The sequence below is a fragment of the Chitinophaga sp. genome, from assembly GCF_035538455.1.
In the GTDB taxonomy this organism is placed as follows: domain Bacteria; phylum Bacteroidota; class Bacteroidia; order Chitinophagales; family Chitinophagaceae; genus Chitinophaga.
On the sequence record NZ_DATLKJ010000032.1, the window covers coordinates 1 to 57,671 of the forward strand.

General features: G+C 45.2%; 45 protein-coding genes, 1 tRNA gene and 1 pseudogene (1 of these 47 running past the window's edge). 30 read left to right on the forward strand and 17 right to left on the reverse strand.

Annotated features, from left to right (window positions below; genetic code table 11):
* The 5 genes from VM802_RS03140 to VM802_RS03160 form a co-directional block, all read left to right on the forward strand.
* The coding region (locus VM802_RS03140) for an ABC transporter permease (RefSeq protein WP_325527882.1) at positions 1 to 1,156 on the forward strand (1,156 nt) is incomplete at its 5' end.
* Positions 1,157 to 1,207: 51 nt separating this feature from the next.
* Positions 1,208 to 1,513, forward strand: coding sequence for a hypothetical protein (locus tag VM802_RS03145; RefSeq protein ID WP_325527884.1), 306 nt, complete (start codon positions 1,208 to 1,210; stop codon positions 1,511 to 1,513).
* 63 nt (positions 1,514 to 1,576) lie between these two features.
* On the forward strand, positions 1,577 to 2,581 hold the full coding sequence (tsaD, locus tag VM802_RS03150; protein WP_325527886.1) for a tRNA (adenosine(37)-N6)-threonylcarbamoyltransferase complex transferase subunit TsaD: 1,005 nt from the start codon (positions 1,577 to 1,579) through the stop codon (positions 2,579 to 2,581).
* A gap of 76 nt (positions 2,582 to 2,657) precedes the next feature.
* Positions 2,658 to 4,784, forward strand: a complete 2,127-nt coding sequence (locus VM802_RS03155; protein WP_325527888.1) for an alpha-L-fucosidase — start codon at positions 2,658 to 2,660, stop codon at positions 4,782 to 4,784.
* Between the two features lie 2 nt (positions 4,785 to 4,786).
* Entirely contained in the window at positions 4,787 to 5,509 is a 723-nt protein-coding gene (locus tag VM802_RS03160) for a tRNA1(Val) (adenine(37)-N6)-methyltransferase (RefSeq protein WP_325527890.1), read from the forward strand.
* Here VM802_RS03160 and VM802_RS03165 read toward each other — a convergent pair.
* Positions 5,500 to 6,717: an NAD(P)-dependent oxidoreductase gene (locus VM802_RS03165; protein WP_325527892.1), complete on the reverse strand. Its 1,218-nt coding sequence runs from the start codon at positions 6,715 to 6,717 to the stop codon at positions 5,500 to 5,502. The two genes, VM802_RS03160 and VM802_RS03165, sit on opposite strands and share 10 nt — an antisense overlap.
* A gap of 154 nt (positions 6,718 to 6,871) precedes the next feature.
* On the opposite strand from VM802_RS03165, the gene VM802_RS03170 reads away from it, so the two are divergent.
* The gene (locus VM802_RS03170) at positions 6,872 to 7,726 is read left to right on the forward strand and encodes a putative universal stress family protein (RefSeq protein ID WP_325527894.1); all 855 of its coding nucleotides are present in this window, start codon (positions 6,872 to 6,874) and stop codon (positions 7,724 to 7,726) included.
* Positions 7,727 to 7,734: 8 nt separating this feature from the next.
* Positions 7,735 to 8,208, forward strand: coding sequence for a hypothetical protein (locus VM802_RS03175; RefSeq protein ID WP_325527896.1), 474 nt, complete (start codon positions 7,735 to 7,737; stop codon positions 8,206 to 8,208).
* Here the strand turns inward: VM802_RS03175 and VM802_RS03180 are convergent.
* The 3 genes from VM802_RS03180 to VM802_RS03190 are packed head-to-tail and all read right to left on the reverse strand — an operon-like array spanning position 8,205 to position 11,640.
* Positions 8,205 to 9,263, reverse strand: a complete 1,059-nt coding sequence (locus VM802_RS03180; RefSeq protein ID WP_325527898.1) for a response regulator — start codon at positions 9,261 to 9,263, stop codon at positions 8,205 to 8,207. The genes VM802_RS03175 and VM802_RS03180 overlap by 4 nt on opposite strands.
* 2 nt (positions 9,264 to 9,265) lie before the next feature.
* Entirely contained in the window at positions 9,266 to 10,843 is a 1,578-nt protein-coding gene (locus VM802_RS03185) for a sensor histidine kinase (protein WP_325527900.1), read from the reverse strand.
* Positions 10,844 to 10,863: 20 nt separating this feature from the next.
* The gene (locus VM802_RS03190; protein WP_325527902.1) at positions 10,864 to 11,640 is read right to left on the reverse strand and encodes an LOG family protein; all 777 of its coding nucleotides are present in this window, start codon (positions 11,638 to 11,640) and stop codon (positions 10,864 to 10,866) included.
* 135 nt (positions 11,641 to 11,775) lie between these two features.
* Here VM802_RS03190 and VM802_RS03195 point away from each other — a divergent pair, with 135 nt between their 5' ends.
* Entirely contained in the window at positions 11,776 to 12,171 is a 396-nt protein-coding gene (locus VM802_RS03195) for a hypothetical protein (protein ID WP_325527903.1), read from the forward strand.
* A gap of 117 nt (positions 12,172 to 12,288) precedes the next feature.
* Here VM802_RS03195 and VM802_RS03200 read toward each other — a convergent pair whose 3' ends face one another.
* Positions 12,289 to 12,993 (reverse strand): hypothetical protein, encoded by a 705-nt coding sequence (locus VM802_RS03200; RefSeq protein ID WP_325527905.1) that lies wholly within the window; start codon positions 12,991 to 12,993, stop codon positions 12,289 to 12,291.
* A gap of 666 nt (positions 12,994 to 13,659) precedes the next feature.
* On the opposite strand from VM802_RS03200, the gene VM802_RS03205 reads away from it, so the two are divergent.
* The 8 genes from VM802_RS03205 (at position 13,660) to VM802_RS03240 (ending at position 23,226) form a co-directional block, all read left to right on the forward strand.
* Positions 13,660 to 13,875, forward strand: a complete 216-nt coding sequence (locus VM802_RS03205) for a class I lanthipeptide (protein WP_325527907.1) — start codon at positions 13,660 to 13,662, stop codon at positions 13,873 to 13,875.
* Between the two features lie 350 nt (positions 13,876 to 14,225).
* Positions 14,226 to 14,450, forward strand: a complete 225-nt coding sequence (locus VM802_RS03210) for a class I lanthipeptide (protein ID WP_325527909.1) — start codon at positions 14,226 to 14,228, stop codon at positions 14,448 to 14,450.
* 148 nt (positions 14,451 to 14,598) lie between these two features.
* Positions 14,599 to 15,759 (forward strand): lanthionine synthetase LanC family protein, encoded by a 1,161-nt coding sequence (locus VM802_RS03215; RefSeq protein WP_325527911.1) that lies wholly within the window; start codon positions 14,599 to 14,601, stop codon positions 15,757 to 15,759.
* Positions 15,760 to 15,970: 211 nt separating this feature from the next.
* Positions 15,971 to 17,257, forward strand: coding sequence for an alpha/beta fold hydrolase (locus VM802_RS03220; RefSeq protein ID WP_325527914.1), 1,287 nt, complete (start codon positions 15,971 to 15,973; stop codon positions 17,255 to 17,257).
* A 6-nt stretch (positions 17,258 to 17,263) separates the two neighbouring features.
* Positions 17,264 to 18,604: a hypothetical protein gene (locus VM802_RS03225; RefSeq protein WP_325527916.1), complete on the forward strand. Its 1,341-nt coding sequence runs from the start codon at positions 17,264 to 17,266 to the stop codon at positions 18,602 to 18,604.
* 24 nt (positions 18,605 to 18,628) lie between these two features.
* On the forward strand, positions 18,629 to 19,273 hold the full coding sequence (locus tag VM802_RS03230) for a glycosyltransferase family 32 protein (RefSeq protein ID WP_325527918.1): 645 nt from the start codon (positions 18,629 to 18,631) through the stop codon (positions 19,271 to 19,273).
* Positions 19,274 to 19,304: 31 nt separating this feature from the next.
* Positions 19,305 to 22,442 (forward strand): lantibiotic dehydratase, encoded by a 3,138-nt coding sequence (locus VM802_RS03235; protein ID WP_325527920.1) that lies wholly within the window; start codon positions 19,305 to 19,307, stop codon positions 22,440 to 22,442.
* Between the two features lie 43 nt (positions 22,443 to 22,485).
* Entirely contained in the window at positions 22,486 to 23,226 is a 741-nt protein-coding gene (locus VM802_RS03240) for a hypothetical protein (protein ID WP_325527922.1), read from the forward strand.
* On the opposite strand, the gene VM802_RS03245 is transcribed toward VM802_RS03240, so the two are convergent.
* A complete protein-coding gene (locus VM802_RS03245) occupies positions 23,219 to 24,538 on the reverse strand; it encodes a glycosyltransferase family 25 protein (protein WP_325527924.1) in 1,320 nt (439 codons plus the stop codon). The genes VM802_RS03240 and VM802_RS03245 overlap by 8 nt on opposite strands.
* 747 nt (positions 24,539 to 25,285) lie before the next feature.
* On the opposite strand from VM802_RS03245, the gene VM802_RS03250 reads away from it, so the two are divergent.
* From VM802_RS03250 to VM802_RS03265, 4 genes are read left to right on the forward strand one after another with little or no spacing between them, the layout of a single operon-like run.
* Positions 25,286 to 28,564 carry a SusC/RagA family TonB-linked outer membrane protein gene (locus VM802_RS03250; protein WP_325527926.1) on the forward strand — a complete coding sequence of 1,093 codons (3,279 nt, stop codon included), beginning with the start codon at positions 25,286 to 25,288 and terminating at the stop codon, positions 28,562 to 28,564.
* Positions 28,565 to 28,576: 12 nt separating this feature from the next.
* Positions 28,577 to 30,502 carry a RagB/SusD family nutrient uptake outer membrane protein gene (locus tag VM802_RS03255; RefSeq protein WP_325527928.1) on the forward strand — a complete coding sequence of 642 codons (1,926 nt, stop codon included), beginning with the start codon at positions 28,577 to 28,579 and terminating at the stop codon, positions 30,500 to 30,502.
* Between the two features lie 18 nt (positions 30,503 to 30,520).
* Positions 30,521 to 31,756 (forward strand): DUF5000 domain-containing lipoprotein, encoded by a 1,236-nt coding sequence (locus VM802_RS03260; RefSeq protein ID WP_325527930.1) that lies wholly within the window; start codon positions 30,521 to 30,523, stop codon positions 31,754 to 31,756.
* A gap of 7 nt (positions 31,757 to 31,763) precedes the next feature.
* Entirely contained in the window at positions 31,764 to 32,456 is a 693-nt protein-coding gene (locus VM802_RS03265) for a DUF4998 domain-containing protein (RefSeq protein WP_325527932.1), read from the forward strand.
* Between the two features lie 241 nt (positions 32,457 to 32,697).
* On the opposite strand, the gene VM802_RS03270 is transcribed toward VM802_RS03265, so the two are convergent.
* Positions 32,698 to 33,975 (reverse strand): metal-dependent hydrolase family protein, encoded by a 1,278-nt coding sequence (locus VM802_RS03270; RefSeq protein ID WP_325527934.1) that lies wholly within the window; start codon positions 33,973 to 33,975, stop codon positions 32,698 to 32,700.
* Between the two features lie 230 nt (positions 33,976 to 34,205).
* Between VM802_RS03270 and VM802_RS03275 the strand changes: the two genes are divergently transcribed.
* Positions 34,206 to 34,289: transfer RNA gene (locus tag VM802_RS03275), tRNA-Leu, on the forward strand.
* A gap of 140 nt (positions 34,290 to 34,429) precedes the next feature.
* Here the strand turns inward: VM802_RS03275 and VM802_RS03280 are convergent.
* Positions 34,430 to 34,669 (reverse strand): hypothetical protein, encoded by a 240-nt coding sequence (locus VM802_RS03280; RefSeq protein ID WP_325527936.1) that lies wholly within the window; start codon positions 34,667 to 34,669, stop codon positions 34,430 to 34,432.
* A 66-nt stretch (positions 34,670 to 34,735) separates the two neighbouring features.
* Here VM802_RS03280 and VM802_RS03285 point away from each other — a divergent pair, with 66 nt between their 5' ends.
* Positions 34,736 to 34,942 carry a hypothetical protein gene (locus tag VM802_RS03285; RefSeq protein ID WP_325527938.1) on the forward strand — a complete coding sequence of 69 codons (207 nt, stop codon included), beginning with the start codon at positions 34,736 to 34,738 and terminating at the stop codon, positions 34,940 to 34,942.
* Entirely contained in the window at positions 34,942 to 35,403 is a 462-nt protein-coding gene (locus tag VM802_RS03290) for a hypothetical protein (protein ID WP_325527941.1), read from the forward strand. Before VM802_RS03285 ends, VM802_RS03290 begins: the two co-directional genes overlap by 1 nt.
* An 80-nt stretch (positions 35,404 to 35,483) precedes the next feature.
* Here VM802_RS03290 and VM802_RS03295 read toward each other — a convergent pair whose 3' ends face one another.
* Genes VM802_RS03295 through VM802_RS03305 form a run of 3 tightly spaced genes read right to left on the reverse strand, consistent with a single transcriptional unit; the run spans position 35,484 to position 39,035 of the window.
* Positions 35,484 to 37,166, reverse strand: a complete 1,683-nt coding sequence (locus tag VM802_RS03295) for a S41 family peptidase (protein WP_325527943.1) — start codon at positions 37,164 to 37,166, stop codon at positions 35,484 to 35,486.
* Between the two features lie 49 nt (positions 37,167 to 37,215).
* Complete coding sequence (locus VM802_RS03300; protein ID WP_325527945.1) at positions 37,216 to 38,322, reverse strand: lanthionine synthetase LanC family protein; 1,107 nt, start codon at positions 38,320 to 38,322, stop codon at positions 37,216 to 37,218.
* A 17-nt stretch (positions 38,323 to 38,339) separates the two neighbouring features.
* Complete coding sequence (locus VM802_RS03305; RefSeq protein WP_325527947.1) at positions 38,340 to 39,035, reverse strand: glycosyltransferase family 25 protein; 696 nt, start codon at positions 39,033 to 39,035, stop codon at positions 38,340 to 38,342.
* Positions 39,036 to 39,868: 833 nt separating this feature from the next.
* Here VM802_RS03305 and VM802_RS03310 point away from each other — a divergent pair.
* The 3 genes from VM802_RS03310 to VM802_RS03320 all read left to right on the forward strand — a co-directional run bounded on the left by VM802_RS03310 (position 39,869) and on the right by VM802_RS03320 (position 45,696).
* Positions 39,869 to 41,584 (forward strand): lanthionine synthetase LanC family protein, encoded by a 1,716-nt coding sequence (locus tag VM802_RS03310; RefSeq protein ID WP_325527949.1) that lies wholly within the window; start codon positions 39,869 to 39,871, stop codon positions 41,582 to 41,584.
* Between the two features lie 72 nt (positions 41,585 to 41,656).
* A complete protein-coding gene (locus tag VM802_RS03315) occupies positions 41,657 to 44,770 on the forward strand; it encodes a lantibiotic dehydratase (RefSeq protein WP_325527951.1) in 3,114 nt (1,037 codons plus the stop codon).
* A gap of 29 nt (positions 44,771 to 44,799) precedes the next feature.
* Positions 44,800 to 45,696 (forward strand): hypothetical protein, encoded by an 897-nt coding sequence (locus tag VM802_RS03320; protein WP_325527953.1) that lies wholly within the window; start codon positions 44,800 to 44,802, stop codon positions 45,694 to 45,696.
* On the opposite strand, the gene VM802_RS03325 is transcribed toward VM802_RS03320, so the two are convergent.
* The 3 genes from VM802_RS03325 to nadC all read right to left on the reverse strand — a co-directional run bounded on the left by VM802_RS03325 (position 45,679) and on the right by nadC (position 49,147).
* Positions 45,679 to 46,824, reverse strand: coding sequence for a glycosyltransferase family 2 protein (locus VM802_RS03325; RefSeq protein ID WP_325527955.1), 1,146 nt, complete (start codon positions 46,822 to 46,824; stop codon positions 45,679 to 45,681). The two genes, VM802_RS03320 and VM802_RS03325, sit on opposite strands and share 18 nt — an antisense overlap.
* Positions 46,825 to 47,076: 252 nt before the next feature.
* On the reverse strand, positions 47,077 to 48,276 hold the full coding sequence (locus VM802_RS03330; protein WP_325527957.1) for a winged helix-turn-helix domain-containing protein: 1,200 nt from the start codon (positions 48,274 to 48,276) through the stop codon (positions 47,077 to 47,079).
* A 31-nt stretch (positions 48,277 to 48,307) separates the two neighbouring features.
* Entirely contained in the window at positions 48,308 to 49,147 is an 840-nt protein-coding gene (nadC, locus tag VM802_RS03335) for a carboxylating nicotinate-nucleotide diphosphorylase (protein WP_325527959.1), read from the reverse strand.
* 141 nt (positions 49,148 to 49,288) lie between these two features.
* Here nadC and VM802_RS32480 point away from each other — a divergent pair.
* Positions 49,289 to 49,620: pseudogene (locus tag VM802_RS32480) on the forward strand (hypothetical protein); the annotation flags it as partial.
* A 166-nt stretch (positions 49,621 to 49,786) separates the two neighbouring features.
* Here VM802_RS32480 and VM802_RS32300 read toward each other — a convergent pair.
* The 3 genes from VM802_RS32300 to VM802_RS03345 form a co-directional block, all read right to left on the reverse strand.
* Complete coding sequence (locus tag VM802_RS32300) at positions 49,787 to 50,104, reverse strand: DUF6922 domain-containing protein (protein WP_414647032.1); 318 nt, start codon at positions 50,102 to 50,104, stop codon at positions 49,787 to 49,789.
* Between the two features lie 154 nt (positions 50,105 to 50,258).
* Positions 50,259 to 51,230 carry a 2,3-diaminopropionate biosynthesis protein SbnB gene (locus VM802_RS03340; protein WP_325527961.1) on the reverse strand — a complete coding sequence of 324 codons (972 nt, stop codon included), beginning with the start codon at positions 51,228 to 51,230 and terminating at the stop codon, positions 50,259 to 50,261.
* 29 nt (positions 51,231 to 51,259) lie between these two features.
* Positions 51,260 to 52,225, reverse strand: coding sequence for a pyridoxal-phosphate dependent enzyme (locus VM802_RS03345; RefSeq protein ID WP_325527963.1), 966 nt, complete (start codon positions 52,223 to 52,225; stop codon positions 51,260 to 51,262).
* A 1,395-nt stretch (positions 52,226 to 53,620) separates the two neighbouring features.
* Here VM802_RS03345 and VM802_RS03350 point away from each other — a divergent pair.
* The 3 genes from VM802_RS03350 to VM802_RS03360 all read left to right on the forward strand — a co-directional run.
* Positions 53,621 to 54,154, forward strand: a complete 534-nt coding sequence (locus VM802_RS03350; RefSeq protein WP_325527965.1) for a UpxY family transcription antiterminator — start codon at positions 53,621 to 53,623, stop codon at positions 54,152 to 54,154.
* A 71-nt stretch (positions 54,155 to 54,225) separates the two neighbouring features.
* Entirely contained in the window at positions 54,226 to 56,658 is a 2,433-nt protein-coding gene (locus tag VM802_RS03355) for an outer membrane beta-barrel protein (RefSeq protein WP_325527967.1), read from the forward strand.
* Positions 56,659 to 56,802: 144 nt separating this feature from the next.
* A protein-coding gene (locus VM802_RS03360) for an AMP-binding protein (protein WP_325527969.1) crosses the window boundary here: on the forward strand, positions 56,803 to 57,671 show its beginning. The gene runs 1,162 nt beyond the window's last position; the window shows 869 of its 2,031 coding nt (coding positions 1–869); the start codon lies at positions 56,803 to 56,805; the stop codon falls past the right edge of the window.

Here is a 57,671-nt window from a genome sequence, read left to right on the forward strand (position 1 = left end):
TACCATCGGTATATTCTGCATCATTGCTGTGTTTACCCTGACCAACAGCCTGGAACGAAACATCCGCAAGGACCTCAATGAACTGGGCAACGATGTTATTTACGTACAGAAATGGCCCTGGGGCGGCGGGGGAGATTATCCCTGGTGGAAATATATGAACCGCCCGGAACCGCAATTTAAAGACTTCCGCATCATCGAAGATAAAGTAAAGACTGCCGCCTATTCTTCTTTCAATTTCGAATCCAGCGGTAAGAAAGTGGAGTATGGCAATGATTACATGGAAGGCGTAAGCATGACCGCTGTCTCTAATGACTTCGATCAGATACAGCAGCTGCAGATTCTCAATGGCCGCTTCTTTGCCAATAATGAATGCAACAGCGGTACTAATGTATGTATCCTTGGCGCTAATATCTGGGACGGGCTTTTCGGTTCTGCTGAAATGGCGATCGGCAAAACAGTGAAGGTATCCGGCCATGAAACCAGAGTAGTAGGAGCACTCAAGAAAAAAGGTGAAAGTATGGTAGGGGGCCTGAGCCTCGACAACAGCGTGCTGCTGCCATATCGTTATGCCCGTACCCTGGTGGATGAGCGCCGGTTTGCCGACCCGTATATTATGGTGAAAGCCCGCGCCAACGTACCTATCGATCAACTGAAGGATGATCTCCGCGGCGTAATGCGTGCAGCGCACCGCCTCCGTCCCGGAGAAGAAGATGATTTCGCACTCAATGAAATCAGCTCTGCCAGCAAAAACCTCGAAGGCATCTTCAGTGCCATCAATCTCGGCGGTGGTTTCATCGCCATCTTTGCATTGATTGTAGGGGCATTCGGTATTGCCAATATCATGTTTGTAACGGTAAAAGAGAGAACCAGTATCATTGGTCTGAAGAAGGCCATCGGCGCACGTCGTGGCGTGATCCTGATGGAGTTTCTGATGGAGGCGGTATGCCTTTGTCTGGTGGGCGGTACACTGGGGCTTTTACTTGTGTATATCATTACGCTGATCATCAACGCAGCCAGCACCTTCCAGGTAGTGCTGACGCTGGCCAATATCATCCGCGGACTCACCATCTCAGCGGTAGTGGGCGTACTCGCAGGTTTCATCCCTGCTTATTCCGCCAGTAAGCTGGACCCTGTAGTGGCTATACGTGGTAATTGATGCCGTAACTTTTTTGCGGGCTGTGCGTTATAGATATCAAACTGACTTATCATGAAGTATTTAATCGTGCTGGTTGTAGCGGCACTGACCACCGTATCCTGTAAAACACAGCAAAAAGGCCATGCTGAGTGCCGTTATGAAGGAACTGTAAAAGACATGAGCGGCCTCGATGGCTGTGGCATGATGATAGAACTGAAAGACGGTTCCCGCCTGCAGCCCGTGGAATTTAAAGAGCCGGGATTTACACTGAAGGACGGACAGCACGTAAAACTGAATTATACGGAGCTGAAAGACCGGATGACAACATGTATGAGTGGAAAGGTGGTGCGCGTAGAATGTATCCGGGAAGAGAAGTAGGCAATAGTTCTGATATATACACAGGCGGGTTTTTCCCGCCTTTTTTATTTATTTTTGCAGCTTATGTCTGTGAAAATATTAGCTATAGAATCTTCCTGTGACGATACAGGAGCGGCGGTACTGGTAGACGGAAAGATATTATCCAACCGGATTGCAAATCAGCTGGTGCATGAACAGTATGGCGGCGTAGTGCCGGAGCTGGCATCCCGTGCGCACCAGGAGAATATTGTGCCGGTAGTGGACATTGCCCTGCAAACCGCTGGTGTGAAGAAGGAAGATCTGAGCGCTATAGCTTTCACACAGTCGCCAGGCCTTATCGGCTCTTTGTTGGTCGGCAGCTGCTTTGCCAAGTCAATGGCAATGGCGCTGAATATCCCCCTGATAGGCGTGCATCATATGCAGGCACATGTGCTGGCTAATTTCATCGACGATCCTAAACCCGGTTTCCCCTTCTTATGCCTCACCGTTTCAGGCGGCCATACACAGATCGTATTGTGTGAAAGCCCGCTGCAGATGCGTGTGATCGGTGAAACACTGGATGACGCAGCCGGTGAAGCATTCGATAAAAGCGCCAAGATCCTGGGCCTGCCTTATCCCGGTGGCCCTTTGATCGACAAATATGCAAAAGAAGGTAATCCGGACAGGTTCCGCTTTCCGGAGCCCAAAATACCTGAACTCAACTTCAGTTTCAGCGGACTTAAAACCGCTATCCTATATTTCCTCCAGGAAAATCAACAACAGGACCCATCGTTCATCAGCAAAAACCTTCCTGATATCTGCGCTTCTATCCAACAGCGTATCGTCAGTATTCTGCTCAACAAAGTAGTGAAAGCATCCCGGGAAACAGGCGTCCGCGATATTGCCATCGCCGGTGGCGTGAGCGCCAACAGTGGGCTGCGTAAGGCTTTGGAAGAATATGGCGCGAAACACAACTGGCGCACGTTCATTCCTAAGTTTGAATATTGTACTGACAATGCCGGAATGATTGCTATTACAGCCTATTACAAGTACCTGGCCGGCGAGTTTGTATCACTGGACGCCGTACCTACCGCCAGGGCTGCCTTTTAAATATCTTGCCACATATTGCTTTGATTCTCCTGATTTGTTTTGCATCTTAGGGGAGAATAGTTTTACCTGATTAGTTATGAAGAAGATTTTTGTTTTGGCTCTGGGGCTGATAATGGCCGCCGGCACAGGAAGAGCGCAGGACGCAGATCCGCGCGCAGCATGGAAGAACCAGAAGTATTCCATGTTTATCCATTGGGGCGCCATCTATTCCACGCTGGGTGGGGTATGGGAAGGCAAACCCGTTACCAGGGGGTACAGTGAACAGATACAATCCCACGCCGGCATCTACAGCGATGTATACGGCGATGTGGCCAGACGCTTTAATCCTGAACACTGGAATGCCGATTCCATTGTACTGCTGGCAAAAGCAGCTGGTATGAAATCAGTAGTAATGACCTCCAAGCATCACGATGGTTTTTGTATGTTCCACAGCGCATATACTGATTACAATGTGGTGGATGCCACCCCATTCAAACGCGATGTGCTGAAGGAACTGGCGGAAGCCTGCCACCGTCACGGGCTGAAGTTCGGGATGTATTTCTCCCTGATCGACTGGCATTTCCCGCAGGCATATCCTATCTCCAGCAGCAACAGTGATCCCATCACACCTGAGCATCATGCCTTCAACAAGAAGCAGGTGACGGAGCTGATGACCAATTATGGTCCGGTATCCGAAATATGGTTTGACATGGGATCGCTCACAGCGCAGCAGAGCAAAGAGCTGGCAGAAGTGGTACATAAGCTGCAACCCGGATGTATGGTGAGCGGCCGCCTGGGTAATGATGCGGGAGATTTTTGTGTGATGGGAGACAACCAGTATCCTGACTATAAAATAGCTTCACCCTGGCAAACACCAGCTTCTGTATATGACGAAACCTGGGGATACCGCTCCTGGCAACAGCACGGACCTGCCGCAGACAAAGCGCACGAGAAGCTGCTCGGTCTCATTAAAGTGGTGAGCCGTGGTGGTAACTACCTGCTGAATATCGGCCCGCGTGGCGATGGATCGGTAGTGGAGTTTGAAAAAGATGTGCTGCTGCAAAACGGCACATGGCTGCAACACAATGGGGAAGCCATCTACAGCGCACAAGCCAATCCTTTCGATACTACCTTTGCATGGGGCGAAGTGACCACAAAGCCCGGAAAGCTTTACCTCCACCTGCTGAAAACACCAGACAACGGTGTTATCACCCTGCCCGGACTGAATAGCAAAGTAACCGGCATCGCCCTGCTGGACGGTAACAAGAAGTTGTCATGCAAAATAAGCACCGGCAACAGCGCCACTACCATACAACTGCCTGCCGGTTTTGAAGTGGGCGACAAAGACATAAAAGTACTGGCCCTGTCCTTTAAAGGAGATGCCGGCATCACGCCGCTTCATCTGCTGAAATCACCTGCGGCACTGCATCGTGGTAATGCCACCCCGCTGTACAGCTTTTCCGGTGTGGACTATGAAAGCTACTACCGTAGCCTCGTAGGCGAATCATGGACTTTCACTACGAAGCAACCGGCCACACTCCGCGTTGTCTACAGCGATGCAGAGAAAGGCAGAAGCATACAGCTGAAGATGAACGGCGGCAGCCAGGATGTGAAGCTGGATGACGGCGCCGGACAACAGCTTAATAATAATGCCGCTGCATTGAAATGGGGACCTATGTATTATGCCGGTACATACAGAACAGGCATCGATGGCGTTCATGGCGATATACAGCAGATCGACCCTGCAAAGCCCTGGGGAAAAAAATCCTGGACCCTGCGCGCAGACCTGAAGAACGATGAACTGCACGAACAGCAGGGCGACCGTGAGCTGGGCTGGTATGCATTACAGGAGATCGATGCGCCCGCAGCAGGCAACTACCTGGTAGGGTTCACCAGTGGTGATGGTATTGCTGTATATTTTAATGGAGAAGAACAACTGGTGCAGAATAATCCTGAGAGAGGAAGCACACAGCAATCCTTGCTGCTGCTGCCTTTCAGACAGGGAAAGAACCAGCTGTTGGTGAAGTTTTACAGCCGCTTTGCGAAAACAGCCAGCTGGGCGGTGAACAGGAATGTGCCGCAGGTGTTGTATACACAAACGCTGCCTGTGAAAACAACGGGCGGCGCACAGCTGCAGCATTGCGAGATCAGAGAGGCGCACCCGGAATCAGTGCACCGTCATCTGCGCATGCCCAATTTATCAATAGTGATGAGTGACAAATAACAATGGCGAATTCATATTTCAGATTCAAACAATTTACGGTCAACCAGGGGCAGTGCGCGATGAAGGTATGTACTGACGCCTGTGTACAGGGCGCTTTTACGGCGTCCTTCCTGGCTGACCGCAATATAACGGCAACGGCTATACTGGATATAGGCGCAGGTACCGGGCTGCTGAGCCTGATGCTGGCGCAACAGATGGATGCACATATCACCGCTGTTGAACTGGACCCGTCAGCCGCAGGGCAGGCGAGAGAAAATTTCGCCGCATCGCCGTGGGCGCACCGTCTGGTGCTAACGGAAGCGGATGTACGTCAGCTGCCGGCAGACCGGAAGTATGATTTTATTATCAGCAATCCCCCGTTTTATGAAGCCTCGCTGAAGAGTGGCCATGCACAGAAAGACCAGGCCATGCACGCTACCACACTCGGCTACAAAGAGCTGATAGCCGCTGTAGACCGGCAATTGAAAGAGGATGGCATGTTTTCCATCCTGCTGCCATATCCTTTTTTCGGAGAGCTGACAACATTGGCGGCAGCAGCCGGTTATTACCCGCAGGAAATATTATATGTAAAGCAAAGCGTTAAACATGGATTCTTCCGGGCGGTAGGCATCTTCAGCAAAACGTTCACAGAACCTCATGCCACAGAGCTGGCCATCTATGACGAAAACAACGTATATACGCCGCCGTTCACCCGTCTTCTTCAGCCTTATTACCTCTATCTCTGATCCCCTTTCACATAGTCTTCCAGATAGGAAAACCTTTCAGTGAGCGCGCTGTTGGCCGCTATAGTGGCGTTACTGATCATCTCGCTCTCCGGCTTCAGCAGCTCGTCAAAAACATATTTCATCAGCTGATCGCCGAAATACTGCGATGCATCGCGGGGTAGTTCATTGGGCAGGTTGCTGACACACATCATGTCTACGGTACCGGGCTGATAAGGCACTGTTCTCTCCATGGTATCTTTTATTACACCATACACGGGATCTTCAATGGTGCTGTCACCAAGGTTGCACGGTACAGAACCGTGGGTATCGTCTGTAATATCGGCAATCACCTGTATGCGGAAATTGTCCTTGCGAAGGTCTTCCCGGCTGAAGAGCGCAGGTATGTTATGATCCCAGTAGATGCCGTTCATGAGTACATCGCTAACGGTCACATAGGGGAGGAACCTGCATTCATAGTTCTCCGGATGGGCATGGAAATCGCTCCTGCTGTAAGTTTTGTCATGCTTTCGCAAATACAGCTCTCCGGCTTTCAGTTGTGTATACACCGGGTATGCATACTGGTTTACGAGGTATTCTTCCGGCGGCAGGTATTTGATGCCCAGGAGGCCCATGATCTCCAGCACGCCGGCCGCCACGCGGCCGGAGCCGGTTACCACAATCTTCATAGGAGGGAGCTTTACACCGAAATAATGTGTGATCAGTTCCTGGAAATCATGACAGGTATGTACCGGTTTGAAAGAGAAATCGCCTGTTTTCTTTCCCAGGGCCATCAATCCGTTGTGCGCACCCACCACGCCTGCGAAGAAACCAAAGCCCAGGATGCGCTGGCCGTCAGGATGTACAAGGCACTCGTAATCGATCAGGGTGATGTCTTTGTCTATGATGGTGCGCAGCATATGGCGGTTATGCGGCTGCTTCTTTTTGGTATGGCTGAAAAACAGGTAGGTTTTACCGGGGATCAGGAACGCTACCGGTACTTCTTTGATACCCAGCAGCAGGTGGCATTGTGTGAGATCTTCCTGTAAAGGAATGCCGTTCTTCTGGTATTCTTCATCCCGGAAACAACGATGGGGAGAAGGCTGCACCACTACCTGCACCTGCGGGTAATGCTGCATGATCCACTGACATTGTTTAGGGGTGAAAGCCACTCGGTTGTCATGCGGATATTTTTCCTCTCTGATCAGTCCTATATAGATTGTCTTTTCCATCTTTCAATTTACAGTAATTTTCTGATGGAAGCCATCAGCCCGACCGCAGTCATGCATCCCGGTAGCACAATATGACAAGTATCATTATCGCTGCCTGATCCTTATCATTGACCACCTTTCACGTTCGCTGTAGCTTTGTTTCAAAACGGATATTATGCAAAGGATAACTGCTATTTTCGACGGACTCAGGTTTTCAGAGAGCACACTTCATTACGCGGTGTTACTGGCAAAGCAACAACAGGCACATCTGACGGGCGTTTTCCCGGAGGACCCTACCTACAACAGTTTCAGTCTGTATCATCTGTTTAAATCGGGGGCCGGTAAGGTGACCATAAAAATACTGGAGGACATTGACCGGGAGGCGAGAGGCGCATCCGCTGCAAGGTTTGAAGCTGCCTGCCAGAAATCCGGTATTTCTTATAATATCCGCCAGGATAAAAACATTTCCATATTGTCGGTACTGGAAGAAAGCATTTATGCGGACCTCATGATACTGGATGTACAGGAAACATTTGTACGCAGTGAAACGCCGCCGCCAACACGCTTTGTGAAGGACGTATTGACGGACGTGCAATGCCCGGTCCTGCTGGTACCGCATGATCCCATCTTTCCACCCGTTCACACCGAAATAGAAAATGTGGTGTTGCTGTATGATGGAGAACCTTCTTCGGTATATGCTATCAAGATGTACAACTACCTGCTCTCTTCTTTCAAAGATCTTCCCACGGTGGTATTATCTGTCAATGAAAACGGTACAGGTACACATCTGGAAAACAGGAAGCAGGTGAAGGACTTTGTAAAGAGACATTTTCCGCAGGCCACCTACAAAGTGATGGAGGGAAACGCGGAAGAAAGTATCACTGCATATCTGAAGCGGCAGCCCAGTGGTACCCTGGCAGTGTTGGGCGCTTACCGGCGCGGCAATGTATCCCGCTGGTTCCGCGAGAGTATGGCAGATGTGCTGATGGATAACGTGGTCATCCCGCTGTTTGTGGCACACAACAAATAATCCGCGATATGAGAACCGTCAGGCTGCAACCTGACGATGGTCATATTGCATATAATAATATCGGGTTAAATTGGCCCGGGAAACACTACATTAAAGTAAAGACGATGCAAGATGAACTAAACAGGCTGTTGGCAGAGAATGAAAGCTGGCGATTGGTGCTGAAAGATATGGAAGATAATAACATCCGGTTTAAAACGAAGCTGGCCGACATTTTATCCAGCAGCTTGCAGCGGAAAGAATTGGAATACCTGGAAGCCTTTCAGAACCGGTTTCTCCGGCAGGATGAACAGATTGGTATGCTAAAGCATGAAGTGAAGGAGCTGAGGACGATGATGACACACTCAGTTTCTCTGTCGCAGTTGGAAGCTGTCAATAGACTCCAGCAAGGCATGCAGATCCGCATGATGCTTACCCGCGAAGCATTCAATACGCTAAGTATGGATTTCAGTAATTATCTGAATAAAAAGTGTCCGGATATTTAGCCCAACATGTTAGCGAGTTTCTTTTCATCCAGGATCACCACGATACTACCTTTTATATCAATCAGCTTTTCGTCTCTGAAATCACTGAGTGTGCGGATAAGAGATTCGGTGGCAGTACCTGCGATAGTCGCAAGGTTTTCCCTGCTGACATCAATAGTGAATGGAGGCGCCTTTTGCTGGTTGTATTTTTTGTGCAGGCTGATAATCGCTTCCGCTACTTTTTTGCGGAGGGAGTTATAGGCCAGGCCCAGTAGTTGCTGTTCCTTATCTGTCACGTGTTTTGCCAGCATGCGGATGAATTGAACGGCTACTTCGTGGTGGTTGTTGAGCAGCTCTTCGAAGTCGCGCAGCGGGACCACGGCAATCTCGCTGTCTTCCATGGCAGCAGCGGTTTCTTTGTACGAGGTACCTTCCAGCAGGGCAGTGTATCCGAAGAAATCGCCTTCATTGTAAAGATCAATGACCAGCTCTTTGCCAAAATCGTTGCTCTTGTAAGCTTTCACCTTGCCTTTCTGTATATAGAACAGGCGGGTAGGGCGGTTCCCTTCATTATAAATGACCTGCTTCTTTTTGTATTTATCAATATCCCTTCCTTCTGCCAGTGCTTTAAGGGATTCTTTACCGGTTGCTTCGTACATCAGTTTGTTCAACCCCTGCAGATTCGGTGGGAAATGCTGTCTGCGGATAGCTGCTTTACGCAGCCTGCTCGCGATGGCATCCCACAGTTCTGTACCTGTGAAGGGTTTGGTGATATAATCATCGGCGCCCATCCCCATTCCTTTGCGGATGTCAGTGCGTTCGGTTTTGGCGGTAAGGAAAATGAAAGGCGTATCTTTTACTCCTTCATGTTGCTGCATAAGATGCAGCACGCCAAAGCCATCGAGCACCGGCATCATAATATCGCATATAACGAGGTCCGGTTTATGTTCCAGGATCATTTCCACCCCTGTTTTCCCATTGTCGGCCGTAATTACTTTATACCCGGCAATAGCCAGGATATCGGTCGTATTCTCACGCAGTTCTTCATTGTCTTCGATGAGTAGAATCGTCTTCATGGTCAGAGATTTTTATTTTCCTGGGGAAAAGTAATATGAAAGGAGGTACCTTCACTGAGCCTGCTTTCGCAGGAGATGCTGCCGTTCATCATTTCAGTATATTTCTGTACGATGTGCAGCCCGAGACCGGTACCCTGGATGTTGCTGACATTGGCGCCGCGGTAAAACCGCTCAAAGAGGTGCTGTTGGTCGTCATGCGACATCCCGATACCATTGTCTTTGATGGTAAAGAGGAATTCATCTGCAGTAACGGCAGTATGTATGGTGATGTGCCCGTCGGCTTTGGAAAACTTGATGGCGTTACCCAACAGGTTCATGACAATATGTTTCAGCAGGGAAGCATCGAGGGATATAACCGGGGCGCCATTATGATGGTATTCCACTACCTGGTGTTCTTTGACGAGGCCCTGCATTTCCTGAATGATGGTGCTCAGAAGTTCAGTTACGTCAAATTCAGAGTTGCGTACCTGTATTTTGCCTTCCTCAATCTTGCCCACGGAAAGAAAATCATTCAGCGTATCGGTAAGCAGGCTAACACAGTTAACTATACGTTGTATATGTTTGTTGCGCACAGGCTGGTCCTGTTCTTCGCCGTAGTGTTTGATGAGAAAGGCGGAAGAGAGGATTGTGCTGAGCGGAGTTCTGAATTCATGGGATGCCATGGAAACGAAACGGGACTTAAGGTCACCAAGTTCTTTTTCCCGGCCCAGGGCTGTCATCAGTTCTTCCTTTGAGTGCTCAAGTTCATCGAGTGCGGTTCTGAGCTGAAGTGTACGTTCTTCTACCATTGCCTCCAGCTCATCATTTAGCTTTGCAATGCTTTCTTCAGCTTTTTTCCTTTCCGTAATATTATTTACGTAAGCGATCACGAAATTGCCCTCTTCATTAGAGTAATGACTGAGGCTTATTTCAACAGGAAATTCGGTTCCATCCTTCCCTACACCGAAAAGATCCAGCCCGATACCCATGGGCCTGCTCTGCGGATGCTGATTATATCGTTGGCGATGTTTTTCATGGCGGGGGTGTACCCGTTGCGGGATCAGTATTTCCACTTTTTTACCCAACAGTTCTTCCCTGGTATATCCAAACTGGGTGAGGGCAAAATCATTAATCATGATGATCTCGCCCCGCTGGTTTGTAACCAGTATTCCAATGCTGGCATAGTCGAACAAGGCGCCGAATCTTTGCAGCTCCCTGTTCAGCTGTTGATGGTACTGGCGGTCCGACATTATGTCGGTAATGCGGAAGAAGCAGTAGCTTTTATGATGGTGTTTCAGTAGTATTTCCTCATAGATACCTGTGAAGGGTTCTTCTTTTATATTTTGCCAACGGCCTTCCCGTGGGGAGGAAGTAATGGTTGTCTTCACGGCAGTACCTTTGCCGAGGACATTTTGCTCCATCAGCAGCTCAAGGGAAGGGTAGTCGTCAGTACCCAGCATAGTAATACCGGTGTCGTTAATATACATTAACCTGCCGGATTCCAGCTCTCTTACAGCAACGAGGCCAGGGATACGTTCCATAATGGCCGCGAAAACACTGAGTTGAAAATGGATGTCCAGGTCTTTAATGGAAACACTCATAGGCTTGTTCTGTTCTGCTTTTATTGCGGCCCCGGTTCTCCCAGTAACGGGATAGGCTGGAATGCCTGATGATGCTTCACCTGGTATTTGGCCACCGCAAATTTTTGCAGGTGGTCCAGGGCCTCGTCCACAGAATCTGTCAGCAGAATATACTTCATTATCTCCGGTTCAAGCATGTAAGCATCTATCATTTTGTGAAAGAGGGGCATGAGTGGTTCCCAATAACCCTTACTCATCAAAACTACCGGAAAGTTAAGAATTTTATGTGTCTGAATCAAAGTAAGGGCTTCCGAAAATTCATCCAGGGTACCAATTCCCCCCGGCATGATCACAAAACCGTAGGAGTATTTAAACATCAGCACCTTCCTGACAAAGAAATAACGGCAGTTGAAATGCCTGTCCATCCATTCATTAGGGGCCTGCTCTTTAGGCAGCCTGATATTGCATCCCACAGACCTTCCATGTGCTTCTTTGGCGCCCCTATTGGCCGCTTCCATGATACCAGGTCCGCCGCCTGTCATAACCGTGAAACCTATGTTGGCGATACCTGCTCCCATTTTCCGCGCCATCTCATAATAGGTTGATCCCGGCTTTACCCTGGCAGATCCGAAGACCGCTATACACGGACCTGCAAAGTGAAATACCCTGAAACCCCGTATAAATTCAATCAGTATTTTAAAGGAGAAAGAGAACTCTTTTGCTCTCGATCTTGGCCCGTCAAGGAATTTCTTTTCCTCATGTACCGGCGCGGTGAGCGGCGGATCCTGGTCGTTCTGGCTGGTATTAAACAGTTCCATAAATAATGAATTGTACTGTTAATTTCACTAAGAATAGCCAGCAGGTTTATGACCACAGTCAAGTCCGCACCTGACAGTCCTCATTTCATGGCAGCTAAAACAAGGATAATATTGTGGTAAGAAAAAACTATAGTTATGAAAATATATATCAGTGAAGAAGCTATTGTAGCGGATATAGAGGATAGGTTTCATTCACTCTATCCCAATCTGAAACTTGAGTTTTTCAGGAAGCCGCATGAAGAGGGTAAATGCTCTCCTGCGAATGAGAAATTGCCTTCCAATGCACCTATAGAGAAAATAAGGATGATGCACAGCTTTGGCTGGATGGACGTCAGCTACTACCGTACAGCCGCGGCCGTGGAGCACGATTTCAGCCACCTGTTTGGCCTGCATGCGCAGATCCTGCGCAAGGCCGGGAGATTATGGCTGATAACTACCGGTACAGACAACCGGACCCTGGAAGAGCTGAATGCCACCGGATTCCCTGATGAAAAGCAGGAGTTCAGGTTGCCGGAAGAGACAGAAGAATAATGATTGGAGAGTGGTTTAATATGGAAACGCCCCCCGCTGATAGCGGGGGCGTTTTGTTGTTTGTTAGCTGTCTGTTGAAATTAGTAAGTAGTCCTTATAATTATGAAGCAAGCAAAATTAGTTCAGTTTTTGTAGTTTGTTGATGTATATGGCCTGTTCCCTCCATTGCTCCAGGATGTAAATGGAGCTGCCCTGCAATCCTTTGAATATTACCACGGATTTGATGATCTCCAGGATGGTGTTTCTTTCCTCCGGCATCAGCATGGGCTTACGCGAAGGCAGCACTTCACTGGTAGAACGTTGCACTATATCCAGAAACTCTTCGGTGCGGAGAAGGAATTCCCTGGCCACTACCTGCAGCTGATGGATATTCCCGGCTGTGGGCTCTTCAAATATCTCGCCCTCCCGGCTTTCAGCGGCGGAAAGGCGTGCTGTAATATAGAGCTGTACGTCTTCCTGGTATACGTCCAACATCTCTCTGTATTCTTCCATGGCTACCAGCAGCCTCCGGTATTCTTCCGGGCATCTGAGCAATAAGCCTGCGCGGTTCCGGAATTGCTCTACGGCATATTTCAGGTGGCCCAGCAGGGCAGCAGCAACCGGAATATCTTTCTGCCGCATCTTTAATAACAACACACTGGCGTGTACACCTGCAAGGTCATTCTCCCGGGCATATCTGTCAAGCACCGTCTGGATGTTGGCATTTGCCGCGTAGCTTTTATAAATGAACCTGTCATATAACTCCAGCGCATCTATAGGCATAAATGAGAACCCAGAGCAAAACATCTTCTGTAGCTGGAGATATGTGAATGAGTTGTACATCTTTGTTCCTTTGATACAAATATTCAATAAAATCTGCTGGTTAATCAATGACTGACATCAACAGGAACGTTGATAGTAATCAATCATAACGGACTAATTTCATTAACTTCCTGATAACAATTTGAACGGCGTATTCCTGAAAGTAGCTATGGGATTAGCTTTCAGAAGTGCGGAATGTGTGGGAGTCCGTTTGCGCTGATGAAGATCTTTTCCCGGATACAATAATTGAAATTTATTGTACTTTAGTTAGACCGAATGTAAAACCAACAGATTCTGTGCGCGTCACCAACGGTCATTTCACCTGGACCGGTGAAATGCCGGAACCGCAGAAAATCTATATCGGTACATCCACCCGTTTTATTGAACTGTATTTTGATGGCTTGAAAACTTAATTTAAGTTGCTTGATAAGGATATCAAACTTTATTTTCATGGAGGTTCCTGGCATTAAAAATAAATGAAGCATCAGAAGGGATTCTTTAAAGCCTTTAGGTGTAAAGATTTATCCTGTATTTAATGTCGTGCATAGATTATATCCTCGTAGAAATATATTTTTTTAAGTCATTAAACATCTTATCAACATCACTATATTTCTTTTACAGGATTCAAAAAATAATTTTTTTTGTTTTGATGTTACTTTATTTATCACCAATAAACCCTTCATCAAAATGAAAAAGAAAAAGTTAACATTGAACAGAACGTCGATTGCTAAATTAAATGATCAGGCACTGCAACACGTCCTGGGCGGTGAAGCTGAATTCACCAGCATCTTCCGTTGTTCAAAAGGTGGATGGACTTGCGCTGATACCTGTACAGCCAACGCTACTTACACTTGTATCTGCACTAACAATCCAGGTAGTGGGTCTATTCCTGTCAGCATTTAAGTAATCCGGAAGTATCCGCCACATGCGGTGAATGGTGTGGCGGATTTCCGATAAAAAGGGGCATCGCCCCATTTTTTAACGACTTGAAAATTTCATGTGACTCACTTGATAAAGAGAGCCGGATTTTCTACATGAAAACTGGCCGCATCAGCGGATGGAGGATGACAGTAACGAATAGTATTTAAAGCCGTCAGGCACAAATAGTTTTGTTGAATTAATGCCACGTGTATGTAAGGGATGTTTTTAAAGGGGGTAATTGCCTTATCGGCATAGTGATGTTTTTATGGGATTCAAAAGTATATTTTTATAGGGATGTTACTTTATTTATCACCGTAAAACCCTTAACCAAAATGAAAAAAAGAAGGTTAACCTTAAACAAAACGTCAATTGCCCAATTAAATGCCCAGACACAGCAAGACATCCTTGGTGGTGGTGAGCAGGCGTTTACAAGTATCTTTCGTTGTTCAAAAGGTGGCTGGACTTGTGCCGACACCTGTACAGCCAACGCTACTTACACCTGTATCTGCACTAACACAGTACCGCCCCCGCCACCCCCGCCGCCGCCGGCCCTGTAATTAAGTAACTGTATGTATCTGCCACATTAGTCATGAATAATGTGGCGGATCTCCTACCCGGTAAGAACACTGTAAGACAGGAACAATAGTAGAAAACTTATTTGCATGCACGTTCACGTTATTACACAAAGTAACATGCTTATATTTTATGCATCAGAAAATTGAGAATACTTTTCAGGACATACATGCGCAGATCTTGTCAACGCCTGCGGGAAACGACAGTTTTTTCAGCGGAAATCTGGGACTGGCTTATTATCATGGGGTGTTATACCAGGCATTCGGCCGGGAGCAGGACAGCGAAGCGGCTGCTTTGTTACTGGAAGGAGTAATTGACAGATTCAACAGCGACAGCAATAATCTTCTCGGTGCGCATTACGGAGGTGGGGCCGCTGGTTTCGCATTTGTGATGAATGCCCTGAATATAGCACTGGGGCTGGAGATTGAAGAGGATGAATTTGAAAGTATCAATGAATTTTTATTCAATACAGCCAGACAGCAGATCAAAGTGAACAATATCGATTGCCTGCACGGAACTTTCGGTGTCATATACTACCTTGCCAATCGCCAACCGCATCCGTACCTTGACATGCTGGTGGAAGAAATATGTAACAACGCAAAAGTGACAGAGCATGGCATCTGGTTCGAAAATATTCTTGAGAGCGAAGAGAAGGACAGCGGCGTAATAAACCTGAGCTTATCCCACGGGCTCACGGGAATGCTGCTGATTCTGCTGAAGGCGCTCCCGTTGGTAAAGTGCAGGGATCTTGTAAAAAGCACAGTAGCAGCAGGTATCCGTCTTTTATTATATTACAGGAGGAATCGTGACAGCGTAGCGGGCGACTATTCCTTTTTTCCTGCCAAGATTGTTCCCAGAGACAACTATATTGAAGAAAGAGTGCGCCTGGGCTGGTGCTATGGCGACCTGGGGCCTGCTCTGCTGTTTTACCGGGCAGCACCAGTACTGGAAAACATGGAACTGATAAGGATTGCAGACGAAATTGGAATAAATACATTGCGCAGAGAAGATGACACCTCAACATGGATAAGTGATCCGTACTTTTGTCACGGCGCAGCTGGCCTCTCGGTATTCTACAAAGTATTGCAGGAAGAGTCCGGGCGGGATCAGTATGCGGCAGGTGCAGCGCATTGGATGCAAAGAACAGTCTCCATGCTTGGAGAGGAGTCAAGGAGGGAGGCACATTACCAGAACAGACATGGCCTGCTCGACGGACTTGTAGGAGTGAACCTTACATTACTCTCTTATCTGGATAAGAATAGTATAAAGTGGAGTAATGCTTTCTTTCTGTAATACCTCAGGGGACACCCGCATAGCTTTTTTTTGGCGTGGATAATAATATTGTTTATTATTAAAAGATAAATGCGCCGGAGCGTTCTCCGGTATTATCCTAACCCGGCTGGCAGTTATCTAATAGGCTTGTACCATTAAGCATACCACGTTATAGTGCATGCTGATTTGCAATCCATTCCGCTGCTAAGCTTATAAGCAATGTTAACAGACTATGAGAACAATCATTTTTCTGACCATCTCCTTTTTATGTATGCTCGTTTTAATTCCTGCGAAATCGCAGAATAACATTCCAGGCAACTTCTTCCAGATGGTGGACGTTTCCGCCTACCAGGGTAAGCCCTTCACGTTGGAGTGCTGGCTGTTCGCGGATCGTGGCGATCGTAACTCCGGCTCGTCGCTCATCGCAATAAGTATGGGAAATGGCAAACAGCTGAATAATCTGGTGGGGAAACTTGATATGGAATCATTTAAACCCGGTGAATGGAACAAGCTTGTATTGAGCGGAAAGATTGACAAGCGTGCGGAGAAACTTGCTGTCGGCGCTCTTTATTCAGGAAAAGCCGGTTTTTTCTATGATGATATAAAGTTGACAATAAATGACAAAGGTATTCAGACAGAAATCCCGCTGATAAATGCAGACTTTGAAAACAAAGACATCTCTTCCTGGAAATTTGTCAACACACCGAAAACGGTGAACATTGCTACCACTAATCAGAAGGCGCATAGCGGAAGTCTGTCGCTCCTCATCAACGCCGCGGATACAGAGACGTCAGGATTTGGTAATAACAACAGCACAGGGCATTATGCGGATATAAACGGAATAAAGATCTATTACGAAACATATGGAAAGGGAGAACCACTCCTGTTACTACACGGCGCACTGGAATCCATACAGTCGTTTGATCAACAGATTGGCGACCTGTCAGAACATTTCAAAATAATAGCAGTAGATACCAGGGGGCACGGCAAGTCAACGGAAGACGGAACCCTGCTGACCTATGTACTGTATGCTGACGATATGTACAAACTCCTGGACGCATTGAAACTCGATAACGTAAATGTGCTGGGATGGAGTGATGGCGGAAATACGGGGCTGATACTAGCTATGAAGCATCCTGACAAAATAAAGAAACTGGCCGTTATGGGAGCCAATCTGTATAATGATAAATCATCCGTGTACGACTGGGTCAATGACACCATACGCAACCAGATCAAAGAAATGGAACAGGCAGGCGCCAAAAGCAACAACTTTGAATTACGCGTTAAAAAAAGTCTCCTTACCCAGCCGGATATTAATCCACAGGCATTGAAAATGATTAAATGCCCGGCGCTGATAATGGCCGGTGAAAACGATGTGATCAAAGAAGCGCACACCAGACTTATATCTGATAACATACCCGGTAGCCGCCTGCTTATCTTTAAAGGCGCCAGTCATGATATGCCCAGGGAAGATCCGAAGCGTTTCAATAGAGCTGTTATAGACTTCTTCAGTAACTAATACTATATGATGGAAAGAAAATTGCTCACCACTTTTATCATCAACCTGCGCAACAGGTTTGACCGTAAAGTTCATATCCTGAACGAGTTCAATGACAGGTATGAGTTCGACATTCAGGTGATCGAAGCTGTGGAGAACAGTACAGGTGCTATTGGGCTGTGGGAAAGTATAAAGAAAATTGTGAAACAGGCCGTTGAAACAGGAGAGGAGAAAATACTGATCTGCGAAGATGATCATCTTTTTACCGGTTCATATAACGAAAGCCTGCTACAAGAGGCCATACAGGAGGGAAACCAGTTGGGCGCAGAAGTCATATGCGGCGGCGTCAGCTGGTATCAGGATATGTTGCCTGTTACCGGCCATCTGAACTGGACCAATAAGTTTTCCGGTACGCAATTCGTCATTATCTACAAAAGCCTGTTCAGCAAAATACTTGGGACAGATTTTAGTAACAGGGATTCGGCAGACTATAAACTCTGTTCCCTTACCGATAAAACATTTTTTATATACCCCTTTATTTCCGTTCAGAAAGATTTCGGTTATTCGGACGTAACAGCGGCAAACGATGGCGTACGCAGTGTGGAATCACTGTTTGCCGCTACGATAGCAAGGCTGGAAATGTACAGCAAGATTAAAGAACATTACAATACACTTCCGCTGGTAGCGGAAGACAACGAGGCGTATGAAGATCTTTCGCTACCCACTTACGTCATCAACCTGCCGGAAAGAACAGAACGCCTGGAGCATATAAAGCTGCAGTTTGAAAACAGACCGGAATTTGATGTGACGATTGTGGAAGCATGCAAACATCCCGTCGGGGCAGTGGGACTGTGGATGAGCATCAGGAAAGTAATTCAGATGGCGGTTGACAATGAAGATGACGTCATCATTATTTGTGAGGATGATCATACGTTTACACCAGAATATTCGAGGGACTATCTTTTCCGTAATTTACTGGAGGCTAATGCACAGGGTGCTGACTATCTTTCAGGCGGTCCCAGTACTTTCATGGATGCAGTACCAGTATCTGCCAACAGATATTGGGTGTCGTCCTGTCAGGCTACTCAATTCGTTATTATTTACCGCGACCTCTTCGAGCGGATATTGAACAAAGAGTTTGATGACACAATCATTGCTGACCTGTGTTTGTCTGGTATGATCACCAATAAAATGGTGCTGTGGCCGGCGGTGTCCATGCAAAAGGATTTCGGGTATTCGGATGTCACTCCGGCGCATAATGACCAGAAGGATCTTGTTCAGCGTTTGTTTAACGAAGCCCGGGAAAGGTTTGAAAAGATCAATCGTAGCCGTAAAACCTTCCATCCGGAGCCGGCCGGTATTCTCTGACGCTACGCAGTATGTATACACAACATGGTAGAAAAGATCATTCATCAGATAGTAGGCCCGAGGCAAACCAGACTGGTAGCGCATTGTCTGCGGTCATGGCATATACTTGCCGGCCGTGAGTTCAGTATCCGGATCTGGAATGACAACACCATCAACAGCTTCATCGCAGAGCACTTCCCCTTTGCTTTACCCGCCTTGCTCCATGCAAGGAATCACGGCGAAGCATCGGATATTGCCAGGTATCTTATTATACATCATTTCGGTGGGTATTACATGGACTGGGACATTGAGCTGCTCGATGCAGACGCATTTGAACAGCTGGGTAGTGCAGCGCCTGAAGGATTTCTGGTAACAGACCCCTTTAACGATACGCTGGCATCTGAATGCTTTGCTGCCGTAACCGGGGAGGCATATCTGTTATCTCTCGCAAAAGATATTGTTGATTTATACAACAGTGGTCTGCGGGACAATTATAAAACTCCTCAGTATTCAGGTCCGTACCGGATGAAAGACTCATTTCAACTACACAACAATTCCAGCCAGCGGCTGATCCCGGTGAATGACGTTTTCGTTTACAACTACCGGGAAATAAGGGCCATGCCGAAACGAACCGCAACACAACCACTGATTCATTACTGGGCGCATTCCTGGCTTCAACCCGGCCATTGAAATTATACAAGCACAAATAAAAACAAGCGACATGTACAAGCATTTTGCGAAGGCTTTGATCAGAACACCGATTCACCCGTTATCAAAGATGGATCATCTTGATGAAGGACTTCGTGACAGTCTGTTTATGACCGGCTTGCAGCTGGCTTCACCAGAGTTGTTGAAAGAATGGAGACGGTTCAGCAGCAAAAAACCGGAAGAGCAGGAAGCCCTGTTACTGAGCATCCGGAAGTACTGGGTGCGCAGCTGTATGAGATGTACTCCCTTCGGCACCTTTGCTGGTTGCAGCACCATCGATATAACGCCGGAGGCAACCAGTCTTGTACTGGGTGACAGGCAGACCTATAAAAAGAAGACGCGCCTGGATATGAACTATCTGTCTGCACTGATTGAGCGGCTTGTACGCAGCAGCACTATACAGGAAAACATGAAAATGTACCTCAATAACAGCCTGTATGAGGTGCCCGGAGAGTACAGGTACGCAGAATATACGATCAGAAATAACAGCCGGATATACAATCTTACTTCCGTTCCTAAAACAGACTATCTCGAGGCTGTGTTGAATATAGCCAGGAATGGCGTTACTTTCAGGGAAGTGTACGAAACATTGCAAGCCGTTGCAGATGATGCAGAAGAAGATGATATAAAAGATTTCATGGAAGAGCTGCTGAATGCACAGATACTGATCCCGGAGCTGGAACCCAGTGTAACGGGGGAAGATAATTTAGCACAGCTGATCTCTTCGCTGATCAGAATAGACGCCGGTAACCCGTTGATAAAACCGCTTCAACGTGTAAAGGAACTGATCGAAGACCCTGCTGCAGATGTCACGTCCTGTATCGAAAATATTGAAGAGCTGTTGAAGATGGTCGATCCGGATGCAGCAGTACCTAAGAATACAACGCAGACGGATCTGTTTCTCTCTCTGCAACAACGTACTATCGAAGAAGGCGTTATCAATGAGATCACCGGCCAGGTCAGTGACCTGTTGCTCTTAAGCAGGAATAATGAAAACGGCGACTTACAGACATTTAAAAGCGCTTTCACCAGAATGTTCGAGGATCAGGAGGTGCCCTTATACGTAGCGTTGGATGTGGATCTTGGCGTAGGATATGGAAACGTCAATGGAAAAACAGGATTCGGCAATGTGCTGATCGATGACCTCTATCCCGGAACAAATCAGACATCACAACTGATTGGAAGCTCAGATTACATCAACCAGTATGTCGTCAGAAAATATGTTGAGTATATCAAAGAAAAACAACCTTTCATCGAAATAAAAGAAAGTGAACTGAATGCGTTCCGGAAATTCACAGAGAAGTTCAGTTTCCCTGACAGCATGGCCATCATGGGGAACCTGATGAAAAAAGAAAACGGTTCCCTTAGTAAGGATAATTTTATCTTCGACCTGGGCAACTTTGCAGGTCCATCTGCTGCCAACCTCCTGGGAAGGTTTGCCTACGCAGACCAGGACATTGAACAACTGATCAAGGATATTTTGGTTGAAGAAGAGAAAAATACCCCCGATGCACTATATGCAGAGGTGGTGCACCTGCCGCAGGCCAGGGTAGGTAACGTACTGCTGCGACCCAACCTGAGAAGATATGAGATACCCTATGTTGGTAAGTCCGGTATGCCACAGGATTCTCAGATCCCTTTCAGCGATCTGGCCGTCAGCGTAAGAAACAACAAAATAGTCCTGCGCAGCATAAAATTAAATAAGGAAATAAAGCCCCGGCTGACCACTGCGCATAATTACAACTTCGGAAGTCTCCCTGTTTATAAATTCCTTTGCGACCTTCAGAACGAAAACCTTGCCGCCTGCAACATCTGGGACTGGGGGCTGTTGAGATCACTAAATCATCTTCCGAGGGTTTGTTATAAAAATATCATCCTTCGGAAAGCAGAATGGAAAATAGAAGTAACGGAGCTGTCTGATATGCCTGCAGATACCACAGACCGTTTCCACTTCTTTCAAACCTGGCGGAATAAACGGGAAATACCACAACAGGCCAATCTTTCCTATGGCGACAACCAGCTTTTCCTGGACTTCAGCCAGACAACTTCCATCGATCTGTTCTTACAATACCTGCATCGCAACAGCAGCATCACAATCGAAGAATACCTGTTTTCAGCAGACAACAGCATCGTTACTGATACCGGCAACCAATCATACGCCAGTGAGCTGATCCTTCCTCTTTTTATGCCGGTAAAGCAGGCAGCGGAAGTACATAAAACAGCACAGCCGGGAGAAGTACATATGCATATACCTTCCCGCCATTTTCCGGTAAACAGCAGCTGGCTTTATTTTAAGATCTACTGTGGTGTGGAGTCTGCTGAGAAAATACTGCTCAACACCATATGGCCATTCATTGAGGAAAAAAATGATCACCTGTTTGAGCAATTCTTCTTCATCCGCTTTTCTGACGAGCAAGGCGCTCACCTGAGAATCAGATTCTATAATCATCATGCCGAAAGGAACCTGGACGTTTTCAGCAACTTTAGCAGGATAATGTCCAACGGAACATTACAGGCATTTGTCAGCAATGTGAAGCTCGATGAATACAAGAGAGAACTCGAAAGATATACGCCGCTGCTGATAGAAGATGCTGAATCACTTTTTTACAACGACAGTATAGCTGTTCTGAAGTTCCTTGCCTGTCTGCATGATGGCGAATACAATAGGGATTATCGCCTGTACTTTTCCCTGCGGGGAATAGATACGCTCTTTAATGACTTCAGGCTTTCGCTTGAACAAAAGCATAAGCTGGCGGAAGATATGAGCAACTCTTTCTTTGAAGAATCAGGCGGCTCGAAGCAACTGAGGAAGCAACTAAACGATAAGTACCGGCAACAGCAAAAGATCATTGTGCACTTCATGGACGAAACGAATGACGATGATAATAACTTTAGAGCGCCGGCAACCATACTGCAGGAGCGGTCGTACCGCAATCTGCCCGTTGTCAGGGATATATTGGAGAAGTCCGGAGGTATCGACGAGTTGCCGCCTTCCTGGTTGCCAAGTGTGGTACATATGTTCATGAACAGGTTGTTCATAAGCCAGCAGCGCAAATACGAACTGCTATTATATACATTCCTGGAACGTTTTTATGCCTCCAGCCTGGCGAGGATAAAGAAAAATAATATGGCGGAGAGATTGCAACGGTAGGATACCATATTATAACAAACGTACTGTTTAATAATGCTGAAAGATGATGACCATGTTAACAGGTTCTGCAGAACCTTGTTTCGGCGCTCATACTGATGAGGTGCTCCATCTTATGAAACAGTTGTTGCATAAGGATGTACAGGAGAATGTGAGCGATGTTGATCTGCTATATATCTGTATAAGCAAACAACGCCTGCTGGAGAAAGAAACAATGGAATGCCTGCTGATGTTATCCCGGGTTTATACTGAGGTATTCATATTGTCGAAACAGAACAAACTGGATGAAGCCGCAGCCTCACTCGCCCGGGCCAGGAAAGTGATGGGTAAATTTGAGCTTACATCGGCTGAAAAGAATATCCTGAAGATACTTACCTATCCACGTATCTCTTACTATTATTATAAGGTCGGGAAATATGCTGTGGCTAAACGGTACCTGTCTGTGGCTATCGGGGCAAATGCTGCGTATGCAGCACGGCTTCCTTACTTTTATCTCTTCACCTTCCAGCAGCAAAACAACTACGTTGTTCTGCATTTTAAAACGGATCAATATGCGCCGGGAATCAGGTTACTTATTTCAAATATTTCAGGAATGCTGAGGGCATACCATAGTGGTCATGGAGAACATAGCGGGGAAGACCTGGCGCAGACATCAGCGCTGCTACGGTTACTGCTGAAAGACTCCGCCGGTATCCTGATCAGGGAGGTAGAAAAAGCAGGAAATAAAAGGTTGTTTGATAAATACCTTGAAGGGATCAATAAGCATGAACTGACTGCAATTATCTGAAATCGTGTGTACATTCCAGGTAAATCCGCAGCTTTTCTGCTGCCGTTTTTGTATCAACAACAATGTTGCCATTTCCTCTCCTTAGGCTGTCTGTGACTGTAATAGCAGATGGTGTGGTGATGAATGGATACAGGATCATCTTATTGCTGGTAGTTGCACATAGGTGATCTTCTCCGAGCCGGGTAGTATTATATTCTGCAATACTGGCGGACAGAATTTTATCAAAGCATGAACGGTAGATGATCAGGAATTGTGCACCGAGCGCACCATTGACCCAATACCTGCCATCAGTGATACTGACGGCATTGTGAAATGAGTGAACACCACCAATAAGTATGTCTACCTGTTGTTCCTGCGCTTCAAGTATATTTCTGAAGAGTACTTTTACGTTATAATCTTCTGTGAAGATGTGTTTATCATTACAGAAGATGATCAGGTCTTCTTCGTTTTCTGCTGCCGCCTTTACAATCTGCTGTGCTGCGTTCCAGAATGCGGTTTCACTATTGTCGAGATATATCAGTTCTGCCTCAAATTCACTCCTGTTACTGAATTGCTGGTCTATTACAACCTGCCCTTCTGTTATATCTTTCGTGAAAAGGTAAACGGGGATACTGAAATTTTCAGTAACCTCATTGAGATATATTTCCTCAAGATGGATCTGCCCTTGTAAGTCTCTATAGTAATTCCCAACCCGCCGCAGATCCCCCAGATCGGTATCACTATTGGCAAATAACTTATCTACATATCCGGGGTTTACGCTATAAAACGGCGTTACGTCTGAATGACCAAATTCTCTTTGTACAGAAATGAATGGAGAAATAATATACTTGTGCGGAAAGAGCCTTGACAGTACGAGATCAATATGATCAGTACTGTGGAAGGTCGTTGCCAGGATAGCATCATAGGCTTCTTTGAAAACAATGACGAACTGGGAACCGGAGAAGAGGTTCACCCAGAAGAGACTGGTGGACGGAACCTCGATCGCCGTATGTATACTGCTTACCCCTCCCAGCAGCAGGCTTGCATTATTTTGCATCGCCTGTTCTATGGCTGACTGCAACCGGTCTGCTGAATAGTGTACGGTAAATAGATGATCGTCTTCACATACCAGTATAAAGGGGAGTCTGCGGTCTTTCGCTTTCCTGATTATCCTGTGTGCACTGTTCCACAGCCCAACGGCGCCTACAGAATGCTTTTCGGCTTCTTCAATATGCAGATTGAATTCGGGTCTGTTCTTAAACTCCCCTTTTATATGGTCAAGACGATCTGACCGTTCTTTTAAATTAATGACAAAGGTTTCAATGGGTAACATAACGGGCAATTTTCAGTAAGAATTACAGGTTAAAATAATCAATATTTTCAGAAACGCCTGAACAGTTTGTACCAGCCACCCGCTTTTTATTGTTTAGGCGTATGTAAGACCTTTTCTATTAATTATGATGCTCCGAAAATCTCATGCTCATTAGTGTTTCTGGCAATGGAGAGGGTTTAGGCGACGGATGAAGGAAGATACCCGCATCTATAGAATGCACTCAATTGCTGATACTTTTTTCTCTAAAGACACCCTGTTGTTTTTTTCTCTTGTTTTTTTTTCTACTTTCGAATTATGTAGTTTGAACGATGGAGAACAGCCATATTTTTTAGTTTGAAGGTATTGCACAGTTCCGGATGATCCCGATGAAAAATAGTATCAACCAGGTAATCTAATCAATAAGTTCCTTTTCCCAGAGAAATTATCGGTACATATGTAAGTAGTAAGCACGTTATAGAAAACTATAATCAGAGGAGGATTTTTTACTACAACTATTACGAATTGTATGCTGCTCCCAATAACGCAGGAGAGAAGGAGCGTTTAATGTAATATATCTTTTATGCGCGTTATAGACGAACTATAATCAGGGGAGAATTTTTTATTACAACTGTTGCGACTGTATGCTGCTCCCGATAAAGTGGGAGAGAAGGGGAGGTAATTTTATATCACTTTTATTTCAACCAAAATATACCGTTTGCCGGATGGTGAACCGGGCAAGTATTTTCCTTACCAATAACTTCAAACAACATGAGAGAGTTCTGTAAACTATTCCACAGATGGGCCTTTCATTCCACATTCATTTTCTTTTTTCTGCTATCGCTACAATCTGTTGCGCAGCAAAAGATCGCGGCCACAGGCACTGTCACAGACACCAGTGGACGGCCACTTCCGGGCGTTACCATCGTAGCGGCGGATAACAAATCACTGGGTACTGCCACCGACAATAACGGCCGGTTCATTCTCGACGTAAAAACGGGAACCGTACTGCTGCTCAAATTTGTGGGCTTCAGAGGGGATACCATTACCGTCTCAGAGAGAACAAAAACATTCGCGATTAAATTGAAACCACTCGAAACGGTATTGACAGACGTAGTGGTAACAGCATTCGGCAGAAAGCAGATTAAAGAATCAGTGGTAGGCTCTGTATCTACTATTTCAGCAGAGAACCTTAGAACATCCGGCAGTAACCTCACCAATGCGCTGACGGGCCAGGTGGCCGGTATTGTGGGCTTTCAGCAAAGCGGCCAGCCTGGATTGGACAACTCCAACTTTTTTATTCGTGGTGTGACCTCTTTTGGTTACAGGCAGAGCCCACTGATACTGATAGACAATGTGGAGCTTACAGCCAATGATCTCGCGCGCTTGCAGGTGAATGATATTGCCAGCTTTTCCATTCTGAAGGATGCCAGCGCTACAGCGCTCTACGGCGCCAGAGGCGCCAATGGCGTGATCCTCGTGACAACCAAAGAAGGGAAGGTGGGAAAAACCAATCTCAACTTCATCCTCGAGAATGCTATTTCATCTCCCACCAAAACCATCAAACTCGCAGATCCGGTTACTTACATGAAGCTGTATAATGAAGCCAGCACCACCCGCGATCCTTTGCAGCCTATCGTGTTTGATGCAGATAAGATATACAACACGGAGCAGACGATGAAGAAAGCGCAAGGCAGCAACCCTTATGTGTATCCGGCTGTAGACTGGTTGGATCTGCTGTTTAAAAAGTATGCCACCATTCAGCGCGCCAATCTGAATGTGAGCGGAGGAGGAGACATTGCGCGCTTCCTCGTATCCGGTTCATTCAGCAACGATAACGGCATGCTGAAAAGAAGCTCCGTTAACAATTTCAACAACAATGTAAACTATAAAAATTACCAGCTGCGCTCCAATGTAAATGTGAAGCTGACCAAAAGCACAGAAATGGTGTTGAGGCTGTGGGGCAACTTCAATGATTACAGCGGCCCGCTGACGAATGATGCTTCTTTTTCTTCAGATCTTTACAGCGCTGCGGTACATACCAGTCCTGTACTGTTTCCTGCATATTATGAGCCAGATTCGGCCAACAAACTGGTACAGCATATTCTGTTTGGCAACTCCATTCAGAGCGGCGGTAGCTCCAGCCAGGGAATAGGCGTAGGATATTCCAATCCCTATGCACAGATGTTGAGAGGATACAAACGCTTTTCTGAATCGCGTATGTCGGCCACACTGGAGCTGCACCAGGATCTGAATTTCATTACGCCCGGGTTGAAGTTTCATGGCTTCTTCAATACCAACCGTTATTCTTACTTTGATAATACGATGGCTTATAATCCTTTCTACTACACCGTGCAGCCACAGGATTATAACAAGGCTGCCAATATGTATACACTCACATGGCTCAACTCATTACCCGGTGGTATATTCCAGGGCAGCATAGGTTCCGGTAACAGCGGCGCCGCCACGGAGTACCTGATCTATTCGCCCGGACGTAAAGATGCCAACACATTTCTGCAGTTTCAGGGACAACTGGAATACAACAAACAACTGGGAGATCATGACATCTCAGCGTCTTTAATTGGAGTGAGACAGCAGCGGCTGGTGGCAAATGGCACTGACCCTGTAACGCAGCAACCCAGCCTGCAATATTCGCTGCCATACCGGAATCTCAATATAGCAGGGCGCATGAGCTATAATTATCTCACCCGTTATTTTGTGGAGTTCAACTTTGGATATAACGGATCTGAAAGATTTTCGAAAAATAACCGCTATGGTTTCTTTCCTACCATTGGCGCATCCTGGATGGTGTCCAGGGAGAAGTTCTGGAGTGAAAGCCTGACAAATGTGATTACCTCACTGAAGCTGAGAGCCAGTTATGGTTTGAGCGGAAATGATGACATTGGCCAGCAGCGTTTTTTCTATTTGTCTGACGTGAATCTCAACGCCGGTAATGGCAGCGCTTTCGGTCTGAATAATTTCTATGGCCGTGCAGGCGTGAAGATCAACAATTATGAAAACAACAACGTAACGTGGGAAACAGCAAAGATCCTTAATACCGGCATAGAGATGACGCTCTTCAGGAATTTAGACGTCATCGCGGAATACTGGCAGCAGAACCGCAGTAATATCCTGATGAAAAGGAACATCCCGTCGAGTATGGGACTGGAAGCGGATATTCTGACGAACGTGGGTACCGTAAATGTAAAAGGCCTGGACCTTACCGCCAACTACAACCAGGTATTTTCAAAGAACCTCCGGGTACAGTTTATGTCCAACTTCACTTACTCAAAAGGAACATATGGGACATATGAAGAGCCGCAGTATGCAGAGCCCTGGCGCTATAAATCCGGTACGATGCTGAAGCAGGAGTTCGGATATATTGCCGAAAGGCTTTTTGTGGATGATAAAGAAGCAGCTGCATCTCCGTCGCAACAATTTGGAGGCAATACGCCACGCGGTGGCGATATCAAATACCGCGACCTGAACGGCGATGGCCGCATCACGGTAGCAGACATGGTGCCGATGGGATTGCCCACCGTGCCGCAAATTATTTATGGCTTCGGATTTTCTGTCAACTACAAAGGATTCGAGCTGAATGCCCGCTTCCAGGGACAGGCGAGAGTATCGTTCTTCATCGATCCGAGGTCTGTTAGTCCTTTCGTCATCCCCCCTTCTCCCCAGATCCAGAGCCAGTCACAGATACTACAAGCCTTTGCAGACAATCACTGGTCCGAAGAGAATCAGAACCTCTATGCCCTGTATCCCAGACTGGGCGTGAGTGCGCAGGCTATCGAGAACAACCTGCAACCAAGCTCCTGGTGGCTGCGCGACGGTAGCTTCCTGCGATTGAAAACAGCAGAGATAGGATATGTGCTCCCAAGATCCTGGATGCAACGGATCGGTGTGAAGTATTGCCGCATCTACGTCAACGGCCTGAACCTCTTTAACATCACGAAGTTCAAGCTATGGGACCCTGAGCTGGGCAGCAATGGCTTCAACTACCCGATACAGAAAGTGTATAACGTCGGGCTCAATGTTAACTTATAAATGCAAAGCAACATGAAATATATAACTGACAGGATTTTCTATGTAATGGCGATTTGCTTTACGCTTCCCGTCTTGCAGGGGTGTAAGAAGTACCTGGATGTGACGCCGGAGAATGTAGGAACAATAGACTATGCATTCCGCAACAGGAATGAGGCAGAGAACTATCTGTTCACCTGCTATAGCAACCTGCAACAAATGAGTAATGTGGTGAATGATCCGGGGTTTACTACTTCCGGAGAAATTGTTTATCCGAATGATCTTTCGGAGAGACCTATTTCCGATGCAGGTTTTCAACTGATCCGCGGTACGGTGCAGAATATTTCCAGCCCTGTACTGAACTACTGGGACGGCACTAACGGCGGCTCTGCTATCTTTCAGGCTATCCGCCGTTGTAACATCATGTTGGAGAACATCAACAAGCCGATTGATCTCAGCCCCGATGAAAAGAGCCGCTGGATTGCCGAGACAAAATTCCTGAAAGCATATTACCATTATTTCCTGGTAAAGATGTACGGCCCGGTCCCGGTGTATAAAGTGAATCAGCCTATCACGGCGCCTATTGACGAGATCCGCGTAAAACGGCAACCAGTGGACACCGTGTTCAATTATGTCGTGCAACTGCTGAACGAAGCCATCCCTGACCTGCCCCAGCAGATCGGCAACCTGCAACTGGAGCTGGGACGTGTTACCAGAGTAGTGGCAATGGCCGTAAAGGCGGAAGTGCTGGCCACACAGGCCAGCCCCTTGTTCAATGGCAATACGGATTACGCACAGTTTAAGAATAAAGACGGACAGACCCTCTTTCCTGCATCCGCAGACCCGGCTAAATGGCAACAGGCTGCCGATGCCTGCAAAGCCGCACTGGACGAAGCAGCAACGCTCAACATGCGCCTGTATACTTTCATACAGCCTGCAAACCTGCCTACACTCAATGACTCGTTACGCAGGGTACTAACCATCCAGAATGCGGTTACAGAGAAATGGGACCTCAACGCAGAAGTGATCTGGGCGCTGAACCCCACCTTCAGTTATCAGTCCTTCTGTATACCCCGGCTTACCACCGCTGCCGTGCAGAACTCTACATCCGCAGCCGGCAGCTTCACTGTACCGATGTTCACCACCGACCTGTTTTACTCCGGCAACGGCGTACCGATCAATGAAGACAGAACCTGGGATTATGCCCACCGGTTTGATCTGCAGGTGGGTGATAACAACAACAAATATTATATCAAGAGCGGCTATACGACAGTGAAGAACAATTTCAACAGGGAAGCCAGGTATTATGCCAACATCGGGTTTGACGGCGGTGTATGGTTTGGCAACGGCATTACCGATCCGAATAACCCGTTGTATATAGAAGCAAAGGGACCATCTTCAAAAGCAGGGCCTAAAGACAGAGTGAGGATCAATGTGCTGGCCGCATGGCCCAAGAAGCTCGTCAACTATCTTACCGTATTCAATGAGGGCGTGCAGCAGACTCCATACCGCTTGCCGCGTATACGGCTGGCAGATCTCTATCTCCTCTATGCAGAATGCCTGAACGAAGCCTCAGGCCCCGGTGCAGATGCATACCGGTATATTGATATGGTACGTGCACGCGCCGGCCTGAAAGGTGTGGTGGAGTCATGGGCGCAATTCAGCAATGCACCGGCCAAACCGGCAAGCAAAGAAGGACTGCGCGAGATCATTCACCGTGAACGGCGCATTGAATTGTGCTTCGAAGGCAAAGGCGGCTGGGATCTCCGCCGCTGGAAGGAAATGATTACCGTCCTGACTAATCCTATCCAGGGTTGGAGCATCTTCCAGAGCAGTAACAGCGGCTTCTACACCCTGCAGACACTATTTATTCCCGGCGTTACCGTAAAGGATTATTTCTGGCCGCTTTCAGACGGCGCCTTGTCCAACAATCCAAATCTTGTTCAGACACTTTACTGGTAACTCTAAAATCTAAACGTTATGTATAAGACATCCCGTTTCCTGAAACTCGTTTTGCCAGCCCTGATGGCACTGGTATATATTCATTTTTCGTGCAGCAAGGATGTGAGCTATAACACACCTGTTGCATCAGATAAGACCAAGCCGGGCGTTGTGTCCAACGTTAAAGTGAACAACTTTAAAGGCGGCGCTTACATCACCTACGACCTCCCGAAAACAGGGAATGTATTGTATGTAAAAGCCGCTTACATTATCAACGATGAAACCGGAAAGTCGAGACAGACCAAATCCAGCTACTACAGTGATACCATCATCGTAGAAGGCTTTGCAAAAAAGAAGGAATATGAAGTAAAACTGACAGCCGTATCACGCGCTGATGTGGAATCAGATATGGTCTCGGTGAAAGTGAACCCAGACACCCCTGTGTACCAGCTCGTAGCAAAGACTATTAAAATGCAGGCTGATTTCGGTGGGGTGAACGTACAAACCACCAATCCGCTGAAAAAGCCGGTAGGCGCCATATTGTTGTACAAGGCAACCGGTGATCCCAAGTATACAATCTATCAGCAGAACTTCAGTGATTTTGCGGCCGTCAATTTTTCGGTGAGGGGATTTGATACGCTGCCTAAGGCGTTTGCCACCTACATCACAGACCAGTGGGGGAATAACTCAGATACGGTATATCAGATGGTCAGTCCATTGTTTGAAATTCAGCTCGACAAAAACAAGTTCTTTGTGAACCGTTTGCCGAGTGATACAAAGATCGGTTTCGGGTGGGAGTTGAGTAACCTGTGGAATGGCAACACCGGCGGAACCGGCTGGCATACCGTACAGGAGAATGTTCCATTACCTATTGTATGCACCTTTGGCCTCGGTGTGTCAGCGAAGCTGAGCCGGTTTATTCTCTACGGAAGATCCGGTTATGAATACGGGCATGGAAACCCGAAAGTGTTTTCAATCTGGGGCTCAGATAACCCGGCGCCTGCAGACGTTGTACTGCCGGTATTTGCGGAAGTAGGTACTGTGCTTGGAGACTGGGTGAATATGGGTAATTATGTATGGCCGGGGCCTCCGTCAGGTGCGCCTCCCACTGCAGCAACGGCAACAGACAAGGCATTTTTCAATAAGGGTATGGAATTCACTTTCCCATTCACAGCGCCTAAAGCAAGATTTCTGCGGCTCGCCGTGTCAGAATCCTGGTCAGGCGCCACTTTTGCACATGCCATGGAAATAACCCTTTTCGGAAACACAAAGTAAAACTAACATGAAAGCATATACGTTTTTATTGCCTGCGATGTTGCTTTTAGCTGTATCCTGCGCAAAAGAGGCCACAAAGTACAAAGAGCTGCTGAATGAAACAGAGATCATCTATCCGGGCCCGGTGAGCAGCCTGACCGCACGGGCGGGGAATCAGCGCGCTTTATTGCAATGGCAGCCCAGCCCTGATCCTGGTATTACAGGCTATGTTATCTACTGGAACAATAACCTCGATTCATTACGGCTTACAGCTTCCGGCACTTCAAGAGACACCGTGAGAACGCTGATATCGGGTATTGGGGAGTACGTGCAGAATTTTGTGCTGTATACCGTAGATGGTAAGGGAAATAAATCAGTGGGACAGTCGCTCTCCGGTATTAGAATATATGGTCCTTTGTATATCTCTTCGCTGGTGAATCGCCCGCTGAATGCGTCAAAACCGCCGGTGGCGCTACCGGGAAACGGTTATAAGCTGTATTTCTCCGCAACAGATACGGCATTAAACATCAACACGCGTCTTACTTTCTACGATGCAGCCGGAAAAGTACAGACGGCAGACCTCTCTGCGAAACAAGACTCTGTAATACTGAGCCAGGCAACGGCGGGTACAAAGGTGGCTGTCCGTTCCGCTTATATTCCGGCGCTGACAGCAATCGATACATTTAACGTAGCGTACAGCGACACGACCACGTTGAAATGAGTTATGCAAGGGGGTGACCGGTGCGTATTTTTTTCTCGCAGAGGCGCAAAGAATTAATTTTCACAGCGAAGATCGAAGCGGATTTTTAAGCTCGCAAAGGTGAGAAATTACGTAGAAAATTTTATCTACTACAATCGCTTTACTTTGCGAGCTTAAAAATCCGCTTCGATCTTCGCTGTGAAAATTAATTCTTTGCGCCTCTGCGAGAAAAAAATATTCGCTTCGGTCAGTCTCTCACAAACTATTTCTTCTTATATACTTTTCCTTCTTTCATAACGAAGCTGACGTCAGAAAGCAATTTAACATCCTGTAAAGGGTCACCGTCCACCGCAATAAGATCGGCGATTTTACCAGTGGCTACGGTGCCTCTTTCATTGCTGATCCCGAGCAGTTCTGCAGCGTTGGCAGTAGCAGACTGGATAGCCGCCATGGCAGGCATGCCTGCCTCCACCATGTATTGGAATTCGAGCGCGTTTTTACCATGTGCATATACGCCGGCATCCGTACCGAAGGCGATCTTCACACCAGCTTTGTATGCCTTGCCAAAGGTTTGTTGTATCACCGGACCTACCTCAGCGGCTTTGCGGGCAATTACCGGCGGAAAGAAGCCGGGGAGCTTGGCGGAGTCGGCCACCGACTTGCCTGCGATAATAGTGGGAACATACCAGGTGCCATGTTGTTTGGCCAGGTTCATGCCTTCGTTATCCATGTAGGTGCCATGTTCTATGGAGCTCACGCCGCCGAGGATAGCGCGTTTGATACCTTCAGCGCCATGTGCGTGACAGGCTACGCGCATGCCATAGTCTTTCGCTGTTTCCACCACTGCTTTGATCTCGTCTACGGTGAACTGTGCGCCGGAGCCGTCTTTACTGAGGTCCAGCACGCCGCCGGTGGATGCAATCTTGATGACATCAGCACCTTTTTTAAACTGATAGCGCACGGCCTTCACCAGCTCTTCCCTGCCGTTGGCCACGCCTTTTTCCGGGCCTGGGGCAGGGCGGATGTCTTCCCGCAGTCCTACGGATTCATCCATGTGTCCGCCGGTGGCAGAGATGGGGAGTCCCGCAGTGAGGATATTGGGCCCTTCAGTCAGGCCCTGGTTGATAGCATTGCGCAGGGAGATGTTGACGCCGGAGCCGCCGAGGTCACGTACGGTAGTGAAGCCTGCCTGCAACGTTTTACGGGCATAGCCGGCAGCCCTGTAGGCTATATCGGCATCGGATAAACGAAAACCATCCGCGAAGGCTGTCCGGCTATTCTGACTTTCGATGTGTACGTGGCAATCGATCAGGCCGGGCAATACGGTTTTGTCTTTCAGGTCGATTGTTACATCGCCGGCGCCGCCGGTCGTATAGCCGTTCTGGATAGCCGTGATATTCCTGCCTTCAATAACAACGGTAACCGACTGGCGTGGGGCTGCCCCGGAGCCGTCTATCAGTTTCCCGCATTGTACATAGGTTTTCTGTGCAAATGCCTGCATCATGCTGAGAGAGAGCAGGGCTGTGAATAATGATCTCATAGTAGCTTGGTATTTTTCCGGAAGAATGGGTTGTTTGGTTGATGTTGTAACATTCAAATCTAATGATTCCCGGCCGTTTTTTTTTACTGAAATGGAGACGAGCTTAGAACCTGCTACAGGTAAGGATTACAGAGAAAGAATAAATTTTTTTGAATACCCATTGGATTTTTAAAAATATTCTCTACATTTGCATCCCCGCAACAGACGCGGGAAAGGTCTTGAGAAAGATTGCCCAGATGGCGGAATTGGTAGACGCGCTAGACTCAAAATCTTGTTTTCGAAAGGGAGTGCAGGTTCGATTCCTGTTCTGGGCACAGAAAAGTAAAGGGCCTCAAGTCATTGAACTTGAGGCCCTTTACTTTAAATCAATTTTTCCTTTTTGAATGTCAAAGTTCAAATCGTTGTGGAGCATAGCTTTATACGGTTCGATTCCTGGTGCACGTTAAACTTACAGCTAACAGTATATCAGGCCCACAATGTCGCTGTGGAACTCTTCCAGTTCTTGAGCAGGCGCCCAAAGTTCGTTGTGGATTTCTCTGCCTACATTTTGCACTTCAAACTTCTTCACGTACTCCGTCCGCACATTATATTTTGTCACATAGCCCGAACCGGATGAGGCCACATTCCAGTCCCTTGCAATCTGAATATCGTAACGCTCATTCATAACCGGTCCGGAAGCCAAACCTGTCTCCATCAAGTGAAAAAGCACTATTTTATATTATTTCTTCTTAACTTGTATATTTACTTATAAACTGTATTTATGCCTGATTACAAACTTGATAGAACTGCATTCAGAATGCAGAAGTTTAAAGAGGCAGATGCTGCAAACATATTTGATAAGAGCATTTCTTATCCGGAACGTTTACGTCAGGCTTATTACCTCATATCCCAAGCTTATGGCTTTTCTGAAGCTGATCAACCTAAGCTGGATAGAAAGCATTTCTCTCGTCGAAAATTGAATCGTTAATGGGTACCATCTTTAATGACGATTTTAGGGATTTTATTCAAGCCATGAATAACCAGGATGTCGCTTACATCCTGGTTGGTGGATATGCTGTGATTTTACACGGCTATAGAAGAGTTACCGGTGACATGGATATCTGGGTAAAGAGAACTGCGGAAAATTATTTAAAACTCACTCGTGCCTTCGCTGAATTTGGGCTGCCTATTTTTGATATGACAGAGCAAAATTTCTTAGACGTAGATACTACAGACGTATTTTCTTTCGGCCGGCCGCCAGTTAGCATTGATATCATAACGGAACTCAAAGGTGTGAATTTTGAAGAAGCTTTTCCGCAAGCGCAGATTTTCAATGAAGATGGATTAATGATTCGTTTTTTACATTTGAATAATTTAATTGAAGCTAAAAAAGCGGCAGGGCGTCATAAGGATTTAGATGACATTGAAAAATTGACATCTGGTGAATAAGCTCATTTAATCTAATCAAGGGAGATTGCTGATTATTATCAAATTGGGACTGCTATATTATAAATAGTGTGAATTTTGATTCAGTTAAGAATAAGGTTAATGGCTTTCTCCAGTAATTCGTCCTTATCTTTTATAATGCCGCTAATAGTGGGTTTGCATTCAATATCTGGTTTTATACCAGTTTGCTGAGTTTTGCCGCCGTCGGGATAATATACACCCAGTCCGGTTATGGAGATATTTATGCCACCTGGCAGGCAAAAGGAAGTAACATCTCCATCGGTGCCTGCGGTGGTGCTGCCTATGATCCTTACACCGGGTATAGAACGAAATGCCATGGTACTGAATTCAGCAGCGCTTTGAGTATCTTCATTGGTTAGTAATATCACCTTTCCACGATAAGAAATATCGTTCTTTTTACCAATGCTTATCGTATCCCATATTGTGAATAAACCGGGACAATCCGGGCGCGCCCTGGACAGGATAGCAAAAGATCTGGGGATATCTGACAGATAATCACCTATACCTGTCATATTCTCTTGCGGAGGTAACCGGAAGTCTATGATCAGGCCTTTGGTATGCTGTATACGGTCCATTATTCCGGGAATATACTCACTACGTAATGTTATAGGATTGATGTAAGCGATGTGCTCAGTTATCATGCTAAAGCAGGTATCTGTTGGGTGAAACCGCTTATTTAAATCAACCTGCGCTATAGGATAGCTACGGAGTCGCAGCTGTTGTATGCTGTTATTGCGGTACACACTCACTGTAACGACCGGATTGTTTGTCCGTAGTAAATCAATGGCAATCTCCCTCAACTGTGCGGCATATGTGGAACCGCTGACGTAGGGAAGTCTTTTACGAATGATATCAGCAACAGGAAGATTATTTATTTTAATGATTACATCTCCCTTTTTCAGAACCGATCTATTTTCTGGTCGCTTATTTCCGGGAATAAATTCATCCAGATAGTCAGTAACTACAGCTTTGTTTTCGATAAATCTGATTTCATAAGGAGCGCACCTGGTTCCTTTGTAGGATTCAAGTACTTCGTGTGTGCTGGTGATATTGGCATGACCATCGTGCAAGTGTGCCACAAGCGATAATACGTTTAATAGATACTCCTTTTCATTTGAAGCATTCATGAACCGCGGGATATATTCTGTGAGGATATGATCCCAGTCAGACAGATCACGATACGGATAAAAGTACTGTATTATGTTCCAGAATCTGAATAAGGATAACAAGCGGTAACAGGTATCTGGGTAAGGGGTGTTGGCGTATGATAACTCATTCTTGAAAAGAGGAATAGGGATTGAGTCAAATTCAACATAATATTGTTCGCTTGGAGGTTGTATATGCCGGATGTCCGCTAACCAGGATACAAGCTCACCAGTCAGTGCAGGTTGTTTTATCCAGGAGTAGTCTGGAAGTAACTGTGTACGGGAGGTATCAATGCCCGACTTCTCTGATACATTAACAGCGCCTAATTTGCTGACCCACTTTAACAGAATGGAGTCTCTTGATTTTATGGATTTGCATGTCTGTATGATAGGGAGTATTTTTACCAGTTCGTCATCCCAATTATACTTTCCGGATAACACGGTGGGATGATAGTATTTTAGATACCCCCATACCTTAGCCAAAACAGCAAGATGTACAGTAGGCGATATGGCAGGGGCAGGTACTTTATTAACAGACTGTCCATATGAAGAGCTTAAGTGAAAGCAGAACAGAATGAGTATGGTCAGTACTTGTTTCATCTGGATAGAGGTTTGGATTGGTAATACCAATATACGGTAATACGGGATATCAGGATATACCAAGCAGCAAGCACTCGTCCCAGCTTTCCAATCCTGTCGTCAGAGAATCGATGAGGGTGATTCCAACGCCGCAGGCGCCTGTCAGTATACCATATTTGTTATCCCATTTATGTGATTTGCTGACCGGGCCATCATCCTTGTTAAGATACTGAGCTTTAACTAAAGTCGTAGAGAGCCAGAAGTTGTGGTTGGTCAAACAAACTGGCAGACTGGTCTTCTTGTAAAGCTGGTGGAATAGGTAGGCCAAACCAGCGCTCCCATTGTAGAATGATGCATTCAGATCGGAGGTATTGATAATACTATAGTTATCGCCGGCACACTGCAATAGTTTCATACCTTCCTCTCCCCATATTTCATTATCGAAAACCTGTCCGGCTTGCAGACAACTCCATGCTATACGTAGGATTTTTCCATGCCGGGAACAATTGAATTTTTCGTCAGCTGCGTGGTCCCAAACATCTTGCCAGTACTGGTACTCCTTGCAGAACACTGTTAGCCAGGTCTGATATTCATTGACAAGTGAGATGATATCATCTTTGAAAAGATCTTTGTTATAGATCCTCGTAAGGCAATTTACAATATTGGCCATGCTATGTGCTAAATCCACCGGGAGGTCGATTTTTCGGCGAATATTATGTTCTTCCACCACTTGTAATCCCTTTAGTGCGCCTACAAATTGTCGCAGGTAACCAAAAGCCTTCTCATCCGGGAGTCGTTTCAGCGCATGAACAGTGGCCCCGAGCGCACCGTTTGCATAATCATAGTTACGTTGCATGAGGCTTCTCAAAGACTGGATGTAAATATGCATATCAATTGAGGAAAAGAAATAGTCGGCCTCAAAATCAACTATTCCTCTCCCCTGGAGAAAATTCAACCCCCAGGCTATTCCTGTATAGCCAGCTCCCATTGTTTGGTCTAAGCCTTCACCAGGGAAATTGTCTATCAGGTTATTGGTTAGCGATTGACATTTTTTCCAATACTGAACCTCGTCTGTTAGTTTAAATAAGTTGTAATAAAATATACTTATACCAGTATCACCCCCAAGTAATGACATATCATTGGTGATTGCACCGGAGAGCATGTCTTCTATCTCCATAAGCTTGTCTTGGATAGCTATTCTATTATCTTGCACTGTAAAATATTAGTTAATGAGTGTGACATGTTTTCAAAGTCATATATTCTGAAGCGCTGTTCAATATCGCTCCAGCTGGCACGCTGCCAGGCGATGTATGGATATATGGAATAACAGGCATGTTTCTTCTGTATCATTGTGTAGTACACATCAACGGGATAAGCACATTCTTCCAGCATTTGGATAAGGTCATCGTAGATGGAGCAGTGGATTGCAACTGCATGTGTCATCAGCATATGCGAAACCTGTATTATATTAGAACTGACCTGTTTGGCGCCGCTCAGCTCATTTCCTCCCAGGTATAGTAGCGTCCATGCCAGAGGAATCTGATTATATATTCTTGCAAAAGTTTCCTGCATCTGAGGGCTGAACTGAACATCATCTTCCAGAATGAGAATTTTGCTTAAGTGTTGTGCCTTGGCCTCTTTGATGATTTTTAGGTGAGACAGCAAGCATCCTACAGTACCGGCAATTTTTTTTTGAAAATTAATATCCCGCTGATTGAGTCCCATGGTTTCATGATGCTGTAACCCTGTAGGAATACCAGTAATACCTTCCACTTTGGTTACATTGTCAATCCCGTGTTTTAAGAATTCTTCCTGACTTTCTTCCCAACGATCTTCCCGTGACGGAATATTTATACAGTATACCTTGTCGAAATAGGTTTGAATTGTCATTGAAATTAATTATCTGGTTAATGATTTACGTAGGTGCCCCGCAGTCTTCTCTCTATAATCCATAATTTCCGGGCAGCAGAAAAAGTGAATGTCTTCATAGCTGATTCGTATCGGATCACTTAAATTGGTACGGTAACTTAAATATTTTTCCGGATCATTCCTAGTTTTTAAAAAAATATTTGAATGTGTATCAATCCATATTAATGCTTGATTTTCGATTTAGATCTAGGCTGATCTAACAACCTGGTTGTTTGCTTCCCTGATTATTTTAATCTTGTGAGTGTGCAATATTATGCTTGGAAATTATTTCAAAAATGAAAGGATCATGCGGGACTTTTGTTTACGTAATTCAATGCCCTAAACACGTTATTAATCGCTGCAGTAGAGATGTTGTGTAGGATAGGCTCGCTTTTGTTGTTGCCATCTTGATGGATGTTGAAATATATCCGTGAAAGAATCTATTGTAACTTATCGAGCGGTTTTTTTTGCAGATTCTCATTTCTCATTTATTTATCTTTAAGAAAACCCATCACATGGAAAAAGACAAACCCAAAAAAAAGAAGCTCGTTCTGGGCAAATCCACACTTGTATCATTAGATCCGATTGAGTCTGCCAAAGTAGTTGGCGGCGACGATGCAACAAGTATTTCGTTCTCGTATACTTGCTGCAGACTCGTTTCAAGAATCGGTTGCCAGACCCGCGACGTAACACGTTGTGCGACTTGCTAATAAGTAGTGGCTTTAATTTTTTATGGAAGTTCTGTTTGAATTTTTTAAACAGAACTTCCATTTTGTACTGTTTTCCATATTATGAATAGTAAAGCAATAACAGTAATGGATGAATCTATAATGAGTCTTGAAATACCTTCAGGATATTCAAAGGTTATTGGTGGCCTCGTTGCTCAAATGCGTTTAACAAAACATGTTATCGGATTGAGAGTAAGTAATCTCACTGTTTCCGAACTCGACTATATTGCTAATGGTTACGATTATACGATAGGGACGCTGCTGAAGCACATGGTATTGGTGGAGAAGTTATATCAGTCGGTGGTTTTTTTACAAAGAGATTTGAATGAGCAAGAGAGGCAGGAGTGGAAAGGGGTATTGCCTGGTGAGTTTATTATTGAAAAGAATATTGGAAATCCTGTTGAATACTATCTGTCTATCTGGGACAAAGTCAGAGAAAGTACGGAGAGTTATTTACTGGATTGTACAGATGAGTGGTTATATCAATATCCGGAAGGTGATCTGCGAAGCTATGGAAATCACTACTATTGCCTGTATCATGTTTTGGAGGATCAATTAAGTCACTACGGACAGATTAAGACGTTAATGAGTTTACAAACTAATGCCAACCCAATATCTGAAAAAATAATACACGATAAAATTAATCAAATCGCACTGGATATTTCTTCGGATAATTTCTCTCACCCGTCACTCCTGTCTGGCGAAATGTCAAACGCGATCTTCTACGCCACACTTTATAGGACTACCAACGAAACCGTATATAAAGAGCACTGTGAACGAATTATTGATCGTGTTATCGATTTTGTAGGTGAAACACCCCCTTCAAGCGAGTTCTGTCATGGCTATACCGGTATCGCATGGGGTATTAATTATATGGCCGGATTAGGTGTGGTTGAAGTGGATATGGAAGATTTTTTTGAAGAAATAGACGAGCATATTTATGACGGCTCTAAGGATGCATTAAAAAAAGGGTTTTACGACTATCTTTTTGGAGGACTTGGAGGAGCGGTATACGCTTTAGATCGTCTACCAGATAAACTTGCAGCCAGTCATCTCGCTGAAGTAGTTAATCTGCTGGATGAAACAAAAGAGGTGGATCAATACGGCATAAAATGGATAGATGGCTTTTCAGAAAAAGAACCTGGTTATGAAAGTAAAAAGCTCTATACTTTAGGTTTAGCGCATGGAATACCGGGTATTATTTCAATTTTGTTGAAAATATACGATACCGGTATCAATAGCGTGCTTTGCAGGCAATTGCTGGAAGGCGCTGTCCAATGGATGCTCTTTCACACGAATAAAACAGCAAATAGTTTCTCTATTTATTCCAATTGTGTTAATGATGCAACAGTGAATCCTGACTCGTCACGGCTGGGGTGGTGCTATGGTGACCTGAGCATAGCCTGGGTATTATGGAATGCAGGGAAAATACTTGGCCGCGAGGAGTGGACAACTGCGGCAGTCGGAATTATGGAGCATTCTGTTGGCAGGAGAGACCCCCTTCTTAATGAGAACCTGGATGGGATGTTTTGCCATGGAACCGCGGGCATTGCTTATCTTTTTAGGAAATTTTACAGCATCACCCAAGACAGAAAATACCTGGACGAAGCCAATTACTGGCTTGAGAAAACGCTTTCGCTTTCAATACACAAAGACGGATTTGGGGGATATAAGAGATTTAATAATCAGCAAGGGATCTGGGTGCCCGAACGTGGAATAATTGATGGAACCATCGGTATTGGACTTGTACTGATGAGCTTTCTGAATGAAAGATCCGATTGGGATAGATGTATGTTACTGTAACTATGGAATTTAGTTTGCGTTAATAAGCCTACTGGGTTATTTATAATTGCCGTCAGGCCAAGTACTGTTTTTATGTATAGTGCATTTGGAAATTTCTATCTGAGAACTCCTGTTTATAACATACAAAAGCTGGAATCTTTACCGATTGACTTAGGGAAGTTTATTGAATATGCCCTCTCAGACCAATATTTTATGAACGCCATAAAAGTGGCTTCCCCTGTTTTCTTTACTGAAGTTGCTAAATTAAAGGAGGGCCTGGTTCACAACAGAAATACGAGAAAAATAGGAATTACGCTTTATAAATATTGGCTCAGGATATGTCATCGAAGTACGCCCTTTGGACTTTTCTCTGGTTGTTTACTGGGAGAGATTTCCGAAGAAAGTAAAATAGTACTGGCACAAAAGGAGTTACACAGACACGCCATGCGGTTGGACATGGAGATTGTTTTTGCAATCGCCGAGTACCTGTCCAATATGAAGCTTGTCAAGCCACAAGTCAGGTATCGCCGGAATAATACTATTTACCGTACCGGGACAACCTATCGGTATTTTGAATATGTAATAGTGGAAGGAAGACGGAAATACCAGTTGTCGCATTTTTATTATAGTGAATATATAGAGCAATTATTGGTTCTTGCGGAGAATGATACTACTATTGATGAACTTGTTCAGTGCCTTGCTAACTTTGAATTTGATGCTGAAGAATCAGGCGAATTTATCGGCCAGTTAATTGATGCACAGATACTCGTTTCTGAAATACACCCACCTGTAACGGGTGTCGATCCATTGTCATTTATTATTCGGAAAATAGAGAATGTACAAGGAATCAAAGAGATACAATCCCGCCTTGTGAGGATCAGGGAACTACTTCAGGCAGATAGGTTTTCGGAGTCGCTTATCGAAATAGTTAAAGACCTGTTAGCGGGTGTTCTTGGAAGAGATGAAGTTACCAATAAAAACCCCTTACAGCTGGATCTTTATCTCAACGATGCATTTTGTTCCTTGGACAAGGCACTGGTTGATGACATCGTTAATAGCACAGCCGCGTTATTTCCATTAAAGAAACATAAGAAGAATGATAAACTGGAATTGTTTAAAAAACATTTTATCGAAAGATTTGAAGGACAAGAAGTCGCCCTGGATATTTTGATGGATGTAGACACGGGGATCGGATATGGATCGTCTAATTACGATAGTTATAACAAGTCTGAATTGTTGGAGGCTGTTAATTTTGGTTCTACAGATACAGTTGCAGAAGTCGAACCAGATTCATTCTCGGTATTTCAGATGAGAAAACTTGTAGAATATTATCAAAAACAGCAAACAGAGATCATTATTTCAGAAGAAGATATAAAGAAGTTCAATGACGCCAATGAAGTGCCAGTGTCTGATAACATGTTTATCAGAGGAAGCCTTTTGGCAGAGTTGCCCGGAAAATTGGACCATAACAACTATCGTTTCCTTTTTTCTAATTGCACCGGACCTAGTGGTGTCAACTTCCTGGGGCGATTTTGCAATGGAAGTGAAGAGCTGAGTCGGTTTTCAAAAGAAGTTCTTACCAGGGAAGAAGCAAGCAATAGCAATGCAGTTTTTGCGGAAGTGCTGCATATCCCTCAGGGGAGAGTCGCGAATGTTTCATTGAGGCCGGTTTTTCGTCATTATGAGATACCTTGCCTGACACCTTCCCTGTTACCACCTGATCGGATAATAAGTATGAACGATATCATGGTGAGCGTAAGGGACAACGAAATAATATTAAGGAGTAAAAGGCTCAATAAACAAGTGATTCCGCGCTTGAGTACCGCCCATAATTATAATAAGAGCAGCGTGCCGGCTTTTAAGTTTCTATGCGACCTGCAGTATCATAATATCCGTCCGGGTTTTATTTGGGACTGGGGGGCTTGCGACAATGAACGTTTCTTGCCTAGGGTAAGGTACAGGAATCTGATCCTAAGTAGAGCTAGGTGGTACTTTCAGATTGAAGAACTACAGTATTTGCTGAAGGACAACGTGGACCTCCTTAAAGAATTTAGTATACTAAGTACCAGATATAACATTCCGAGGTACCTTCAGCTTTGCGAAAACGATAATGAATTGTTTATTGATACCAACAATATCAACTGTCTGCAGGTTATTTGTGAACAACTTAAGCTCAACAGAATGGTGATATTGGCAGAGAACCTGCAACTGCAAGACAACGCTATTGTTGAGGATATGAGCGGAGGTGTATATAACAACGAGATGATTATTCCGATATACAAAACAGAAGAGAAGAACTTACCTGTTTTTCCAAATTATAGTCATTCTTCTTCACTGACACGTAGTTTTGTTCCTGGCAGCGAGTGGTTGTATGTAAAAATATACGCTAGTCCTAATACCGTCGAGTCTATCCTGAGCGACATAATGCACGATCTTGTTGATGGGCTACTGCAAAATAACACTATTGACGGATTTTTCTTCGTACGTTTTACAGATCCGGATTTCCACCTGAGATTGAGATTTCATGGAAAGGGACGGTTTTGGTCTACTGTGCTAAATTCGTTATATAAGAGACTCGATCCACTAGTGAAAAATGGTTTGGTATTCAAAGTGTGTACGGATACCTATGTCCGTGAAATAGAACGGTATGGCCCGCAAACAATGGCATATGCTGAAGAACTGTTCCTGGTTGACAGCCTTTTCGTACTGAAGGTAATCAAACTTTTTCAGGGAGAGGACTTAAAGCGGGACAGATGGCCGGTAGCACTGAAAGCCGTCGATATGATGCTGGATGACTTTCAACTGGACATAGAGGCAAAACAGGACCTTTGCGACCGGATACTGGCTTCTTTTTTACATAGTACAGATAATTCTTCACTCTTTAAAAAACAGGTGGATAACAAGTTCCGTGAGTGTCGGAGACGGATGCATGATAGCTTGAGCCTGACGAGCCGTGATGGGGAGGCATTGAATGCCCTGCTGCGGGATAGAAGTAAGGGTATCCGGAAAATCGTAGAACAACTCACCCGGATTGATCAGTTACCATTTGAGATAAATGATCATTTGCTCCCTAGCTATATTCATATGTTGCTGAATAGGCTATTAGCATTCAATCAAAAGAAACAGGAGATTGTCATTTATGCTCTGTTGAGCAAGTACTACCGCTCAATGAGAGCCATGGAAAAGTATAATGAAGGCGTTAAATAATATCTTCAGGTCCAGGAAATATATTCATTATGAATCAGGAGAACGAACAGGTATGGTTAATTGCATCGCTGTTTTGCTTAAAAAGTAACTGGCAGGAACTGTTATCTTCCGGTATACAGCCTTTTTTATGCGGTCTATCTGAAAACCATCAGATTGATTCTTTCCGGGTAATATTAAATGAATCACGTGGAGAGAATATCAGGTTGTCCATATTGGCGCCTCAAAGCTTGGGAGGATATTTGGCTGGTTATACCGATAGCTATTTTAAACAGTATTTCCAGGATAAAAAATTTCAGGCTCAACCGGGTCTAAACACAGAAGTAGAACGGGCGATATTTATGCCTTTCCCTGAAAATTCGATTCAATATGGCTTATATGCTGTTGCGGTAGATGAAGATTTTGTTGACCTTCGGTACAAGGCAATGCCATGGGTATTAACAGAAGGATTAAGCGCTGACGAAGTAGATAAAGATGCGATAGTAACATTTGGATTCTATCTTCATTTATCTACCCTTAAAGCGCTAATGATAATTGATCGCAATGCCAGCCAAACGATAACCTCTTATCATCAAAGTATTGTCGCCGATGCACAGCAGAACATCAAGGAAGAACAGCTCCATAAAAATATCGCCGAAAACTGGCATTGCCTGCACCAGATGGCAGAAGATGTTTTTCCCTTGGAGCATGGGAACGAAAATGTATTTCCCTGGCTATTAAGGTGGGAGGACACAATCATCAGTGAGTTTGAAAAGATACCACAAACCAAAGATGGGATTACATCAGGCTATGTCAGAATATCCAATCTGATTAATTCCAGCCTGAGCCTAAACAAAAGCGACCAAATATTGATCTCCTGCTATATGGTCAATATTATCGGGATAAACGGACCGATTGACTTATGGATTTCGTTAAACAACAATTCCTGAGCTGTAGTCAAAATTTTTAAATACAGTTGTTTTTCCAAATGAGTCAGGATTTACATTTATTCCTTTTTGCTCCAGATTTGCTTCCATCACATACCTGTTATGATAATACATTCTTAGACGCAACAGAACTTCAATAACGTACACATCTGTAATAAGGCGGGATAGAACAATGTCTTCCCGGTAGGAAAATTCATCACCAGCGTTGGTTGTTAAGACAAACATCCCGTTTCCAAATTCCCAGGTTCCTTTAAGCCAGCCGCTTTCCTCGCCATTTTGAGCCACGAAAGGTATTGTGTAAGATCTGGGCTGGTAAGCATATACATGATTTTCAGCATCCAGAGTTGTGTAGTCAGTTATTGTTCCTTTCTCAAACTCGCCGTTCTTGTACAATATTATTACTTCTGAAACAGAAGGGGTAATATGGTCAGAATAGACATGTTTAATATCCTCTGCATTTAAAGTATATCTTTCCTTTTCCTCATGCGAGATGAATTCCAGGAATGACCGGTCATCAATGAACGCTTTTTTAACACCGCTCAGCTGCAGGCGATAGACAAAGTCGTGGTCTTCAAAACCATATTGTTTCATTCGTTCATCAAACCCTTTTACCATTTCAAAATCGCTTTTCCTTACACATACTTTCCCATTTACATCTTGTGCGGGATAAAAATCTGTTTCTTCTTCATGGAAACCGATCGGCGTAAGCACGATATTATTATTCTCATTGAATTTCCTATTTACAAAATGTGCAAATCCTTTCCCCATATAGTGATCGGCATTGATGTTGCAAACAATTTCTCCTTTCGCAAGTTTGAATGCCACGTTTTTGGAATGGCTATGATCAAATATCTCCGGTTCCAGGGTCCGGTAATAAGTGAGCTTACCCGTTGAAAGATAGGGCTGTAGCTCTTCTTTTACCCAACCCCCCATAGCATCTTTTGAATTATAATCCAGCAGGATAAATTCAAGATCTTCGTAATCTTCGTTATCGGTGATATTCTTCAGTAATGTTTCTTTTAAATGATGTAGCCGATTTGCGCAAACAATGCAGAAAGATATTTTCCATTTTTTTTGTTCCATCTTGGAGCCATTATTAGAGTTTAGTAATATGGATTCGATGTTTTCCAAGATACCGAAATTTAGCATGTCTTACTACTATGAATCAATCTGGATGTGAATAATAAGAAACTGCATGAACAATACTGTAGCCGATTTTAGGATATTCTATAATACTTACAAGCTGTCATTTGAAAAGGAAATGAATGACCTGAACGATTTATAGTTTTATCTAGTTCTTCCTAAGTTGTATAACTTACGGTTCATGGCACTCATAATTGTTTAACAGCGTCACCTGTTATGTAGCCGCCACTAAGTTACCCGCTACATCGATAACCCCTCCTTAACCACCTTCAGCAACCGTTTATCATTCGACTTCGTAATAACGATTTCCCTGCAGTGATTAAATCGCGCGAACGCTTTAATAGCTTCCGTAATTTTATTGATGGTGGACGGGCTTAGCGGGAGTGGTTCAAAATGAAGGTTGTGGATGGTGAGGACGGAGTGTTTCCGGTCGGCTTTGGAATCCATCCGGGCAACAAAGGTATCGCCCACCAGCACCGGTAGTGAAAAGTAACCATATTTTCGCTTCGCCTGTGGAACAAAACATTCTACCTGGTAGTCAAAGTCGAAAAAGTCCTTTAACCGGTGCCTCAGCACATTTAATGTGTCAAATGGTGAAAGAATGAAGGCATCGCCACTGAGGGTTATCTTTTTGCTTTTATAGGCAGGCAGCATGTAAAGCGGCGCGGTGTTTAGCCCTTCAACGCTCACAAGACAGACTTCACCTTCGGCGACCATATTCTCCAACGCTGTTTTTACCAGGTGGTTCTTGGCATAATGGGCACGCCAGGAAATATCTTTGGCGTAGGCAATCCCCAGCGACTGCAAAGAACGGCGGATAACATGCCGCGCAAAGTCTTCGGCAGTGGGTGCGGTGGTATCAATATCCGGTGGAAGCAGGTTAATGGGCAGGTCATATACTTTATGGAAGTTTTCCTGCCGGGTACACATCAGGCTGCCGTCGAGGAATAATCTTTCGAGCGCCAGCTTGGCCGGCCGCCAGTCCCACCAACCGGAACTTGCCGTCGGACGGTCCTCCTCAAAGTCTTTTACCATCAGCGGACCTTCCCGGGAAATTCTGTCCAGCACCTTGTTCATCAGGTTAGCCTCCGGTTGTGTCAGCGGCTTTCTCCGCGACAAAAAGCCCTCCTTCACCGGCAGTGAGAAGCGGTATTCGTGCATCGGAATATAACCGGTGCCGTAGGTGAAATATTCAAAGATCCTGCCGTCTGCCAGCAACTCATCAATCCATTGTGGTTTATAGTCAGGCACGCGCGTGGCAATAGCATGGTGATGAGCCCTCTCTACAACATAATTGGTATCGATCTGAATAAAACCGAAATGGTCGATCAGTTTGTAAACGGCCTCAATGCCTTTGCCGAACTGCGCCGGCTTAACTAACCCCGCTGCATGAAGGATTATTTTTCTCGCTTGTGAACTGGTAAGGATATGTTGCTTCATAGCTGAAACAAGATAAGCGATAATATCTGCTCTATATTTTGTGTGCCTTTAAACTTAGGTCCATGCTCACAGCATGATGTATGATAGCGCCGCATGAGACGTAATCGACACCAGTACGGGCATATGAAATAATGTTATCGAGATTGATACCGCCCGACGCCTCGGTCTCATACTTACCGCCAATCAGCTCAATTGCTTCTTCCAATAGTTCCGGTGAGTAGTTATCGAGCATGATGCGGTGTACATTGCCCACAGCAAGCACACGGCGCACATCATCGAGGTTACGGGTCTCGATCTCTATTTTCAGGTTGCGGTTGTTAGCCGCAAGGTACTCGTTGGTTTTCTGTATGGCCTGCTCTATGCCGCCACAAAAATCGATATGGTTGTCCTTCAGCATGATCATATCGTACAAGCCCATGCGAAGGTTGTAACCGCCGCCAATGCGCACTGCCTGCTTTTCGTATTCGCGGAACAGCGGCGTGGTTTTGCGGGTATCGAGTATTTTGGTTTTGTAGCCTTTTATTTTACCGGCGTATTTATTGGTAAGCGTTGCGATGCCGCTCATGCGCTGCATGCAGTTAAGCACCAGTCTTTCTGCTTTTAATATGGTATGCACGCTGGCTTCAACGGTAAACGCGGTTTCGCCATTATTTACAGCATCGCCATCTTTTTTATAGAGGGTGAATTTTACATCTTCTTCCAGATGATGGAAAATATCCTGCGCCAGCTGCATGCCTGCCAGTATGCCTTCTTCCTTTATTTTAAGTACCGCCTTACCTTTCGCATCGGCCGGTATGGATGCCAGTGTAGAGTAATCGCCGCTGCCCACGTCTTCGAGCAATGCTGCGGCAATGAATTCTTGTGTTGTCAATCGCTCTGTATTTTAGGACGCCAAATTAAGTAAATACTATCAACTTAACGATAATAATTAACCCAGGTTGCCAGTTAAAGAATAAAAAAAACATTGTAAATATTGATAGTTTTGAGTCACCACACAGAAAACTACCATACAATGCTTAGTGAGGCTGAAATTATATCAATTTTCTGTATTGTTGATGATATGCTAAAGGCATGTGGTCATAAGGAAGACATCGGTATCAGGGTTAGTGACAGCGAGATAATAACAACAGCGATAATAGAAAGATCATTAAGAGTCGGTTGCTCAAAGGCAAACAATGGCGGGGTAAGCAATGTTCGATGAGGCGGTATTTTTATGGTGTGAAAGTTCAGGTATTGAGCACTGCTTCGGGTATCCCGGTGGAGTTTTGTTTTGTACCGTGCTGTGAAAGCGATGTACAGGCATTGAAGAAACTACCAATGACAGTGGCGGCAGAAAGGAGCATATCTAATTACTAAGCTGTCTGTATGTTTTTGTTGATATAAACATCACCCGCTTGCAATAGCATTTAGTCCTGTAGGAGCGTTCCTCCGCTTCTTCTCATAGCCTTACTGTAATAGTATCCACCTACTAAGAAGAAATTCCGTAGATGTTCATCTTTCATCAACCTTACTAAGAGTTCCAGTGTGGATTCACTGACTGTTTCTTTTCGTAGCATTTCAAGTCGGATAATGGTATATTAAATTGGTGGCTTACAAAATTCATGTCTTTTTCATTCAGATAGGGCAAGCGTTTTATAGTTTCTGTTACACCATCAATACCATATAGATTCAACATGGCATACCAGTCATTGGGCCAGCCCCGTTCAATGACTCGCTGTACAACAATATCCCGCATAGCCATATAGTCAAAGTTTGACTTATCATACTCCCAAAAAAGAGAGGTGTTAATATGCACGTCAGGAAAATTCTTGTATGTGTCGAAAAACATATAGTATATGTGATTGTAAATCAATTCCTAATGTTGCAAAAATACGAAAAAAATGATAATATATTAACTTCGCAGAAATCTCTTTTTTGATCTCTCTTTCAAAACTATACTGTTACTTCTTCCGTTGTCTCCTCGTCAGGAGACAATCATAAATTCAGTCCGGCAAAACCGTCCCTGCATTTCTTCTCATAGCCTCGTTGTAATAGTATCCACCTACGGCAATATCGAATATCGCCATCCCCATAGGATTAAACATGATCACCGCATCTGGCGTTGCCTGTTGCAATGCTTTTGTATATATAATGTCGGCAATGGAAAGCGTATCGCCTTTTTCAAGGCCGGTCGTTTTGTGCATGTTCTCAATGTCGGTATTCTCCCGGCATACTTCGTCCCAGTCATCTACGATGATAATATCCATAAATGACCTCATCGATGCCTGGTAATCTCTTAGTGAAACATTCAGTTGCAATGACCCTTTCACCGGTGGCAGATCCACATAAGGGCTTGACGAAACCGTGCAGGTGATGAAAATGTTAGCCACGAGATAAGCCTCCTGCCAGGAGCCGGCTATCTGCACTTTGTCTCTCCACACAGGATCGATCTGACTAAGATCCACCGGATGGATGTCATAGAGGAAGATTCGTTCAATGCGTTCGCCAAGAAGCGCGGTGATCATCTTCAGGTGTGTTTGGCCTATAGGTCCAAAACCCATGATGGCAACAGTAAAACGCTGATTGTCGTCTTTAATGGAGAGATATTCCTGCACGATCGCACCTGATACAGCGGCAGTACGGATAGCGCTGATAGCAGCTGTGTTGATCACGCACAAAGGTATGCCTGAATCATGCTCGTTCAGAATGGTGACGGAGTGGGCGCGCGGCTTGTTGTGGTAAATGTTTTCAGGGAAGCTGGCGATCCACTTGATGCCAGCCAGTGGTGTACTGCCTCCCACATAGGCGGGCATGGCAATAATCCTGTTCCTGGGATGACCATATCTCAGGTAAGGCTTGATCGGTTGTGCGTAATCGTTGTTGTGCAACGCAGTTACTGCCTTGCTGATAATGGTAGTGAGGTCATGCCAGTCTACTCCCAGTTCATTGATGTTGGACGCATTCAGATATAGCATTGTCCGTGTTTATTTTTCCAGGTTAATAATTACGATATTGTTGCCACCGTCAGTTTTTCTGCAAGCTGATCCCCCCATTGCTTGTTGTAGATAGTATCGAGATAAGTATGTCCTTTGTCCGGGAAGACCATGAGCGCCGTGGGCGGGGTCGCATGGTTATGGTGCTGGAAATACTGCTTTGCGGCAAAATATACAGCGCCGGAAGAGGCACCGGCAAAGATGACCTGCTCATGCAACAATTCAAAGCACCCTTTGATGATGTCTGGCTGCGATACAATGACCACATCATCAATAATGGCATTACTGATGATAGGCGGTACCTGACTCGCTCCAATGCCGGAGATATAACGTTTTACAGGTGGCGCATTGAAGATAACGGAGCCCTCCACATCTACGCCTACTATTTTTACGTCAGGTCTTTTCTGTTTCAGGCTTTTGGAAATGCCTGTAATGGCGCCACTGGAACTTACGGCAATGAATACATAATCAATATGATCAAATGCACTAATGATCTCATCAGTGAGACCGTAGTAACCTTTGTAGTTGTTGGGGTCGCCGTACTGGTCGGCGATAAATGAATTGCTGGTACCCGCATGTAACCTGTTCACGGTGTCGATGCGGGTAAGCAGGTATCCGCCCGTTTTATCGCGTTCAGATACTTTCACTACTTTATAGGAAAGAAGGTTCAGTAATGACTCATACGCGCTGTTGATGTTGGGATCTATCACAGGAATGAATTTCAGCCCCAGCATCTTGCAGATGGATGCTACCGCAATGGCGAGATTTCCCGAGCTGGATGCGATGATAGTAGTATCCTGGTTAATGCGGCCCGATCTGATACCATTGTATACAATGCTATATGCTGCGCGGTCTTTGGAGCTGCCGGAAAAATTGTTATACTCCAGTTTGGCGAACAGGTGGGCGTGGTCATGCTTCAACTCCATCAATGGGGTGTTCCCGATGTAGCTGGCTAGCTTTTCGAGCTGTTGTAACATAAGTGAAATGTTTAAGGGATGATTACTGGAAGAACTGTTGCTGGTTTATTTTTCAGATGCTGGTGTTTCAGACTGTAGCAAAGATTGGGTTATGGGCAGGATTTTACATTGAATATCATTCAGCTACGTCTCTGGATAGATCAGGAGAATACAGAGCTCGCGCTACCGTGGAAAACATCCAGCTGCCAAATAAATCAGAAAAAATTGCCGGTAGGATAATACGCCGGTACGTAGGATAACCGAATTTAGTTAAACAATTTAACTTCACAAAAAACACTTCTCCTGAATGAAGTAATATATCAACAGTTTGTATTCCTAATCTGTATGGTCTGACACAAATGACGAACGCCATTTGCGTCAGACTATATAATTACCTGTTTATGATATACTGACTTATTGCTGCAGTGGCCGTTTGAAAAAAAAGCCGCACTAGATCAGAATGGTGTGATGCGCCTGCATTGCTAACATAACGGAAGTCGCTGAAGTAGAATAGGGATGATGTTGTAACAGGAGGTGTTGATCAAAATTTTTTTTTTATTTGAATAGTTTTTATTTACTTTAACCGCGATTTAGAAATTGGATTGGATTGGAGAGTAGATTAAACAATGGGCTAACCCTGTATTTCCATGAAACTATTTGTCGGTATGAGTAAAAGGCGTTAACTCAGAGAAAGTATTTTAAATCCCAAAATTGAGCCGCGTTCCACTTAGCTTTGTTTGGGAATCCTATTAAATGGTGTAATAATTAATGAATTGCATTGCACAGAGGTCGTTGGCATAGGCACTAGGCTGATGACACGAGGTTATCCGCAAAGAAAAATGAAAATCAAACAAAAAATCTAAAAAAAACTGTCACTTGTTACAACATGATCATCGTACACTTCGGAGTAAGGTGTGTTGTCAAGCACTAATTTGAGTATGTCTCGTAGTCCGCTTTAGAGCCCTGGATGAATGCTCGAAATTTTCCGGATTTTAGTTTAATAATCGAAGCAATCTTTATCTGACGCAAGTAATGTGACTTACGGATAGCAAAGCTATATCCGGAAGTGAACTTCACTTTTGGTCTGAATGATTTTAGTTCAATAACACAAGCTATTTTATCTGACGCAAGTAATATGTGACTTACGGATAGCGAAGCTTTATCCGGTAGCGAACATTGCATTTGGTCTGATTGATTTCAGTTTAATAACACAAGCTATTTTACCTGACGCAAGTAATATGTGACTTACGGATAGCGAAGCTTTATCCTATAGTGAACATTGCATTTTACCCTGACTCATTTCAATCTTTTTACGTGCTTTTAAAACCAGGCAAAACAGTTGCACTCCACTCGTGCAGTAGCTGTTTGCCCGGCGATATTACTTTTTACTGAATGGTGTGTAAAAACCTTACTGTCATGAATAACACTTTAGAAGCTAAGCAACCGCGTTGTGTTGATGAAAAATCATCCCGATGGTATATCGCTTACACTTTTTCCAGAGCGGAAAGGGCCGCCCAGCGAAAGTTAGAGATGATCGGAGTCTCCTCCTATGTCCCATTGCACAAAGTGCAGAAGAACTGGAGTGACAGAAAGAAGATACTTGAAACACCATTATTCCCTAACTACATATTCATTTATGCATCGCAGACAAGAAAGTATGAAATACTGAAAATGAAGGAAATCGTAAACTACATTACCTTTGAAGGTAAGGCCGTGACGGTTTCCGAAAACCTCATCAATTCTATAAAGAAAATAGTGGAGCACGACGTAGAAGTAACCTCTCTGGATTATTCTCCCGGTATGCGCGTGCGTATCAAAGAAGGTCCGCTCGCAGGTGTGGAAGGAAAACTACTGAAGAAGAACAACAAAAATTTCCTGCTGGTAGAAATCGAAATTCTGCAGAGGGCTGTAGCCATCAATATCTCCTGCGATACCGTCGTACCCGTTTGAAATTTCTTGCTGGGACAGAAATATTTCGTTAAATTATGAATCAGTTATTATCGTATCAGAAACCCAGAACTATGAATCAACTTAAGAGCATTATTATCACGCTAAGTCTTTGTTTTACTGCATCTTTACTGTTTGGACAATCGAAAGACCTGGTGATAAGCGGTACCGTTACCGATGGAAATGCCACCCCTGTTGTTGCAGCCAGTGTTTCTCTCTTTCGTGCGAAAGATACCTTCCTCGTAAAAATCACAACTGTTGATAATCAGGGATACTACCGTTTTGAAGGAATAAATGAAGATACTTACTTCATCGCAGTAGCCGCACTGGGCCACGCAAATTATGTGACTTCTCCTTTCAGCGCAATAGCACAGCAGCCCGTTTTTACCGTGCCGCCGGTAAAATTACAGAAACAGGCAAAAGAGCTGCAAGGCGTTACCATCAAAAGTACCAGACCACCAGTGGAAGTGCGTGCAGATAAAATGGTGCTCAATGTAGCCTCATCCATCAATGCAAGCGGATCCAGCGCACTCGAACTGCTGAAGAAATCTCCCCTGGTGAAAGTAGATAACAGTAGCAATATCTCTATCAATAATAAGAACGGGGTAGTGGTGTTCATTGACGGCAGACAAACTAACCTCAGCGGCAGCGATCTCGCGGCCCTTCTCCAGGGAATGCAGTCATCCAATATTGAAACCATTGAGATCATCACCAACCCGTCTGCAAAATTCCCCGCTGAAGGAAATGCCGGCATCATCAATATCAGAATGAAAAAGAACCGGTCGTATGGTTTCAATGGCAACGCCACAGCCACCGGTACATACGGATCTGCCATGCGATATGACGCCGGTGCCAATCTCAACTACCGCAACCAGGCAATGAACATCTACGGTAACTATAGCTACCGGTATGGTGATTACAATATATTCTCCAACATTTTCCGCATTGAACAGAATGGTACCAACAACACGTTTGATCAATACACCAACATTGTAAACAAAAGTAATAACCACTCCTTCAAAGGCGGCGCAGATTTTTTCCTTTCTCCCAAAAGCACCCTCGGCATAATGGTGAATGGTGCAGTTAATAACAACCCTGCAAAGAACGACGGCCTTACTTACATCTACAGGGTTCCGGGCAAAATAGACTCCATTCTGAAAGCCAGGCTGGAACAGCAAGGCAATATGAACCGCATGGACTACAACGTCAACTATCAGTACAGCGATACGTCCGGCCGTACCCTGAACGCAGACGCGGACTATATCGTCTACAATAATGATACACGCGTATTCCAGCCGAATGAATACATTCTCCCCGACGGAACAAGTTTGAGATCGCATACGATCAGAACAACTGCCGGTACAGACATCCGGATCGGTACCTTTAAAGTGGATTATGAACAGAATCTCTTCTCCGGAAAGATAGGCGGTGGCCTGTTTTACAACGACGTAACAGCGAAGAACGCTTTTAAGTTCTACGATGTACTGACCACTAAAGACACATTGAATACCGACCGGTCCCGTGTATTTGAATACCGCGAAAAGGTAGCCGCCGCATATCTCACATACAGCAGAGACATAAAGAAATTCAACCTGCAGGCCGGCCTGAGACTGGAACATACCAGCGCATCAGGTGATCTTACCACGTATAACAATACCGCTTACAAAGGATTGGACACTTCTTACCTGAACCTTTTCCCAAGTCTGTCCATCGCTTATAATATCGGTGATAGACATACAATAGGGATCAGCTACAGCCAGCGTATAGACAGACCAGGCTATGAAGACCTCAACCCGTTTGAAACGCCGCTGGATGAACTGATATTCGCAAGAGGCAACCCCTTTGTAAGACCTCAGTATACAGATAATATTCAGTTGACTTATAACTATCAGGGATTTGGTGCAGTGCTTGGCTACAGCCGCGTAAAAGACTATTTCACTAAAGTAATCGATACACTGGGTGAAGGAAAAATTATGCAGACGATCAGAAACATCCCCGTTCAGCGTGTCTACTCACTGAATACATCCCTGCAACAACCCGTGACCAAATGGTGGAATCTATTCCTGGCAACAGATTTCATCTATACGCAGTTCAAGGGTGCGCTCAACAGCAGTATCCTCGACGATAATATTTTTACCTTCAATGCATTTGCGAATAATACCTTCAGTTTCCCCAACGACTGGAGTGCGGAGCTTTCCGCTTATTACAATGGTCCCTGGCTTCAGGGTATCATGCGCTGGAAGGATCTCTGGTCTATGGACATCGGCGTGCAGAAAAAAATACTTCGTGGTAACGGCGCCGTGAAACTTGGCATGACTGACATCTTCAACACAAATGTCGACCGCGTTCTGATCAATTATAGCGGGGCATACAGCACCGGCAGATTCAAAGGGGAAACCCGCCAGCTGCGGCTGACCTTTGATTACCGCTTCGGTAACAGCAATGTGAAAAAAGCCAGAGGAAGGACCACCGCTGCTGATGCGGAAAGCAAACGCCTGAAAGGTTAAGCGTCCCCGTCTTTCCCTACATTATACCAATACTTCATCAATACTCCGGATCAACATACCCACATACTATGGGTGTGAAGGAACTTGTTTTGTCACACACAACACCTGTAATTATTCAAGATAATCTGTAACTCTTTTGATTCCATGAAATTTACTGGAGGTACGATAACGCACCGTTTAACGGGGCATGCCCATATGTATCCCGAAAAGCCTGCTTTTATTATCCTGGGAAACGAGCATGAAAAGGAAATAAGGCTGACCTACCGGCAACTGCTGGACAGCGTTAGCCTGCTTGCCGGATTCCTGGCAGACAGACAACTGGAAGGTCGGCACGTAATGCTCGTATACCAGGACATACAGGCGTTTGTAATAGCTTTCCTCGCATGCCAGTACGCCGGCGTCATTGCTGTCCCCGTAGCTTATGGACGCGGAACCCGCCAGCAGGCAAGGCTTTCAGCCATCATAGAAGATGCCGGGTCACATACTGTACTATGCTGTGAGGGGGTACAACCTTACCTGGAAAAATCCTTCGCCGCTTCTCCTGCATTGCATAATATTGCCATTATCCCCACCACTAAGCTCCCTGCTCCATCGGGAAAAACCGGTGACTCCCGCGGCAATCCAATCGCTTTCATACAATATACTTCCGGCTCTACGGCATCGCCCAAAGGGGTAGTCGTTTCCGCTGAGAACCTGATGGATAACCAGGCCGCTATACAAAACACTTTCAACACAGACGAAGATGCCATCATATTCTCCTGGCTGCCGTTTCATCATGATATGGGACTGATCGGAAATATACTGCATACGGTATATACCGGCTGTACCGGCATACTGATGCCGCCCACGCTTTTTGTACAAAGCCCGCAACGTTGGCTGCTGGCCATTACGGAGTACAAGGTGACCCATAGCGGCGGCCCCAATTTCGCCTATGACCTTTGCGTGAATAAAATTCAGCCAGACATACTGCCTTTGCTGGACCTTTCTTCCTGGAAGGTGGCCTTCAATGGTGC

Bases quoted from the DNA above. Each gene is read 5' to 3' on its own strand.
- VM802_RS03145 (WP_325527884.1), top strand. From the start codon at position 1,208: ATGAAGTATTTAATCGTGCTGGTTGTAGCGGCACTGACCACCGTATCC.
- tsaD (WP_325527886.1), top strand. From the start codon at position 1,577: ATGTCTGTGAAAATATTAGCTATAGAATCTTCCTGTGACGATACAGGA.
- VM802_RS03155 (WP_325527888.1), top strand. From the start codon at position 2,658: ATGAAGAAGATTTTTGTTTTGGCTCTGGGGCTGATAATGGCCGCCGGC.
- VM802_RS03160 (WP_325527890.1), top strand. From the start codon at position 4,787: ATGGCGAATTCATATTTCAGATTCAAACAATTTACGGTCAACCAGGGG.
- VM802_RS03165 (WP_325527892.1), bottom strand. From the start codon at position 6,717: ATGGAAAAGACAATCTATATAGGACTGATCAGAGAGGAAAAATATCCG.
- VM802_RS03170 (WP_325527894.1), top strand. From the start codon at position 6,872: ATGCAAAGGATAACTGCTATTTTCGACGGACTCAGGTTTTCAGAGAGC.
- VM802_RS03175 (WP_325527896.1), top strand. From the start codon at position 7,735: ATGAGAACCGTCAGGCTGCAACCTGACGATGGTCATATTGCATATAAT.
- VM802_RS03180 (WP_325527898.1), bottom strand. From the start codon at position 9,263: ATGAAGACGATTCTACTCATCGAAGACAATGAAGAACTGCGTGAGAAT.
- VM802_RS03185 (WP_325527900.1), bottom strand. From the start codon at position 10,843: ATGAGTGTTTCCATTAAAGACCTGGACATCCATTTTCAACTCAGTGTT.
- VM802_RS03190 (WP_325527902.1), bottom strand. From the start codon at position 11,640: ATGGAACTGTTTAATACCAGCCAGAACGACCAGGATCCGCCGCTCACC.
- VM802_RS03195 (WP_325527903.1), top strand. From the start codon at position 11,776: ATGAAAATATATATCAGTGAAGAAGCTATTGTAGCGGATATAGAGGAT.
- VM802_RS03200 (WP_325527905.1), bottom strand. From the start codon at position 12,993: ATGTACAACTCATTCACATATCTCCAGCTACAGAAGATGTTTTGCTCT.
- VM802_RS03205 (WP_325527907.1), top strand. From the start codon at position 13,660: ATGAAAAAGAAAAAGTTAACATTGAACAGAACGTCGATTGCTAAATTA.
- VM802_RS03210 (WP_325527909.1), top strand. From the start codon at position 14,226: ATGAAAAAAAGAAGGTTAACCTTAAACAAAACGTCAATTGCCCAATTA.
- VM802_RS03215 (WP_325527911.1), top strand. From the start codon at position 14,599: ATGCATCAGAAAATTGAGAATACTTTTCAGGACATACATGCGCAGATC.
- VM802_RS03220 (WP_325527914.1), top strand. From the start codon at position 15,971: ATGAGAACAATCATTTTTCTGACCATCTCCTTTTTATGTATGCTCGTT.
- VM802_RS03225 (WP_325527916.1), top strand. From the start codon at position 17,264: ATGATGGAAAGAAAATTGCTCACCACTTTTATCATCAACCTGCGCAAC.
- VM802_RS03230 (WP_325527918.1), top strand. From the start codon at position 18,629: ATGGTAGAAAAGATCATTCATCAGATAGTAGGCCCGAGGCAAACCAGA.
- VM802_RS03235 (WP_325527920.1), top strand. From the start codon at position 19,305: ATGTACAAGCATTTTGCGAAGGCTTTGATCAGAACACCGATTCACCCG.
- VM802_RS03240 (WP_325527922.1), top strand. From the start codon at position 22,486: ATGATGACCATGTTAACAGGTTCTGCAGAACCTTGTTTCGGCGCTCAT.
- VM802_RS03245 (WP_325527924.1), bottom strand. From the start codon at position 24,538: ATGTTACCCATTGAAACCTTTGTCATTAATTTAAAAGAACGGTCAGAT.
- VM802_RS03250 (WP_325527926.1), top strand. From the start codon at position 25,286: ATGAGAGAGTTCTGTAAACTATTCCACAGATGGGCCTTTCATTCCACA.
- VM802_RS03255 (WP_325527928.1), top strand. From the start codon at position 28,577: ATGAAATATATAACTGACAGGATTTTCTATGTAATGGCGATTTGCTTT.
- VM802_RS03260 (WP_325527930.1), top strand. From the start codon at position 30,521: ATGTATAAGACATCCCGTTTCCTGAAACTCGTTTTGCCAGCCCTGATG.
- VM802_RS03265 (WP_325527932.1), top strand. From the start codon at position 31,764: ATGAAAGCATATACGTTTTTATTGCCTGCGATGTTGCTTTTAGCTGTA.
- VM802_RS03270 (WP_325527934.1), bottom strand. From the start codon at position 33,975: ATGAGATCATTATTCACAGCCCTGCTCTCTCTCAGCATGATGCAGGCA.
- VM802_RS03280 (WP_325527936.1), bottom strand. From the start codon at position 34,669: ATGGAGACAGGTTTGGCTTCCGGACCGGTTATGAATGAGCGTTACGAT.
- VM802_RS03285 (WP_325527938.1), top strand. From the start codon at position 34,736: ATGCCTGATTACAAACTTGATAGAACTGCATTCAGAATGCAGAAGTTT.
- VM802_RS03290 (WP_325527941.1), top strand. From the start codon at position 34,942: ATGGGTACCATCTTTAATGACGATTTTAGGGATTTTATTCAAGCCATG.
- VM802_RS03295 (WP_325527943.1), bottom strand. From the start codon at position 37,166: ATGAAACAAGTACTGACCATACTCATTCTGTTCTGCTTTCACTTAAGC.
- VM802_RS03300 (WP_325527945.1), bottom strand. From the start codon at position 38,322: ATGGAGATAGAAGACATGCTCTCCGGTGCAATCACCAATGATATGTCA.
- VM802_RS03305 (WP_325527947.1), bottom strand. From the start codon at position 39,035: ATGACAATTCAAACCTATTTCGACAAGGTATACTGTATAAATATTCCG.
- VM802_RS03310 (WP_325527949.1), top strand. From the start codon at position 39,869: ATGGATGAATCTATAATGAGTCTTGAAATACCTTCAGGATATTCAAAG.
- VM802_RS03315 (WP_325527951.1), top strand. From the start codon at position 41,657: ATGTATAGTGCATTTGGAAATTTCTATCTGAGAACTCCTGTTTATAAC.
- VM802_RS03320 (WP_325527953.1), top strand. From the start codon at position 44,800: ATGAATCAGGAGAACGAACAGGTATGGTTAATTGCATCGCTGTTTTGC.
- VM802_RS03330 (WP_325527957.1), bottom strand. From the start codon at position 48,276: ATGAAGCAACATATCCTTACCAGTTCACAAGCGAGAAAAATAATCCTT.
- VM802_RS32300 (WP_414647032.1), bottom strand. From the start codon at position 50,104: ATGTTTTTCGACACATACAAGAATTTTCCTGACGTGCATATTAACACC.
- VM802_RS03340 (WP_325527961.1), bottom strand. From the start codon at position 51,230: ATGCTATATCTGAATGCGTCCAACATCAATGAACTGGGAGTAGACTGG.
- VM802_RS03345 (WP_325527963.1), bottom strand. From the start codon at position 52,225: ATGTTACAACAGCTCGAAAAGCTAGCCAGCTACATCGGGAACACCCCA.
- VM802_RS03350 (WP_325527965.1), top strand. From the start codon at position 53,621: ATGAATAACACTTTAGAAGCTAAGCAACCGCGTTGTGTTGATGAAAAA.
- VM802_RS03355 (WP_325527967.1), top strand. From the start codon at position 54,226: ATGAATCAACTTAAGAGCATTATTATCACGCTAAGTCTTTGTTTTACT.